Origin of the sequence: Rhodococcus sp. T2V (assembly GCF_029269925.1) — a bacterium.
GTDB classification, from domain to species: Bacteria; Actinomycetota; Actinomycetes; order Mycobacteriales; family Mycobacteriaceae; genus Rhodococcus_F; species Rhodococcus_F koreensis.
In genome coordinates this window covers 1-56813 of record NZ_JARJBD010000004.1, presented here as the reverse complement: position 1 = coordinate 56813, position 56813 = coordinate 1, and the positions used below count along the sequence as shown (strand labels likewise).

Annotated in this window: 53 protein-coding genes, 1 tRNA gene and 1 pseudogene (1 of these 55 running past the window's edge); 32 read left to right on the top strand and 23 right to left on the bottom strand. The window is 69.2% G+C overall.

Annotation, left to right across the window (positions count from 1 at the left end; all coding sequences use genetic code 11):
- From prcB to P3H15_RS05115, 4 genes are all read right to left on the bottom strand, one after another.
- Window positions 1–872, bottom strand: partial view of a proteasome subunit beta gene (prcB, locus tag P3H15_RS05130; protein WP_206010987.1) — the 5' portion only. It extends 13 nt beyond the left edge of the window; 872 of the gene's 885 nt are visible here — the first part of the coding sequence; its start codon is at window positions 870–872; its stop codon lies beyond the left edge, outside the window.
- A complete protein-coding gene (locus P3H15_RS05125) occupies window positions 869–1063 on the bottom strand; it encodes a ubiquitin-like protein Pup (RefSeq protein ID WP_005242990.1) in 195 nt (64 codons plus the stop codon). The genes prcB and P3H15_RS05125 overlap by 4 nt, the downstream gene beginning before the upstream one ends.
- Window positions 1064–1232: 169 nt before the next feature.
- Complete coding sequence (gene dop / locus P3H15_RS05120) at window positions 1233–2732, bottom strand: depupylase/deamidase Dop (protein WP_007299057.1); 1500 nt, start codon at window positions 2730–2732, stop codon at window positions 1233–1235.
- A gap of 74 nt (window positions 2733–2806) precedes the next feature.
- A complete protein-coding gene (locus P3H15_RS05115; RefSeq protein WP_276136245.1) occupies window positions 2807–3184 on the bottom strand; it encodes a nitroreductase family deazaflavin-dependent oxidoreductase in 378 nt (125 codons plus the stop codon).
- 82 nt (window positions 3185–3266) lie between these two features.
- Here P3H15_RS05115 and P3H15_RS05110 point away from each other — a divergent pair, with 82 nt between their 5' ends.
- Complete coding sequence (locus tag P3H15_RS05110) at window positions 3267–3815, top strand: NUDIX domain-containing protein (RefSeq protein ID WP_276136244.1); 549 nt, start codon at window positions 3267–3269, stop codon at window positions 3813–3815.
- A 62-nt stretch (window positions 3816–3877) separates the two neighbouring features.
- Here P3H15_RS05110 and arc read toward each other — a convergent pair whose 3' ends face one another.
- Window positions 3878–5653: a proteasome ATPase gene (gene arc / locus P3H15_RS05105; protein WP_276136243.1), complete on the bottom strand. Its 1776-nt coding sequence runs from the start codon at window positions 5651–5653 to the stop codon at window positions 3878–3880.
- Window positions 5654–5836: 183 nt separating this feature from the next.
- Between arc and P3H15_RS05100 the strand changes: the two genes are divergently transcribed.
- On the top strand, window positions 5837–6340 hold the full coding sequence (locus P3H15_RS05100; protein ID WP_276136242.1) for a hypothetical protein: 504 nt from the start codon (window positions 5837–5839) through the stop codon (window positions 6338–6340).
- A gap of 47 nt (window positions 6341–6387) precedes the next feature.
- Here P3H15_RS05100 and P3H15_RS05095 read toward each other — a convergent pair whose 3' ends face one another.
- Entirely contained in the window at window positions 6388–7242 is an 855-nt protein-coding gene (locus P3H15_RS05095) for a tRNA (adenine-N1)-methyltransferase (protein ID WP_276136241.1), read from the bottom strand.
- Window positions 7243–7337: 95 nt separating this feature from the next.
- Between P3H15_RS05095 and P3H15_RS05090 the strand changes: the two genes are divergently transcribed.
- Window positions 7338–8243, top strand: a complete 906-nt coding sequence (locus tag P3H15_RS05090; protein ID WP_276136240.1) for a RecB family exonuclease — start codon at window positions 7338–7340, stop codon at window positions 8241–8243.
- Window positions 8240–9076 carry a thioesterase family protein gene (locus P3H15_RS05085; RefSeq protein ID WP_276136239.1) on the top strand — a complete coding sequence of 279 codons (837 nt, stop codon included), beginning with the start codon at window positions 8240–8242 and terminating at the stop codon, window positions 9074–9076. The genes P3H15_RS05090 and P3H15_RS05085 overlap by 4 nt, the downstream gene beginning before the upstream one ends.
- A 37-nt stretch (window positions 9077–9113) precedes the next feature.
- On the opposite strand, the gene hisG is transcribed toward P3H15_RS05085, so the two are convergent.
- From hisG to metH, 6 genes are read right to left on the bottom strand one after another with little or no spacing between them, the layout of a single operon-like run.
- Window positions 9114–9965: an ATP phosphoribosyltransferase gene (gene hisG / locus P3H15_RS05080; protein WP_276136238.1), complete on the bottom strand. Its 852-nt coding sequence runs from the start codon at window positions 9963–9965 to the stop codon at window positions 9114–9116.
- Between the two features lie 47 nt (window positions 9966–10012).
- The gene (locus tag P3H15_RS05075) at window positions 10013–10294 is read right to left on the bottom strand and encodes a phosphoribosyl-ATP diphosphatase (protein WP_009473527.1); all 282 of its coding nucleotides are present in this window, start codon (window positions 10292–10294) and stop codon (window positions 10013–10015) included.
- A gap of 25 nt (window positions 10295–10319) precedes the next feature.
- Window positions 10320–11213, bottom strand: a complete 894-nt coding sequence (locus P3H15_RS05070; protein WP_276136237.1) for a pseudouridine synthase — start codon at window positions 11211–11213, stop codon at window positions 10320–10322.
- Window position 11214: 1 nt separating this feature from the next.
- A complete protein-coding gene (locus P3H15_RS05065) occupies window positions 11215–12072 on the bottom strand; it encodes a rhodanese-related sulfurtransferase (protein WP_276136236.1) in 858 nt (285 codons plus the stop codon).
- 15 nt (window positions 12073–12087) lie between these two features.
- Window positions 12088–12780, bottom strand: a complete 693-nt coding sequence (locus P3H15_RS05060) for an HAD family phosphatase (protein ID WP_276136235.1) — start codon at window positions 12778–12780, stop codon at window positions 12088–12090.
- Complete coding sequence (metH, locus tag P3H15_RS05055; RefSeq protein ID WP_276136234.1) at window positions 12773–16342, bottom strand: methionine synthase; 3570 nt, start codon at window positions 16340–16342, stop codon at window positions 12773–12775. The genes P3H15_RS05060 and metH overlap by 8 nt, the downstream gene beginning before the upstream one ends.
- Before the next feature lie 51 nt (window positions 16343–16393).
- Here metH and P3H15_RS05050 point away from each other — a divergent pair, with 51 nt between their 5' ends.
- The 6 genes from P3H15_RS05050 to P3H15_RS05025 all read left to right on the top strand — a co-directional run bounded on the left by P3H15_RS05050 (window position 16394) and on the right by P3H15_RS05025 (window position 24408).
- Window positions 16394–17359: a PAC2 family protein gene (locus tag P3H15_RS05050; RefSeq protein WP_072941748.1), complete on the top strand. Its 966-nt coding sequence runs from the start codon at window positions 16394–16396 to the stop codon at window positions 17357–17359.
- Window positions 17356–18507: an MFS transporter gene (locus tag P3H15_RS05045; protein WP_276136233.1), complete on the top strand. Its 1152-nt coding sequence runs from the start codon at window positions 17356–17358 to the stop codon at window positions 18505–18507. The genes P3H15_RS05050 and P3H15_RS05045 overlap by 4 nt, the downstream gene beginning before the upstream one ends.
- A gap of 90 nt (window positions 18508–18597) precedes the next feature.
- On the top strand, window positions 18598–21093 hold the full coding sequence (nirB, locus tag P3H15_RS05040) for a nitrite reductase large subunit NirB (protein ID WP_276136232.1): 2496 nt from the start codon (window positions 18598–18600) through the stop codon (window positions 21091–21093).
- Window positions 21090–21416 (top strand): Rieske 2Fe-2S domain-containing protein, encoded by a 327-nt coding sequence (locus tag P3H15_RS05035; protein ID WP_276136231.1) that lies wholly within the window; start codon window positions 21090–21092, stop codon window positions 21414–21416. Before nirB ends, P3H15_RS05035 begins: the two co-directional genes overlap by 4 nt.
- Before the next feature lie 124 nt (window positions 21417–21540).
- Complete coding sequence (locus tag P3H15_RS05030; RefSeq protein ID WP_276136230.1) at window positions 21541–23727, top strand: acyltransferase family protein; 2187 nt, start codon at window positions 21541–21543, stop codon at window positions 23725–23727.
- Between the two features lie 93 nt (window positions 23728–23820).
- Entirely contained in the window at window positions 23821–24408 is a 588-nt protein-coding gene (locus tag P3H15_RS05025; RefSeq protein ID WP_276136229.1) for a carboxymuconolactone decarboxylase family protein, read from the top strand.
- Here the strand turns inward: P3H15_RS05025 and P3H15_RS05020 are convergent.
- Window positions 24393–24833 carry a DUF3224 domain-containing protein gene (locus P3H15_RS05020; RefSeq protein ID WP_276136228.1) on the bottom strand — a complete coding sequence of 147 codons (441 nt, stop codon included), beginning with the start codon at window positions 24831–24833 and terminating at the stop codon, window positions 24393–24395. The two genes, P3H15_RS05025 and P3H15_RS05020, sit on opposite strands and share 16 nt — an antisense overlap.
- 65 nt (window positions 24834–24898) lie before the next feature.
- Here P3H15_RS05020 and P3H15_RS55475 point away from each other — a divergent pair.
- Together P3H15_RS55475 and P3H15_RS05015 are read left to right on the top strand one after the other, a co-directional pair.
- Window positions 24899–25174: pseudogene (locus P3H15_RS55475) on the top strand (DUF6597 domain-containing transcriptional factor); the annotation flags it as partial.
- Window positions 25175–25262: 88 nt separating this feature from the next.
- Window positions 25263–25568 carry a helix-turn-helix domain-containing protein gene (locus P3H15_RS05015; protein ID WP_346348757.1) on the top strand — a complete coding sequence of 102 codons (306 nt, stop codon included), beginning with the start codon at window positions 25263–25265 and terminating at the stop codon, window positions 25566–25568.
- A gap of 18 nt (window positions 25569–25586) precedes the next feature.
- Here the strand turns inward: P3H15_RS05015 and P3H15_RS05010 are convergent, their stop codons facing one another.
- Both P3H15_RS05010 and P3H15_RS05005 read right to left on the bottom strand, forming a co-directional pair.
- Window positions 25587–25799 (bottom strand): hypothetical protein, encoded by a 213-nt coding sequence (locus P3H15_RS05010; protein ID WP_276136227.1) that lies wholly within the window; start codon window positions 25797–25799, stop codon window positions 25587–25589.
- A gap of 11 nt (window positions 25800–25810) precedes the next feature.
- Window positions 25811–26392 carry a helix-turn-helix domain-containing protein gene (locus P3H15_RS05005; RefSeq protein ID WP_276136226.1) on the bottom strand — a complete coding sequence of 194 codons (582 nt, stop codon included), beginning with the start codon at window positions 26390–26392 and terminating at the stop codon, window positions 25811–25813.
- A gap of 48 nt (window positions 26393–26440) precedes the next feature.
- Between P3H15_RS05005 and P3H15_RS05000 the strand changes: the two genes are divergently transcribed.
- The 6 genes from P3H15_RS05000 (at window position 26441) to P3H15_RS04975 (ending at window position 37088) form a co-directional block, all read left to right on the top strand.
- Entirely contained in the window at window positions 26441–27292 is an 852-nt protein-coding gene (locus P3H15_RS05000; RefSeq protein ID WP_276136225.1) for a trans-aconitate 2-methyltransferase, read from the top strand.
- A gap of 153 nt (window positions 27293–27445) precedes the next feature.
- Window positions 27446–28567 (top strand): helix-turn-helix domain-containing protein, encoded by a 1122-nt coding sequence (locus P3H15_RS04995; RefSeq protein ID WP_276136224.1) that lies wholly within the window; start codon window positions 27446–27448, stop codon window positions 28565–28567.
- Window positions 28568–28749: 182 nt separating this feature from the next.
- Window positions 28750–29907 (top strand): hypothetical protein, encoded by a 1158-nt coding sequence (locus P3H15_RS04990; RefSeq protein WP_276136223.1) that lies wholly within the window; start codon window positions 28750–28752, stop codon window positions 29905–29907.
- 187 nt (window positions 29908–30094) lie between these two features.
- Entirely contained in the window at window positions 30095–31546 is a 1452-nt protein-coding gene (locus P3H15_RS04985; RefSeq protein WP_346348756.1) for a TIGR02677 family protein, read from the top strand.
- The gene (locus P3H15_RS04980) at window positions 31543–32934 is read left to right on the top strand and encodes a TIGR02678 family protein (RefSeq protein WP_276136222.1); all 1392 of its coding nucleotides are present in this window, start codon (window positions 31543–31545) and stop codon (window positions 32932–32934) included. Before P3H15_RS04985 ends, P3H15_RS04980 begins: the two co-directional genes overlap by 4 nt.
- Entirely contained in the window at window positions 32931–37088 is a 4158-nt protein-coding gene (locus tag P3H15_RS04975; protein WP_276136221.1) for a TIGR02680 family protein, read from the top strand. The genes P3H15_RS04980 and P3H15_RS04975 overlap by 4 nt, the downstream gene beginning before the upstream one ends.
- Window positions 37089–37127: 39 nt before the next feature.
- Here P3H15_RS04975 and mshC read toward each other — a convergent pair whose 3' ends face one another.
- The 5 genes from mshC to P3H15_RS04950 form a co-directional block, all read right to left on the bottom strand.
- Entirely contained in the window at window positions 37128–38375 is a 1248-nt protein-coding gene (mshC, locus tag P3H15_RS04970) for a cysteine--1-D-myo-inosityl 2-amino-2-deoxy-alpha-D-glucopyranoside ligase (protein WP_276136220.1), read from the bottom strand.
- 72 nt (window positions 38376–38447) lie between these two features.
- A complete protein-coding gene (locus P3H15_RS04965; RefSeq protein WP_276136219.1) occupies window positions 38448–39251 on the bottom strand; it encodes an SCO1664 family protein in 804 nt (267 codons plus the stop codon).
- Between the two features lie 3 nt (window positions 39252–39254).
- Window positions 39255–39848: a DUF3090 domain-containing protein gene (locus P3H15_RS04960; protein WP_185724242.1), complete on the bottom strand. Its 594-nt coding sequence runs from the start codon at window positions 39846–39848 to the stop codon at window positions 39255–39257.
- A 128-nt stretch (window positions 39849–39976) separates the two neighbouring features.
- Window positions 39977–40675: a histidine phosphatase family protein gene (locus P3H15_RS04955; protein ID WP_072941784.1), complete on the bottom strand. Its 699-nt coding sequence runs from the start codon at window positions 40673–40675 to the stop codon at window positions 39977–39979.
- A gap of 40 nt (window positions 40676–40715) precedes the next feature.
- Complete coding sequence (locus P3H15_RS04950) at window positions 40716–41561, bottom strand: undecaprenyl-diphosphate phosphatase (RefSeq protein ID WP_276136218.1); 846 nt, start codon at window positions 41559–41561, stop codon at window positions 40716–40718.
- 235 nt (window positions 41562–41796) lie between these two features.
- Here P3H15_RS04950 and P3H15_RS04945 point away from each other — a divergent pair, with 235 nt between their 5' ends.
- The 5 genes from P3H15_RS04945 (at window position 41797) to P3H15_RS04925 (ending at window position 46483) form a co-directional block, all read left to right on the top strand.
- Window positions 41797–42726: an aldo/keto reductase gene (locus P3H15_RS04945; protein ID WP_276136217.1), complete on the top strand. Its 930-nt coding sequence runs from the start codon at window positions 41797–41799 to the stop codon at window positions 42724–42726.
- Between the two features lie 97 nt (window positions 42727–42823).
- Window positions 42824–43510: a heme oxygenase (biliverdin-producing) gene (locus tag P3H15_RS04940; RefSeq protein ID WP_276136216.1), complete on the top strand. Its 687-nt coding sequence runs from the start codon at window positions 42824–42826 to the stop codon at window positions 43508–43510.
- Window positions 43507–44547 (top strand): hemin ABC transporter substrate-binding protein, encoded by a 1041-nt coding sequence (locus tag P3H15_RS04935; protein WP_276136215.1) that lies wholly within the window; start codon window positions 43507–43509, stop codon window positions 44545–44547. The genes P3H15_RS04940 and P3H15_RS04935 overlap by 4 nt, the downstream gene beginning before the upstream one ends.
- A complete protein-coding gene (locus P3H15_RS04930) occupies window positions 44544–45617 on the top strand; it encodes an iron ABC transporter permease (protein WP_276136214.1) in 1074 nt (357 codons plus the stop codon). The genes P3H15_RS04935 and P3H15_RS04930 overlap by 4 nt, the downstream gene beginning before the upstream one ends.
- Window positions 45614–46483, top strand: a complete 870-nt coding sequence (locus P3H15_RS04925) for a heme ABC transporter ATP-binding protein (protein WP_276136213.1) — start codon at window positions 45614–45616, stop codon at window positions 46481–46483. The genes P3H15_RS04930 and P3H15_RS04925 overlap by 4 nt, the downstream gene beginning before the upstream one ends.
- A 10-nt stretch (window positions 46484–46493) precedes the next feature.
- On the opposite strand, the gene P3H15_RS04920 is transcribed toward P3H15_RS04925, so the two are convergent.
- Window positions 46494–46871: a hypothetical protein gene (locus tag P3H15_RS04920; RefSeq protein WP_276136212.1), complete on the bottom strand. Its 378-nt coding sequence runs from the start codon at window positions 46869–46871 to the stop codon at window positions 46494–46496.
- A 184-nt stretch (window positions 46872–47055) separates the two neighbouring features.
- Between P3H15_RS04920 and P3H15_RS04915 the strand changes: the two genes are divergently transcribed.
- The 3 genes from P3H15_RS04915 to P3H15_RS04905 are packed head-to-tail and all read left to right on the top strand — an operon-like array spanning window position 47056 to window position 49387.
- A complete protein-coding gene (locus tag P3H15_RS04915) occupies window positions 47056–48066 on the top strand; it encodes a hypothetical protein (RefSeq protein WP_276136211.1) in 1011 nt (336 codons plus the stop codon).
- Window positions 48067–48306: a DUF5703 family protein gene (locus P3H15_RS04910; RefSeq protein ID WP_072941800.1), complete on the top strand. Its 240-nt coding sequence runs from the start codon at window positions 48067–48069 to the stop codon at window positions 48304–48306.
- Window positions 48307–48316: 10 nt separating this feature from the next.
- Window positions 48317–49387 carry a quinone-dependent dihydroorotate dehydrogenase gene (locus P3H15_RS04905; protein WP_276136210.1) on the top strand — a complete coding sequence of 357 codons (1071 nt, stop codon included), beginning with the start codon at window positions 48317–48319 and terminating at the stop codon, window positions 49385–49387.
- A gap of 77 nt (window positions 49388–49464) precedes the next feature.
- Here P3H15_RS04905 and P3H15_RS04900 read toward each other — a convergent pair whose 3' ends face one another.
- Window positions 49465–49995, bottom strand: a complete 531-nt coding sequence (locus tag P3H15_RS04900) for a YbhB/YbcL family Raf kinase inhibitor-like protein (RefSeq protein WP_276136209.1) — start codon at window positions 49993–49995, stop codon at window positions 49465–49467.
- Between the two features lie 33 nt (window positions 49996–50028).
- Window positions 50029–51381, bottom strand: coding sequence for a M20/M25/M40 family metallo-hydrolase (locus tag P3H15_RS04895; RefSeq protein WP_276136208.1), 1353 nt, complete (start codon window positions 51379–51381; stop codon window positions 50029–50031).
- A 111-nt stretch (window positions 51382–51492) separates the two neighbouring features.
- Here P3H15_RS04895 and P3H15_RS04890 point away from each other — a divergent pair.
- The 6 genes from P3H15_RS04890 to P3H15_RS04865 all read left to right on the top strand — a co-directional run bounded on the left by P3H15_RS04890 (window position 51493) and on the right by P3H15_RS04865 (window position 56631).
- A tRNA-Leu gene (locus P3H15_RS04890) sits at window positions 51493–51578 on the top strand.
- 72 nt (window positions 51579–51650) lie between these two features.
- Window positions 51651–53102, top strand: coding sequence for an SDR family oxidoreductase (locus P3H15_RS04885; RefSeq protein ID WP_276136207.1), 1452 nt, complete (start codon window positions 51651–51653; stop codon window positions 53100–53102).
- Between the two features lie 106 nt (window positions 53103–53208).
- On the top strand, window positions 53209–53625 hold the full coding sequence (locus P3H15_RS04880; protein ID WP_276136206.1) for a universal stress protein: 417 nt from the start codon (window positions 53209–53211) through the stop codon (window positions 53623–53625).
- A gap of 87 nt (window positions 53626–53712) precedes the next feature.
- Window positions 53713–54123: a DUF2784 domain-containing protein gene (locus P3H15_RS04875; RefSeq protein WP_072941814.1), complete on the top strand. Its 411-nt coding sequence runs from the start codon at window positions 53713–53715 to the stop codon at window positions 54121–54123.
- Window positions 54124–54158: 35 nt separating this feature from the next.
- Window positions 54159–55403: a trans-acting enoyl reductase family protein gene (locus tag P3H15_RS04870; protein ID WP_276136205.1), complete on the top strand. Its 1245-nt coding sequence runs from the start codon at window positions 54159–54161 to the stop codon at window positions 55401–55403.
- A 262-nt stretch (window positions 55404–55665) separates the two neighbouring features.
- Window positions 55666–56631, top strand: coding sequence for a sulfite exporter TauE/SafE family protein (locus P3H15_RS04865; protein ID WP_276136204.1), 966 nt, complete (start codon window positions 55666–55668; stop codon window positions 56629–56631).
- Window positions 56632–56813: the final 182 nt, after the last annotated feature.

The following is a 56813-nucleotide window of genomic DNA, read 5'->3' as shown; positions in this document are numbered from 1 at the left end:
CCCCCTTGTTCGGTGCGCTCGGCGACGATGCGCCGAGCCAACTCGGACGTCGTCTCCTCCGACACGTGCACGGCACCGGCCTGGGTGATCGTGACCGCGGTCGGGTAGATGCCGCGGGTCAGGTCGGGCCCACCGGTGGCCGAGTCGTCGTCGGCCGCGTCGTACAGCGATTCGATGGCCGCCCGCAGGGCGGTCTCCTCGTCGCTGTCCGGCGAGTAGATTTTCTTCAGCGCCGACTTCGCAAACAACGATCCCGAACCGACCGCGTGGTATCCGGCGCGTTCCTCGTACCGGCCGCCGACGACGTCGTACGAGACGATGCGGCCCGCCCGGGCCTCGTCGTCCGCGTCGAGGTCGTAGCCGACCAGCAGCGGGACGACCGCGAGACCCTGCATCGCCGCCCCGAGGTTGCCCCGCACCATCGACGCCAGGCGGTTGGCCTTACCGTCGAACGTCAGCGGCACGCCCTCGATCTTCTCGTAGTGCTCGAGCTCGACGGCGAACAGGCGCACCAGTTCGATGGCGATGCCTGCGGTGCCGGCGATTCCGGCCGCCGAATACTCGTCGGTGACGTACACCTTCTCGACGTCCCGGCTGGCGATCAGGTTGCCCTGGGTTGCGCGCCGGTCGCCTGCGAGCAGGACGCCACCCTTGTAGGTGAGCGCCACGATCGTCGTTCCGTGCGGTGCGAGATCACCGCTCTCCATCCCGTCACCACCCCGTGTCGAGTGCGAACGATGGCCGATCCGATTCTCCGGCAGCAATTCTGGTGCGTGACCACGCAGATACTCGGTGAACGAGCTCAGATTCGAACCGAAACTGAGCCTCGTGTCACCGTCGCCTGTCCGCAATGCCGGTCGATCCGCCGTCACTGGCCGCCCTTCTGGACATAGGCCCGGACGAAGTCCTCGGCGTTCTCCTCGAGCACGTCGTCGATCTCGTCGAGCAGGTCGTCGGTGTCCTCGGCCAGCTTTTCGCGACGTTCCTGACCGGCCGCACCGTCACCGCCCGGGGTGTCGTCCTCGTCGCCGCCGCCAGTTCGTTTGGTCTGCTCTTGCGCCATCGCCGCCGACCTCCTTGTGTGAAGGGAGCTCTTCTTCCGAGCGTCCTGTGCTGCCAAGCAGTCTGACTACATCATCCGCTCGGACCTTCACCCTACCGAGCGTCGCCGCCCCAGGTGTGCCGACGCGACGGCGAGTTCCGGGCAGATCCGTGCGGGAACGGCCGAGATGTCAGTTCGTGAGCTCGTCGACGAGCTCCTTCGCGGTCTCCACCGACTCCAGCAACTCCCCCACGTGCGCCTTGCTGCCCCGCAGCGGCTCGAGGGTGGGAATGCGGACCAGGGAGTCGCCGCCGAGATCGAAGATCACCGAATCCCAGCTCGCAGCCGCGATGTCGGCGCCGAACTTGCGCAGGCATTCACCGCGGAAGTAGGCGCGGGTGTCGGTCGGCGGGGTGTCGACGGCGTCGAGCACCGCCTGCTCCGACACCAGCCGCTCCATCGACCCGCGGGCGACGAGCCGGTTGTACAGGCCCTTGTCGAGGCGGACATCCGAGTACTGCAGATCGACCAGATGCAGTCGCGGCGCGGACCAGTTGAGGCCCTCCCGGTTCCGGAAACCCTCGAGCAGCCGCAGCTTGGCCGGCCAGTCCAGCAGGTGGGCGCATTCCATCGGGTCCCGCTCGAGGAGGTCGAGCACCATCGCCCACTTCTCCAGCAGATCGGCCACGCGGGGGTCGTCGTTGCCCTCGGCGGACATGAACTTGTCGACCCGGTCCAGGTAGATCCGCTGCAACGCAAGCCCGGTCAGTTCCCGGCCGTCGGCCAGCGCGACCGTGGCGCGCAGCGTCGGGTCGTGGCTGATGTGGTGCACGGCGGTGACGGGTCGGGCCAGCTGCAGGTCGGTGAGATCGACGCCGGCCTCGATGAGGTCGAGGACCAGCGCCGTCGTCCCGACCTTCAGGTACGTCGACATCTCGGCGAGGTTCGCATCGCCGATGATGACGTGCAGGCGCCGGTACTTGTCCGCGTCGGCGTGCGGTTCGTCGCGGGTGTTGATGATGCCGCGCTTGAGCGTGGTCTCCAGCCCGACCTCCACCTCGATGTAGTCGGCCCGCTGGGACAGCTGGAAGCCGGCCTCGTCGCCGGACTGGCCGATGCCCACCCGGCCCGACCCGCAGATCACCTGACGGGACGCGAAGAACGGCGTCAGCCCGTTGATCACCGCGGAGAACGGCGTGGCCCGGGACATCAGGTAGTTCTCGTGGGTGCCGTACGACGCGCCCTTACCGTCCACGTTGTTCTTGTACAGCTGCAGTCGCGGGGCTCCGGGGACGCTCGACGCGTGCCGGGCGGCCGCCTCCATCACGCGTTCGCCGGCCTTGTCCCAGATGACGGCGTCCAGGGGGTCGGTGACCTCCGGGGCCGAGTACTCGGGGTGCGCGTGGTCGACGTAGAGCCGGGCGCCGTTGGTGAGGATCATGTTGGCCGCGCCGACCTCGTCGGCGTCGATGACCGGCGCCGGGCCGCTGAGCCGGCCCAGGTCGAATCCGCGGGCGTCCCGCAGCGGGGATTCCACCTCGTAATCCCATCGGGTGCGCTTCGCGCGCGGCACTCCCGCGGCCGCCGCATAGGCCAGCACCGCCTGGGTGGACGTCAAGATCGGATTGGCCGAAGGCTCGCTGGGTGAGGAGATTCCGTACTCGACTTCGACACCGATGATCCGCTGCATGCTGCCGAGCCTATGCGATCACCCACGCCACCCGACGGCACACTCCTGCCGCGCGAGCCGTCGACGTCGGGCGACTAGCCCGGCGAGCACTCCAGGTACCGGTCCGCCGAGATCGCCTCGAGCACGGTCCGGACCCCGGGCGGGGCCCAGGAGTGGGTGCCGTCGGTGCCGATTCGAGGGTCCGTCAGGTGCACGGTCCGGCGGCGCGTCACGATCGTGCATCCGCCCGCCGCCACCACGTTTCGCACCCAGTCGCTGTGCGCTCCGTACGTGAGGGCGAACCGGTAGCGCCCGTCCACGACGAACACGTTGACGGGCGTGCGATAAGTCTTGCCGGATGTGCGGCCACGATGCTCGACCAAGGCGAATCCGGGCAGGAAAGTCGCGACATGACGGCTCACCCGATTGGTGACGACCCGGTTGAATCGGGCGATCGAACGCGGCAACGCCATGAACTCTCACCCCTTCGGCACCGGCACGAGCAACCGACCTCGACAGTACCGACGTTCGCCGGGGTGCTGGCAGGATCGACTCATGGATTCCGCACCGAACACCCCACCCGGCACGGACGAAGTGGTGGCGGTGTTCGACAGTTCCGGGCGACCGGTGGGGTCCGCCGCGCGTTCCCGTGTCTACGCCGAGGGACTGTGGCACGCGAGCGCCGGGGTGCTCGTCCGATCCGGTGACGAGCGGCGCCTCTACGTGCACCGGCGGTCGGACACGAAGACGGTGTTCGCCGGGCACCACGACTGCCTGGCCGGCGGGGTGGTCGATCCCGGGGAGACGCCGGAAGAGGCGGCGGGGCGGGAACTGGCGGAGGAACTGGGCATCACCGGAGTGAGGCTCACCCCCATCGCGAGGGTGGCGTGGGACGGCGAGTGGCAGGGCCTGCGGCTGCGCTGCCACCTGTACGCCTACGAGGCGCACTGGGACGGGCCCGTCGTCCACCAGGCCAGCGAGATCGCATCGGGCTGGTGGTGGACACCCCACGAACTGGTGACGCACCTGCGCGACCCGCGGTGGCCGTTCGTGCCGGACACGAGGGCACTCCTCGAGGACTACCTCGTCGCACGGGACCGCTGACCCGACAACCGGCGCGGCGGGAACCGTATCCCGGTTCCCGCCGCGCGGGTCTGCCGATCGTCCTACAGGTACTGGCCGGTGTTGGACTCGGTGTCGATGGCGCGGCTCGCGCTCGCGTTCTTACCCGTGACCAACGTGCGGATGTAGACGATCCGCTCACCCTTCTTGCCCGAGATGCGGGCCCAGTCGTCGGGGTTGGTGGTGTTCGGCAGGTCCTCGTTCTCCGAGAACTCGTCGACGATGGAGTCGAACAGGTGCTGGACGCGCAGGCCCGGGGCACCGGTGTCGAGGACCGACTTGATCGCGTACTTCTTGGCGCGGTCGACGATGTTCTGGATCATCGCCCCCGAGTTGAAGTCCTTGAAGTACAGGACCTCCTTGTCGCCGTTGGCGTACGTGACCTCGAGGAAGCGGTTCTCCTCGCTCTCGGCGTACATACGGTCGACGACCCGTTCGATCATCACCCGGATGCAGGCCGTGCGGTCGCCACCGAACTCCGCGATGTCGTCGCTGTGCACCGGCAACGTCTCGACGAGGTACTTCGAGAAGATGTCCTGAGCCGACTCCGCGTCGGGGCGTTCGATCTTGATCTTCACGTCGAGGCGGCCGGGGCGCAGGATCGCGGGGTCGATCATGTCCTCCCGGTTGGAGGCGCCGATCACGATGACGTTCTCGAGTCCCTCGACACCGTCGATCTCACTGAGCAGCTGCGGCACGACGGTGGTCTCGACGTCGGAGGACACACCCGACCCGCGGGTGCGGAAGATCGAATCCATCTCGTCGAAGAACACGATCACCGGGGTGCCCTCGGACGCCTTCTCCCGGGCCCGCTGGAAGATCAGCCGGATGTGCCGCTCGGTCTCGCCGACGAACTTGTTCAGCAGCTCGGGGCCCTTGATGTTGAGGAAGTAGGACTTGGCTTCCTTGCTGTCCTGCCCCCGGGCCTCCGCGATCTTCTTCGCGAGGGAGTTGGCGACCGCCTTGGCGATGAGCGTCTTGCCGCACCCGGGCGGACCGTAGAGGAGCACACCCTTCGGCGGGCGGAGCTCGTATTCGTGGAACAGGTCCTTGTGGAGGAACGGCAACTCGACGGCGTCACGGATCTGCTCGATCTGCCTGCCGAGGCCGCCGATGTCGTCGTAGTGGACGTCGGGCACCTCTTCGAGGACGAGATCCTCGACCTCGGCCTTGGGGATCCGCTCGAACGCGTACCCGGCCTTCGTGTCGACGAGGAGGGAGTCGCCCGGCCGTAGTTTGCGGGTGGGCGATTCGGCGTCGTACGCGACCGACTCTCTCTCGCTGTCCGCGTACACGGTGGCGAGGGGTTCGGCCAGCCAGACGATCCGTTCCTCGTCGGCGTGACCGACCACGAGGGCGCGCTGACCGTCGTCGAGGACCTCGCGCAGCGTGCTGATCTCACCGACGCGCTCGAAGTTGCCCGCTTCCACGATCGTGAGTGCCTCGTTGAGGCGCACGGTCTGGCCGAGCTTGAGGGATTCGGCGTCGACGTTCGGGGAGCAGGTCAACCGCATCTTGCGTCCGGAGGTGAACACGTCCACGGTCTGATCGTCGTGCACTCCGAGCAGCACGCCGTACCCGCTCGGCGGCTGGCCGAGGCGATCGACTTCCTCTCGGAGCGCAATGAGCTGCTGACGGGCCTCCTTGAGGGTGTCCATCAGCTTGGTGTTCCGGATGGACAGCGAGTCCACTCGCGATTCCATCTCACGAAGCTGTTCCGGCGACTCCGCGAGCTGCCTGCGCAGTGCCGACGCCTCCGCGCGCAACGCCTCGAGCTCTCGTGCGGCCGCAACCGAATCGGGGTTCTCTGTCGAGCTCATGTGCGTCTCCTCCCAATGAGATCTATCAACGCTACCGGCACTGCCCGAATTCTGCGCCGTGACACGGATTCTGCCGATTGCGAATCGGCATACGCGACACCCTGGGCCACCGAAACTCTCATGTTAGCCTTACCTACCTGTCGAGCAGTTTCCTCTCTGTTCCGTGTAACGAAAGGGTTCGTCGTGATAATCCGCAAGCCCCTGAACGGCACGTCCTTCACCGGTAGGTCCGTGGTTGCCGTGGGCGCGGTGGTCTTCGCGCTCGGAATGTCGGCCTGCTCGTCCGACGACGGTTCCGGCACCGCCGCGGCGACGTCCGCGGCCACGTCGTCCCAGGTAGACGCGGCCGTCGCCGCCCCCACGTCGGAGGAACTGCTCGGTACGCTCCAGCTGCTCGTGGACCCGGCCCGGCCGGTCGACGAGAAAACCGTCGTGGTCGTCGACGGCGACGAACGCCGCCCGAATCTGGAGGCGATGACCGCCGCCATGGCCAACTACCCGGTGTCCTTCACGGTCACGGACGTGCAGGTGGAGGGCGATACCGCGACGGCGAACGTCGCGATCGTGAGCCCGCACGGCACGGCCGCTCCGACGGCGTGGACGTGGGAGAACGTCGACGGCGTGTGGAAGGTGTCGGACGAGAGCACGTGCACCCTGCTCGGCATGGCACGCGCGGGCTGCAGCTAGCCCGGTCCTTCGGCGGCGCCCGCACCGGGCGCCGCCGAAGGCGTGTCTCAGCCCTTACCCGACCGGCGCTGCGGCTTGGGGGTGACGGTTCCCTCGGCGAGACGCCGGGCGCTCACCAGGAACGCGGTGTGGCCCTGCATCCGGTGTTCCGGCCGCACGGCGAGCCCGACGACGTGCCAGCCACGGACGATCGACTCCCAGGACCGCGGCTCGGTCCAGCACTCCTGCTCGCGCATCGCCTCGACGACCTTGGAGAGTTGCGTCACAGTCGCGACGTAGACGACGAGCACGCCGCCGGGGACCAGCGCCTTGGACACGGCGGGCAGCGCGTCCCAGGGTGCCAGCATGTCGAGGACCACCCGGTCGACCGGGCCGCCCGCCGCGCCGGCGTCGAACTCGGCGACGTCCGCGATGGTCAGGTCCCAGTTCGCGGGGCGTTCCCCGAAGAACGTCTCGACGTTCCGCACCGCGTGCTCGGCGTGGTCGTCGCGCACCTCGTACGAGATGACCCGGCCTTCCGGCCCCACCGCCCGCAGCAGGGAGCACGTCAGGGCGCCCGAGCCTGCGCCGGCTTCGAGGACGCGGGCGCCGGGGAAGACGTCGCCCTCGTGGACGATCTGCGCGGCGTCCTTCGGGTAGATGACCTGCGCCCCGCGGGGCATCGACAGGACGTAGTCGACGAGCAGCGGTCGCAGCGCCAGGTACGGGGTGCCGTTGGTCGACTTGACCACGCTGCCCTCGTCGGTGCCGATCAGGTCGTCGTGCAGGATTCCGCCGCGGTGCGTGTGGAACTCCTTGCCGGCCTCCAAGTTGACCGTGTAGTGCCGGCCCTTGCCGTCGGTCAACTGGACGCGATCGCCCACCCGAAACGGTCCACTCGGTCGCGTTTCGCGTCCCACCATCGTCACCGACTCCTCAGCCTGTTCGTCCGGCGCCGTCCGGCGCCCGCCCCGCTGCCCCGACACGACTGTCGGACCGGGGGCCTACCCTGCCAGGTGTGAGCATCTCAGAGTCGCCAGCCCCCGTCACAAAGGGTTCCCCGTCACAGCCCGGCGACACTTCGGTCACCCGCAGGCGCCCCGCCCTGTCACCGTCCCGCGCCGGCGACTTCAAGCAGTGCCCGCTCCTCTACCGCTTCCGTGCCGTCGACCGGCTCCCCGAGGCGCCGTCGCGCGCGCAGGTGAAGGGCACGGTCGTGCACGCCGCGCTCGAGACGCTGTTCGCGTTGCCCGCCGCCGAACGGGTTCCGCAGAAGGCGGTCGATCTGATCCTCCCGTCCTGGGAGCGCCTCCTCGCCGAGGCCCCCGACCTGATCGACCTGGTTCCCGAGGACCAGCGCGAGTCGTTCCTCGACGAGGCGCGGTCGCTCGTCACCGCCTACTACGAACTGGAGGACCCCACCCGGTTCGAGGCCGAATCGTGCGAACAGCGCGTCGAGACCGAACTCGCCGACGGGGTGCTGCTCCGCGGATTCGTCGACCGCATCGACGTGGCCCCCACCGGTGAGGTGCGGGTGGTCGACTACAAGACCGGTCGCGCACCCCGCGAGATGTCCGAGTCCAAGGCGCTGTTCCAGATGAAGTTCTACGCGCTGGTCCTGCTGCGCACCCGCGGCATCGTCCCGGCGCAGCTGCGGCTGCTGTATCTCGCGTCCGGGACGGTCCTCACCTACGCGCCCGACGAGGACGAACTGCTGCGGTTCGAGCGCACGCTGTCGGCGATCTGGAAGGCCATCCTGGCGGCGGGTGTCACCGGCGATTTCCGACCCAAGCCGAGCCGGCTCTGCGACTGGTGTGATCATAAGTCCCTGTGCCCCTCGTTCGGAGGAACGCCGCCTCCCTACCCGGGATGGCCGGAGGGGCCCGCCGAAGACGCACCAGGTTTCGAGGAGATTGTCGAATGAGTTCCGAGTCCTACTACGTACCACTCGGTTCGGAAGCATTGGGTGCGCCGGAAGTGGACTCGGACCAGAAGATCACGGTCGAGCGATTCGACAGCACGGATCTGACGATCAGCGTGTGGGCCGAGACGATGCAGCACGGCGCTCCCCCGTCCGCGCTGCTCGTGCGGGCACTCGAACGGTGCGCCCCTCGTGACGACGCGCGCATCACGCGGGTCGTGGTCGAGATCCTCGGCCCGATCCCGATCGCCGAACTCGAGGTCCGGTCCTGGGTGCAGCGGCCGGGCCGCCGGGTGGAACTGGTGGTCGCCGAACTGTGGACCGTCGGCGAGCGGCCCCGTGCCGTGGCGCGGGGCTCGGCGTGGCGCATGGAGACCGTCGACACGAGCGATGCCGTCCACGTCATCGACTCGCCACTCGAACCTCGGTCCACCGGCCGGGAGGGCAAGTTCAGCGAAGGCTGGAATTCGGGCTACCTGACGACCCTCGATTGGCGGTGGATCGCCGAGATGGGGTGCGAGGGCCCCGGCAAGCTGTGGGCGAGGCCGCGGCCCGCGCTGGTCCTCGGCGAGACCATGACGCCGCTCGAGCGGCTCTTCTCCATCGCGGACGTCGCCAACGGTGTGGGATCGAAACTCGACCCGGCCGACTGGACGTTCCTCAACACCGACCTCACCGTGCACATCTTCCGGGTCCCCGACGGCGAATGGGTCGGCGTCGGCTCCGAGACGTCCATCGGCCCCGACGGCGTGGGAATGTGCGCGGGCGTGCTGTACGACGAGACCGGCGCGGTCGGCCGGATCGCCCAGACCGTACAGGTCCGCGCCCGCTCCTGACCGGAACGGGCGCGGATCGTCCTGCGGCGGAACGAGATCAGAGGGCGCGGCAGGACCGGATGTTCGACGCGAGGATGGCCTTGGCGCCGAGGTCCGCGAGTTCGTCCATCACACCGTTGTGGCCCTTGATCGGCACCATCGCCCGGACCGCGACCCAGTTCTCGTCGGCGAGCGGCGACAGCGTCGGCGACTCCAGTCCGGGGGTGATCTTCAGCGCGTCGTCGAGGATCGTCTTCGGGCAGTCGTAGTCGAGCATCAGATTCTGCTGCGCGAAGACGATGCCGCGCACCCGCTCGACCAACTGGTTGCGCGCGGAATCCTCGGCGGGCGAACCGGCGCGCTCGATGAGCACACCCTCGGAGTCGCACAGGGTGTCACCGAACGCGACCAGGTTGTGCTGGCGCAGGGTGCGTCCGGATCCGACGACGTCGGCGATGGCGTCGGCGACGCCGAGCTGGATGGAGATCTCCACGGCGCCGTCGAGGCGGATGACCGAGGCCTCGATCCCGCGTGCGGAGAGGTCGTCGCGCACCAGGTTGGGGTAGGACGTGGCGATCCGGAGTCCGGCGAGGTCCTCGACCTTCCAGTCCTTGCCCGCGGGGGCGGCGTACCGGAACGTGGAGCGGCCGAAGCCGAGCGACAGCCGCTCGGCGACCGGGGCGCCCGAGTCACGGGCGAGGTCGCGGCCGGTGATGCCGAGGTCGAGTTCACCGGATCCGACGTAGATCGCGATGTCCTTGGGGCGGAGGAAGAAGAACTCGACCTGATTGGACGGGTCGAGGACGGTCAGGTCGCGGGAGTCGGTGCGACGGCGGTAGCCGGCCTCGGAGAGGATTTCGGCGGCGGACTCGGACAGCGAGCCCTTGTTGGGGACTGCGACGCGCAGCATGGCTGAGGGTTCCTTTCGGGAGCGGGTGGAGGAGTCTCGATCACCGATCACAGATGTCGGTAGACGTCCTCGAGTTTCAGGCCCTTGCCCACCATCAGCACCTGCGTCCAGTACAGCAGCTGGGAGATCTCCTCGGCGAGCGCCTCGTCGCTTTCGTGCTCGGCGGCGATCCACACCTCACCCGCTTCTTCGAGGATCTTCTTTCCCTGCGAATGGACGCCGGCGTCGAGGGCGGCAACGGTGCCGGACCCCTCGGGGCGGGTAGCGGCACGCTCGGTCAGCTCGGCGAACAGGGATTCGAAGGTCTTCACGAGGACCCATTGTTTCACGCCGCCGCGGACCCCTCCGAACCGGTCACCACCCGAGTGTGCGGCGACTCTCGAACCGGCGGACCCGGCCCGAACGGGGATCGGTGAACTCGATCGCCCGCGCCAGCAACCGCAACGGGGTCGAGAAGTCGCCGGGCTCGGATCGGCGGAAGTCCGGGTAGTAGTTGTCGCCCTCGATCGGCAGCCCCAGCGACGACATGTGCAGCCGCAGTTGGTGCGTCCGGCCGGTCTTCGGCAGCAGCCGGTAGCGGGCGCGGCCGTCCCGGGCCTCGATCAGGTCGACGACGGTTTCGCTGTTCGGCTCTCCCGGCTCCTCCGTGGCCGTCATGATCCCGTGTTCCTTGACGATGCGGCTGCGGATGGTGCGCGGAAACTGCAGCGCCGGATCGTGTCCGGCGACGGCCTCGTATTCCTTGGTGACCTGCTGGGAGACGAACAGTTCCTGATACGCCCGGCGGTCTTCCGGCCGGATCAGGAACACCAGCACGCCGGCCGTCATCCGGTCGAGCCGGTGCGCCGGGGTGAGATCGGGGAGGTCGAGCGTCCGCCGCAACCGCACGACCGCCGTCTCGGTGATGTGCGCGCCCCGCGGGATGGTCGCGAGGAAATGGGGCTTGTCGATCACGACGAGGTGGTCGTCGCGGTGGAGGATGTCGATCTCGAACGGAACCGGGATCTCGGGTGCGGGGTCGCGGTAGAAGTACACGAATCGGGTCGGCGCATAGCGGGTGCCGCGGTCGACCACCCTGCCGTGTTCGTCGACGACGCCCCCACCGTCGATCAGCGACAGCCAGTGCGCCCGCTCGTCGGGGTACGTCTCGACCAGGAATTCGGCGACGGTCTTCGTCCCGACCCCGGCCGGCATCCGGATGCGATCGGGACCGAGACCGTTGCGGACGGGCAGCGGCGCCCCGGCCACCTCAGCCCGCCCGGTTCTCGGTGCAGCCGGCGCACACGAGCACGAGTTCGCGGCCCCGATCGTCCGGCAGATTCTCGTACCGGGATGTCGGGCCACCGCACCGAGTGCAGCGTCCCAGGGTCTTGGCCTGGTCGCTGAACTCGATGGTCATCCGCTTGTCGAAGACGTACAGCGACCCCTCCCACAGACCCGTGTCGCCGAACGCCTCGCCGTAGCGGACGATGCCGCCGTCGAGTTGGTAGACCTCACCGAACCCGCGCGAGCGCATCAGCGAGGACAGGACCTCGCACCGCACTCCCCCGGTGCAGTAGGTGACGACGGCCTTGTCCTTGAGATGGTCGTATTTGCCGCTGTCGAGTTCGTAGACGAAGTCGCGGGTCGTGGACACGTCCGGCACGACGGCGTCCCGGAATCGGCCGATCTCCGCCTCGAAGCCGTTGCGTCCGTCGAAGAAGACGACGTCGTCACCGCGCCCCTCGACCAGGCGGTGCACCTCGTCCGGCGCCAGGTGGGTACCACCGCCGACGACGCCGTCCGCGTCCACCTTCAGCTCGCCCGGTGCACCGAACGTCACGATCTCCGACCGCACCTTGACGCTGAGCCGCGGGAAGTCGTCCCCGAGCCCGTCCGACCACTTGATGTCGGCGTCCTTGAACGGCGCGTAGCCGCGCGTCCCCTTCACGTACCGCTTGACGTCGCGGATGTCGCCGCCGACGGTCGCGTTGATGCCGTGCTCGGAGACGAGGATCCGCCCGGTCAGGTTGTGCGCCTCGGCGAGCGTGTACTGCCACAGTCGGATCGCCTCCGGGTCGGCGAGCGGAGTGAACACGTAGAACAGCACGATTTTCGGGACAGCCACGGGGAACCAGACTACCTAGAGACGCACACCGCTCGGCTGGGCCCAGGCCTCGGCCAGATCGGAACCGGTGAGCCCTTCGAGGCTGCCGCGGAACACCCGCCCCGGGCCGTCGGCCACCGGGATCTCGCACGGGACGATCAGCACGACGCAGCCCGCGGCCTGCGCGGACGCCGCGCCGGTGGGCGAATCCTCGATCGCGAGGCACTGCGACGGATGCAACCCGAGCAGTTCGGCACCCCGCAGGTACGGGTCGGGATGCGGTTTGCCTGCCGGCACCTCGTCGCCGCACACCGAGTGGTCGAAGTGGTGCCTGCCGAGCGTCTCCAGTGCCCGCTCGGTGAGGCGGCGTTCGGTGTTGGTCACTAGCGCCGACCTCAGGCCGTGGGCCCGGGCGGTCCGCAGTGCGTCGTGGGCGCCCGGCCGCCACGGGATGCCGTCGCCGAACAGTTCCTCGACGCGGGTGAACATCCATTCCTTGGCCTCGGCGAGCGCCGCCGGATCCCGGTCGAGTCCGAGGGCGTCGAAGATGACGCCGAGCGCGTTGGCGCTGGACGCGCCGATCGTCTTCAGCCGGGTCTCCTCGGTCATCGGCCCACCGAGGTGCATCGACAACTCACGGACCGCGACGTCCCACATCTTCTCGGAATCGAGCAGCGTTCCGTCCATGTCCCACAGCACGCCTGCGAGACCGTCGAATGCGTCAGACATTGAAGTACTTCGCCTCGGGGTGGTGCAGCACGAACGCATCCGTGGACTGCTCGGGATGCAACTGCAGTTCCTCCGACAACTTCACACCGATCCGTTCCGGTTCGAGGAGAGCGACCATCTTCGCGCGGTCCTCCAGGTTGGGGCAGGCGCCGTACCCGAAGGAGTAGCGCGCGCCGCGGTAGGCGAGGTCGAAGAACCCGGACACCTCCGACGGATCCTGCTCGGCGACGTTGTGACCGCCGGGCAGCACGAGTTCCTCGCGGACCCGTCGATGCCAGTACTCGGCCAGCGACTCCGTCAGCTGCACGCCGATGCCGTGCACCTCGAGGTAGTCGCGGTACGCGTTGGCGGCGAACAGTTCGTTCGCGAAGTCCGCGATCGGCTGCCCCATGGTGACCAGCTGCATCGGGAACACGTCGACCTGACCGGTCTCCTTCGCCTCGGTGCGGGACCGCACGAAGTCGGCGACGCACAGGAACCGGTCCCGGTGCTGACGCGGGAAGGTGAACCGGAAGCGTTCGTCCGCGTCGGGCGCCGGGTCGGTGAGCACGACCACGTCGTCACCCTCGGACACGGCGGGGAAATAGCCGTACACCACGGCGGCGTGCGCGAGGATGCCCTCGGTGCTCAGCCGGTCGAGCCAGTACCGCAGGCGCGGGCGGCCCTCCGTCTCCACCAGTTCCTCGTAGGTGGGACCGTCGCCGGAACGCTGCCCGCGCAGGCCCCACTGACCGAGGAACAGGGCGCGCTCGTCCAGCAGTCCGGAGTAGTCGGACAGCGAGACACCCTTCACGATCCGGTTACCCCAGAACGGCGGGCTCGGGACGACGATGTCGGTGGCCACGTCGGACCGTTCCGGCACCTCGACCGGGGTCTCCGCGGCCTTGCGCTTCTCCGCGATCCGCTTGGACCGTTCGTGGCGGGCCTTGCGTTCGGCCGCCTTCTCCCGGGCCGCGATCGCTTCCGGGCTGTCCGGGTCGGGTCCGCCGCCGCGTTTGACGGCCATGATCTCGTCCATCTTGTGCAGGCCCTCGAATGCGTCGCGCGCGTAGCTGACGTCGCCCTCGTACACCTCGGCCAGATCGTTCTCCACGTACGAGCGGGTCAGCGCGGCACCGCCGAGGAGGACGGGGAACTTCTCCGCGACACCCTTGGCGTTGAGTTCCTGCAGGTTGTCCTTCATCACCACGGTCGACTTCACGAGCAGACCGGACATGCCGATGACGTCGGCCTTCTGCTCGATCGCCGCGTCGAGGATCGTCGCGATCGGCTGCTTGATGCCGAGGTTCACCACGTCGTACCCGTTGTTGCTGAGGATGATGTCGACGAGGTTCTTGCCGATGTCGTGGACGTCGCCCTTCACGGTGGCGATGACGATGCGGCCCTTGCCGTCCTCGTCGGTGGCCTCCATGTGAGGTTCGAGGTACGCCACAGCCGCCTTCATCACCTCGGCGGACTGCAGCACGAACGGCAACTGCATCTGCCCGGACCCGAAGAGTTCGCCGACGGTCTTCATGCCGGACAGCAGGGTCTCGTTGATGATCGCGAGCGGCGGCTTCTCCTCCATCGCCGCGGTGAGGTCGTCGTCGAGGCCGTTGCGTTCACCGTCGACGATGCGCCGTTCCAGCCGCTCGAACAGCGGCAGCGCCGCCAGTTCCTGGGCGCGGGATTCGCGTGCCGACGCCGCGGAGACGCCCTCGAACAGCTCCATCAGCTTCTGCAGCGGGTCGTAGCCCTCGCGCCGGCGGTCGTAGACCAGGTCGAGGGCCGTTTCGCGCTGTTCGTCGGGGATCCGTGCCATCGGCAGGATCTTCGACGCGTGCACGATGGCCGTGTCGAGGCCGGCCTCGGTGCACTCGTGCAGGAACACCGAGTTCAGGACCTGACGGGCGGCCGGGTTGAGACCGAACGAGATGTTGGACACGCCGAGGGTGAAGTGCACCCGCGGGTGCCGCTTCTTCAGCTCGCGGATCGCCTCGATCGTCTCGATGCCGTCGCGGCGGACCTCTTCCTGACCGGTGGAGATCGGGAAGGTCAGCGCGTCGATGATGATGTCGGACTCGTCGAGGCCCCAGTTCACGGTGATGTCGTCGAGCAGGCGCTCGGCGATGCGGACCTTGTGCTCGGCGGTGCGCGCCTGACCCTCCTCGTCGATGGTCAGCGCGACGACGGCGGCGCCGTGTTCCTTGACGAGCCGCATGATCTTCTGGAACCGCGAGTCCGGTCCGTCGCCGTCCTCGTAGTTGACGGAGTTGACGGCGCACCGGCCGCCGAGGTGTTCGAGACCGGCCTGCAGGACCGCGGGCTCGGTGGAGTCGAGCATGATCGGCAGCGTCGACGACGTCGCGAACCGGCTCGCGAGGGCGGCCATGTCGGCGGCGCCGTCGCGTCCGACGTAGTCGACGTTGAGGTCGAGCATGTGGGCGCCGTCGCGGGTCTGATCCTTCGCGATGTCGAGGCACTTCTGGTAGTCCTCGGCGATCATCGCCTCACGAAATGCCTTGGAGCCGTTGGAGTTCGTGCGCTCGCCGATCATCAGGATGCTGGCGTCCTGCTCGAACGGCACCGCCGTGTACAGAGACGACGTCCCCGACTCGTGCACCGGGTTGCGCGCGGCCTTCTCGACGAGGCGGACCGCCTCGGCCACCTGCCGGATGTGCTCCGGGGTGGTGCCGCAGCAGCCGCCGACCAGACCGAGGCCGAACTCGGTGACGAAGCCGCTGAGCGCCTCGGCGAGTTCCTCCGCGGTGAGCGGATACTCGGCGCCCTTCGGGCCGAGCTGCGGCAGTCCGGCGTTGGGCATCACCGATACGGGGAGCGAGCTGTACTTGGACAGGTGGCGGAGATGTTCGCTCATCTCGGCGGGACCGGTCGCGCAGTTGAGCCCGATCATGTCGATACCGAGCGGTTCGAGCGCGGTCAGCGCGGCACCGATCTCACTGCCGAGCAGCATCGTTCCGGTGGTCTCGACCGTGACGTGGGTGATGATCGGGAGCCTTGAACCCAGCGTTTCCATCGCCCGCTGACTGCCCAGGATGGCCGCCTTCACCTGCAGCAGGTCCTGGCAGGTCTCGACGAGGATCGCGTCGGCGCCCCCGTCGATCATGCCCATCGCGGCCTCCGCGTAGGCGTCGCGCAGGATCGCGAACGGCGCGTGGCCGAGCGTCGGCAGCTTGGTTCCGGGCCCCATCGAGCCGAGGACGAAGCGGCCCATGCCGTCGCGTCCCGGCCCCATCTCGTCGGCGACCTCACGCGCCAGCCGGGTGCCCTTCTCGGCCAGTTCCCGGATACGGTCCGAAATGTCGTAATCGGCGAGGTTGGGGAGGTTGCACCCGAACGTGTTGGTCTCGACGGCGTCGGCCCCGGCCTCGAAATACGCGCGGTGGATCTCTTTCAGCACGTCAGGGCGGGTGTCGTTGAGGATTTCGTTGCAGCCTTCGAGCCCGAGGAAGTCGTCGAGCGTGAGGTCCGCGGCCTGCAACATGGTGCCCATGGCTCCGTCGCCGATGACAACGCGCTGGTTCAACGCATCGAGCAGGGCAGAGTGAAATGGCGCAGACATGCCGTCCAGACTAGTGGGCGCGGGAACCAACGCTGGCCGTAGGCTGGGTGGGTGAGTTCCAGTGAGTTCCCCGTCACGCCTGCGGGCCCCGACGACGACACCCCCGACACCGCCGACGACGGTGCCACCGACAGCGCCGACGACGGTGCCACCGACACTGGCGTGCCCGTACTTCGTGACCCTGTTCTCGTCGCCGCCTTCGAGGGCTGGAACGACGCCGGCGACGCCGCGAGCGGAGCCGTCGAGCACCTCGAACTGACCTGGGACGCCCAGCCGCTGGCCGAGCTGGACTCCGAGGAATACTACGACTACCAGGTCAATCGCCCCACGGTCCGGCAGGTCGACGGCGTCACCCGGGAGATCGTGTGGCCGGCCACCCGGCTGTCGGTGTGCTCGCCCCCCGGCAGCGACCGCGACGTGGTGCTGCTGCGCGGAATCGAACCGAACATGCGCTGGCGCAGCTTCTGCGAGGACCTCCTCGAGCTGATCGATCAACTGCAGATCAACACCGTGGTGATCCTCGGGGCGCTGCTCGCGGACACCCCGCACACGCGGCCGGTGCCGGTGACGGGCAGCGCGTACAGCAGCGAGGCGGCCGAGCGGTTCAAGCTCGAGCAGACCCGGTACGAGGGGCCGACCGGGATCACCGGGGTGCTGCAGGACGCGTGCGTCCGGGCCGGTGTGCCTGCGGTGTCGTTCTGGGCGGCCGTGCCCCATTACGTGTCCCAGCCGCCGAACCCCAAGGCGACGGTGGCTCTGCTGCAGCGCGTCGAGGACGTCCTGGACATCGAGGTGCCGCTCGGGGAGCTCCCGTCGCAGGCCGACGACTGGCAGGAAGCCGTCACCGAGATGACCGCGGACGACGAGGAGATCGGCGACTACGTCCGCTCCCTCGAAGAGCGCGGCGACGCCGAGACCGACATCTCCGAGGCCATCTCGAAGATCGACGGTGACGCGCTCGCGGCCGAGTTCGAGCGATATCTCCGCAGGCGTGGGCCCGGCAGCTTCGGGCTGTGACGAAGAACTCGTCCGAGTCGCTTCGTTCCTCGCTCCAGCGCACGGCGCTCTACGCCGGCGGATTCCTCGGCCCGTTCGGCGGCGGGGTGGTCGCCTCGATCCTTCCCGAGATCGGTGACGACCTCGGCGTGAGCGCGTCCGCCGCGGCCGGGTCGCTGACCGCGTACCTGCTGCCGTTCGCGTTGCTGATGCTGGTGTCGGGCACGCTGGGCGCCCGGTGGGGGCAGATGCGGACCGTGCGGATCGCGTACGGCGTCTACCTGCTGTCGTCGCTGGCGTGCTTCGCGGCGCCGACGCTGCCGCTCTTCCTCGGCGCGCGCGTGCTCCAGGGATGTTCCAACTCGTTCACGACACCGCTGCTGCTGGCCGCGCTCGCCGCCTCGACGCCGAAGAAGCACCTCGGCCGGGCGCTCGGGATCTTCGGCGCCTTCCAGGCCGCGGGACAGTCGAGTGCCCCGCTCGTCGGCGGCCTCGCGGCGGAGGTCGACTGGCGGCTCGCGTTCCTCGTCATCGCCCTCGTGGCCGCGGTGCTGGGTCTGGTCGGCGTTCCCGACAGCCCGCCCGCCGAGCCGGGGGCCGCGCGCCCGCGACTGCGGGACGCCCTCACCCCGTCGGTCCTGAGAATCGGGGTGGTCGCGCTCCTCGGCTGGGGTGCACTCGGTGGGCTGAGCTTCCTGGTCGCGTTCCGCGCCGAGGACGTGTTCGGCCTGAGCCCCACCCAGCGCGGCCTGCTGCTGACCGCTTTCGGTGTCGCCGGCATCCTCACCGCGCGCCTCGCCGGCGGTGTCATCGACAAGATCGGGGCCCGCTCTGCCGTGCTGATCGGCGCGTTCGCCGGGGCGGCTCTCGTCGCCGCCACCGGGACCGTATCGCTCCTGGCAGTCGTGGCCGTGGCGTGGTTCGCGGCCGGAACCGCGGGTCAGTTCATCCTGGTCGGCGTCAACGCCGCCGTGCTCGGGTCTCCGGGCCCCAACCGGGGCGGCGCGGTGTCCGTCGTGCAGGCGTTGCGGTTCACCGGCAACGCGCTCGCGCCGATCACCCTCACCCCGGTGTACGCGGTGTCGCCCGCGGCGGGCTTCCTTCTGCCCGCCCTGCTCCTCGCCGTGCTGGCCCCGCTGTTGATGCCCCGCGACCGCCCACCTGCATGACACGCTTTCCGGAAGGCCTGTGAGCTGTTCCTGATTTTCACGTAACGTGCGCGCAGTCGTTACGACACTCTCGGGGAGCAGCGTCTACGCATGGCCCACACACCGAGTTCGAGCAAGCTGCTGGTCGTCGGCAACGGTATGGCCGGCGCCCGCACCGTCGAGGAGATCCTGAACCGCGGCGGGCGCGAGCGGTTCGAGATCACCATGATCGGCGACGAGCCCTACGGCAACTACAACCGGATCATGCTCTCGCACGTGCTGTCCGGGGAGGCGGCCGTCGACGACGAGGACCTGATCCTCAACCCCATGGGCTGGTACAAGGCGAACGGTGTGAAACTCCACGCCGGTGACCGCGCGGTCGCGCTCGACCGGTTCGCGAAGACCGTCACGTGCGAGAGCGGCCGCGTCGTCGACTACGACGTGCTGATCGTCGCCACGGGAAGCAACACGTTCTTTCCGAACATGGACGGGTTGCGGGAGCACGACGGACGCCTGGCCCGCGGGGTGTTCGGATTCCGCAACATCGCCGACACCAACGGCATGCTCCAGATGGCGCAGGCCCGCGACGACGTGTCCGCGGTGGTGATCGGCGGCGGTCTGCTCGGGCTCGAGGCCGCGTACGGGCTGCGGACGCAGGGGCTCAGCGTCCACGTCGTGCACTCCCCCGGGCACCTGATGAACCAGCAACTCGACGAACGCGGCGGCAGCGTCCTGCGCGCCGAGATCGAGAAACTCGGTGTCGGCGTCCACACCTCGATGCGGACCACCGCCGTGCTGCGCGACGACGCCGGCATGGTGACCGGGGTGTCGTTCGTCGACGGCTCCACACTCGACGCGGACATGGTGGTCGTCACCGCGGGAATCCGGCCCAACACCGAACTGGCGCGGGCGGCCGGTCTGGTGGTCGAGCGCGGGATCGTGGTCGACGACCAGATGCGCTGCGAGGACGAGGGTTCCGTGTACGCCGTCGGCGAGTGCGCGCAGCACCGCGGCGAGACGTACGGCCTGGTCGCCCCGGTGTGGGAGCAGGCGGTCATCCTCGCGGACGTTCTCACCGGGTCCGATCCGGAAGCCGCCTACGTCGGTTCGCGCACCACCACCCAGCTAAAGGTCGCGGGGGTGGACGTGGCCGCGATGGGGGTCAAGGGACCGGAGACGGCGGACGACGACTTCGTCCAGTACTACGAACCGCGCAGCGGCACGTACAAGAGCCTCGTCGTCCGGGACGGAAAGCTGATCGGCGCCACCCTGATGGGCGACATCAGCAAGGCCGGCTTCCTCACGCAGGCGTTCGACGGCAAGGTGCCGCTGCCCGAGGAGCGCATCAGCATGCTCTTCGACGTCGGAGCCCCCGGCGCCGCGACGAGTGTCGCCGACCTTCCCGACGACCTGCAGGTGTGCAACTGCAACGGCGTGAGCAAGGGCGACCTGGTGGCCTGCGTCCATTCCGGCGCGAAGACCCTCACCGACGTCTGCGCCCAGACCCGCGCGGGCAAGGGTTGCGGGTCGTGCAAAGGGCTCGTCGCCGACATCGTGGCCTGCGCCGCCGGCGGCGAACTCGAGGCGGACCCCTCCGCCGACTGGTACGTGCCGTGCATCCCGATGAGCAAGCCCGAACTCATCGCGACCATCCGGGAACGCGATCTCCGCGCCGTGTCCCGGGTGTTCGCCGAACTCGCGACGGACGCGAAGGAGGACGCGTCCGCGAAGATGCCTCTCGCGTCCCTGCTCCGCACGATCTGGGGTCCCGACTGGGTGGACGAGCGCGGCGCACTGTTCATAAACGACCGCGTGCATGCCAACATCCAGCGCGACGGCACATTCTCGGTGGTCCCGCAGATGAAGGGCGGCGTCACCACGCCGGATCAGCTCCGCAAGATCGCCGACGTGGCCGACAAGTACGGCGTGCCGCTCGTCAAGGTCACCGGCGGGCAGCGCATCGACCTGCTCGGCATCAAGAAGGAGGACCTCCCCAAGGTGTGGGGCGACCTCGACATGCCGTCCGGGTTCGCGTACGGCAAGAGCATGCGCACGGTGAAGACGTGCGTCGGAACCGATTTCTGCCGCTACGGTCTCGGCGATTCGACGAGCCTCGGCATCGCACTCGAGGAACGGTTCCAGGGCCTGGAGACGCCCGCGAAGCTGAAACTCGCGGTCGCCGGCTGCCCCCGCAACTGTTCGGAGGCCCTGTGCAAGGACTTCGGTGTGGTCGCGGTCGGCGACGGCCGCTGGGACATCTACGTCGGCGGCGCCGCCGGCGCCCACATCCGCAAGGGCGATCTGCTGGCCACGGTCGAATCACCGGACGCCGTGATCGAACTCGGCGGGCGATTCATCCAGTACTACCGCGAGAACGCGAAATGGCTCGAACGCACCTACGACTTCGTCCCGCGGGTGGGGCTCGAACATCTTCAGGCGCTACTGGTCCGAGACGAGGAGGACATCGTGACGGGATTGGACGAACGGATCCAGACGGCGGTGGACGGCTACCGGGATCCCTGGAAGGAGCGCAGCGCGCCGAAATCGCCCGCACAGTTCGCTCCCTCGCTCCCGCTGCTTCCGCTCCCCCAGGTGCCGGTCCGATGACCGCCCTGATCGAGGGTCCCTCCGAGATCGCGGTGGGACCGGTCAGCGACCTGACACCGGGCGAAGGCCGGACGTACGTCGTGCAGAACCGGCAGGTGGCCGTATTCCTGCTGTCGGACGGTACCGTTCGGGCGATGGACGCGGTGTGTCCGCACAAGGGTGGTCCCCTCGCCGACGGGCAGATCGACGCCGGCGGCGTGACGTGCCCGCTCCACCAGTACGCGTTCGCCTTCGACACGGGCGCCTGCGGATCCGAGGGTGTGGGCTCGGTCCGCACGTACCCCGCGTCGGTCCGCGACGGGTCGGTCGTCGTGCACGTGTGAAAGTTCGCCCGATTGTGCTCTGCCCTGGTACGGCGTGCCTTTCGGGAAAACTGCGGCACCGCTGTCATCATGAGGCCAGTGCTGCAGCTGAAGGGGCTCGTCGCATGGACAGATCGCTGATCGAGTGAGTACCGTCGCCGGTTCGGAACGACGGGGCCGATCCGGTAACCGCCCTCAGGCCGGTGACCGGACCGTGGGAACCGTGTTCCGTACGGACATCGAAGGTCTGCGGGCCGTCGCGGTGCTGGCCGTGGTGTTCTTTCACGCGGGTGTGCCCGGGATCGACGGCGGATTCGCCGGTGTCGACATCTTCTTCGTCGTCTCGGGGTTTCTCATCACCGGGCTGCTGTGGCGGGACGTGGCGACCACCGGCCGCGTGGGGCTGGCCGAGTTCTACGGCGCCCGTGCCCGGCGACTGCTGCCCGCCGGGTGCGTCGTGCTGGTGGCCACCGCAATCGGCGCGGCCCTACTCCTTCCTCCGTTGCAGGCCCGCGCGGTCCTCGGTGACGGGATCGCCAGCGCACTCTACGTCGGCAACTACCGACTGGCGCTGCACGGCACCGACTACCTGGCCGCGGACACGCCCCCGTCACCGTTCCAGCACTACTGGTCGCTCGGCGTCGAAGAGCAGTTCTACCTGCTGTGGCCTGCGCTGATCATCGGGGTCGCCTGGCTCGTGCGGCGCAGAACACGACGCCGGGGCCCGGACCACGCCCCGTCGACGACCCCGTATCTGGTGGTCCTCGCGGTGGTCGCGGCAGTGTCGTTCGCGGTCTCGCTCGACTGGACCCGCACGCTGCCGCCGTGGGCGTTCTTCTCACTGCCCGCCCGCGCCTGGGAGCTGGCCGCCGGTGGCCTGGTCGCGCTGTCGGTTCGGCACTGGCGGCGGCTGCCGCCTGCGGTCGCCGCCGCCGCCGGTTGGGCAGGCCTCGCACTGATCGTCTTCGCCTGTCTTCGGCTGGGCGAGAAGACACCCTACCCCGGCACCGCCGCGCTGCTGCCGGTGCTCGGCACGGTGCTGGTGATCGGAGCGGGCTGTGCCGCACCGCGGCTGGGGGTCGGCCGGGGCCTGTCCCTGCCGCCGATGCGGGCGGTCGGGCGGGTGTCCTATTCCTGGTATCTCTGGCACTGGCCGGTACTGCTGCTCGCGCCGATCGTGCTCGGCCGCTCTCTCGATCTGACCGATCGGCTGGCGATGGTCATGGTGTCCGCCGGTCTGGCCGGACTCACACTGGCCCTGGTCGAGAACCCGGTTCGCTTCGCGGCTCCGCTACGTCTCTCGGCCTCGCGCAGCCTCGTCCTCGGCGGAGCCGTCACCGCCGTCGCCGTCTGTGCGGCACTGGTGCTGCTGGTGGCGCGGCCGGTCCCGGTCGGACACGGCGCCGCCGCAGCAGCCCTCACCGTCTCGGCACCGGTCGAATCGGCCACTCCCGCAATCGATCCGCGTGACGCGGCGGTGAACGACATGACCGCACAGGTGCAGGCGGCGGTCGCGGACGCTGCTGGGCTGCAGTCGGTTCCGTCGAATCTGTCGCCACCGCTCGCCGACGCACCGGCAGACAAGCCTGCGGTGTTCGTCAACGGCTGCGTGCGGTCGTGGCTCGAGGTGGGGCAGGACGAGTGCGCATCGGGCGACGTGATGTCGGCGACGACGGTGGCGCTGGTCGGGGATTCGCATGCCGCGATGTGGGCCCCGGCGTTCGAAGCGGCCGCCGAGCAGCATCATTGGCGGCTAGAGACGATGGGCAAGGTCACCTGCCCACTCCTCGACCTTCCCATCACCAGCCCGTACCTCGGGCGGGAATACACCGAGTGCGAGCAGTGGCGCGGCGAGATCGTCGACCGGCTGCGGGCCGAGCGGCCCCGGTTGGTCGTGCTGAGCATGTCCCGGCGGTACGGCGCCGATTTCGGTTTCAGCGTCTATGGCCGGCCCTGGCTCGACAGCCTGACGCGGCTGGTCACGGAACTGCGGGCCACGGGTGCGGCCGTCCTCGTCCTCGGTCCCGTCCCGGATCCGCAGTCGACCGTCCCGACGTGCCTGTCCGCGCACCTCGACGACGCGAGTGCCTGCTCGCCCCCGCGTGCGGTCGCGGTCAACGACGCCGGGGTCGCGGCCGAGGCGACCGCCACCGCGGCAGGCGGCGGCGGGTACGCCGATCTCACCACCCTGTTCTGCACCACCGAGCGCTGCCCGGTCGTTGTCGGCAACGACCTCGTGTACCGCGACGACAACCACCTGACCCTCGAACACGCGCAGGCGCTCTCACCCGTGATCGCCGCGCTGGCCGACCGCGCACTCGCGCAGGGCTGAGGGGCGGCCGGCGAAAAAGATCCGGTTCGGATGTCACATTCGGCTCGTGGCCGGTGTCTCCATGCCGAGAACATTCCAACCGGAGGAGGAATCATGACCAGGATCCCGCAGGCAGAGCTGACCGGCATCTACGGTGCGGTCGTCAAGCGGATGTCCCGCAAGATGCTCGGCGACGTACCCGACGGGGTGGGGGTCGTGTGGCACAACCGCAAGGTGCTGAACTTCAGCTTCAGCGTGGGCCGCAAGGTACAGAAGTGGGACCGGTGTGACGAGAATCTGAAATCGTTCGCCCACATGGCGGTGGCGAGCATGGTCGGCTGCGGCTTCTGCCTCGACTACGGCTACTTCCAAGCTCACAACAAGGGACTGGACGAGACGAAGGCACGCGAGGTGCCCCGGTGGCGCGAGTCGGACGTCTTCACCCCGTTGGAGCGGGACGTGCTGGAGTATGCCGAGGCGATGACGCTGACCCCGCCGACGGTCACCGACGAACTGTCGGCCCGGTTACTGAAGGCACTCGGCCCGGCCGCGATGGTGGAACTGACCGCATTCATCGCACTGACGAACTTCATGACCCGCTCCAACACCGCGTTCGGCATCGAGTCGCAGGGCCTCGCGGCGTCGTGTGGCCTGAAGCCGCTGAGCGCACGTTCGACGACCCGTACTCAGCCGATGTCGTAGGACAGGACGAGTTCGTAGCCGCCCTCGCCGGGTCCGGCGATGGACAGGTCCGCGCTGCCACGCAGGTCGGTCAGGCCGCCCGTGCCCATGCCCGGCACCACCTCGATCCGTGCCGACACGGAACCCTGGTCCTGGCTGCTGAGGTGCTGGAACACGCACGTTCCGTCGTGCCCGCCGATCGAGCCCTCGAAGCGCTCGAGGCCGAGCACCGGGGCGGCATCGGCCTTGTACGCGATGAGGTAGGCCACGGTGCTCGTTCCCTCGATGTCGCCGGAGTACGAATAGTCGACGGCCGCTCGCGTGGCGCCGCGTGCGGGGTAGTAGGTGTCGCCGGCGGTCGTACCTTCGCCGTCGATGTCGGTGATCACCGATTCCGACCACGCGGCGATGGTGAATGTGCTTCGTGCAGTGTGTGAGTAGCTCATGTCAGGAGACTCTAGGTACGCGGCGGCGTGGCGCTCTTGAACATTCGCGACACTAGGATGAGCGAGTGCCGAATGTGTCAGGACATCCCGAGGCGATCGTCCGCCCGACCGCCGACGCACCCGGTTTCGAGGTCGAACGAGTCGCTCCCCGAGCAGATTTGGCCGAGTTCGTCGACTACCACTGGCTGGTGAGGTGGTCGGTGCCGAAGCCCCATCGGCAGCAGGTGGTTCCTCAGCCGCGCGTTCACGTCGCCGCCGAGGACGGACAGTTGCTGGTGCACGGGATCTCCCGGTCGCCGTTCTACCGGACGTTGACGGGACACGGCCACGTGCTGGGAGCCGCCTTCCACGCCGGCGGGTTCCGGCCTCTGCTGAAGAGCAGTCTCGGCGCGATCTCGGGAACCGTCCAGCCCGGACGGGACCACGGCCCTGGTCGGCGGCGCCCAGCGCCGCCGGGACTTCGTCCGCGCAGACCAGCTCGCCGCGCACGCCGGCTGCAGCCTGCGCACCCTGCAACGGCTGTTCACCGAATACGTCGGCATCGGCCCGAAGTGGGTGATCCAGCGGTTTCGCATCCTCGACGCGGCCGCCGCCGCCCACTCGGGCGAGAGGATCGACTGGTCCGCGCTCGCCTACGAATTGGGGTTCAGCGACCAGGCCCACCTGACCCGGGTCTTCACCCAGGTCGTCGGCACACCGCCTGCCACCTACCAGCGCGCGAACGGCCTGCTGTAGCGCGTCCGGCTCCGCTGCTCAGCCGGCGAATCCGAGTCCCCGCGCGGCGAGTTCCTCCTCGAGGATCCGGATCGCTTTCGGTCCGACGCCGTGGATCTTCAACAGATCCGTGGCAGTGACCGTCGTCAGTTGATCGAAACGCGTGTAGCCGTGGGACGCGAGCTCACGACGGGAGACCTTCCCCATACTCGCCGGGAATTCCGTCTCGCCCGCTGTGTCGGAAGTCGACATGTCCGTCCTTTCTACTCGTTGTGGTCGGCGTGCAGGTGTGCACGCTCCCCGTCGTGGTCGAAGATCGTGAGGATCTCCACCGGACCGTCGTGGGCGCCGATGGAGTGCGGCACCATGGTCGAGAACTCCGCTGCGGCACCGGCTTCGATCAGGATGGTCCGCTCCCCCAGTTGCAGGCGGGCCGTCCCCGACAGGACGGTGAACCACTCGTGACCGGGGTGCACACAGACGTGTTCCGGGCCGGCGGGGCGTTCGGAGGTGATGCGCATCTTCGCCACGGTCGCGCCGTGGAGGGCACGTTCGCGGGACAGGAGCCAGGTCGTGAGGCCTCGCGTCTGTTCGGGCATCGGCCGGATCACCACGTCCTCGTCGTCGACGGACTCGACGAGCTGATCGAGCGTGGTGCCGAGAGCCCGCGCGATCGGAACCAGTTGGTCGAGGGCGATCCTGCGGTGGCCCGTCTCGATGCGGCTCAGCGTGGACGGGCTGAGGAAGCAGCGGGCGGCGAGCGCGTCGAGGGACCAGCCTCGGGCCAGCCTTAGGCCCCGGATGCGCTGCCGGATCACACCGTCCAATCCGAGTTCTTGCGTCATACGCAAGAGTGTATGCGTATAGAGCAGAACGTGGCTAGCCTTGACGTCATGACACAGCATTCGCATCACCACGCCCACCACCACGGCGAGCACACACCCGCGCACGAAGCCGCTCTGCCGGATCTCCTCGACCTGGACGCCGAGATCTTCGGCTCCTATCTGGATCAGGTGGCCGAGTGGGCCGAAAGGCGCGTCGGGGAGACGCCGCGCCGGGTCGTCGACGTGGGCGCGGGAACGGGCGTCGGCAGCCTGACGCTGGCTCGGCGGTTCCCCGCGGCCGAGGTGGTCGCGATCGACAGGTCGGAGGTGATGCTCGAGCGCGTCCGCACAGCCGCGGGCGGGCAGGGCCTGGCCGACCGGGTGAGCGTCGTGCACGCCGATCTGGATGCCGGCTGGCCCGCAGTCGAGGCCGCGGATGTCGTATGGGCGGCCTCCTCGTTGCACGAGGTCGCCGACCCCGACCGGGTGCTGCGCGACATGTACGCCGCACTGAACCCCGACGGCGTGCTGGTGGTCGTCGAGATGGACGCCCTGCCCCGCCTCCTGCCCGACAACCTCGGCATGGGCCGCCCGGGGCTGGAGTCGCGCTGCCACGAGGCCTTGGCGCGGATGGACTGGAACGCGCACCCGAACTGGCGGGCCCACGTGGAGCGAGCCGGTTTCGTGGACGTCGAGGAGCGCAATGTCACCAGCGGGGCAACCCCCGCCCCACCCAGCACCGGACGCTACGCACACACCTTTCTGAGCCGTGTTCGCTCCGCCCTCGACGGACAACTGGCCGCCGACGACCGCGACACTCTCGATCGTCTTCTCTCGGAGGACAACCCGGACAGTGTCCTGCACCGCGGCGACCTGATGGTCCGCGGCAGCAGGACCGCCTGGACCGCCCGACGCCCCTGAAATCGCGTGCGTGCCCTTGTCCGAGTTTTCGAACGGGTGTTGCGCGGTGGTGAGGATCGGCGGGATCTGCATGCTCGGCAACGTACGGAACGGAACCCCTGAATTCGGTCTTTTTCGCGGTTCCGTCTCGGACCGATTGAGTAGACTGGCGAAGTGCCGAATCAGGAGAACCCCGAGTTCGCCGGCAGCGAGCCCAAGGTCCCGTTCCCCAAGCCGGAACGCGACATCGATCTCTACCGCCGGGCGATCGCGACCCTCCAGTCCGCACTCCCCCACGGCTGGTCGTTGACGTCCGGAAAGTCCCGCTCCCTCGCCGACGCGCCGGAACGGTTGCTGGTCGGCGCCCCGGGCGGCGAGGTGGCGTCCTTCTCCGTCATCCCCGCCCGCGGGGTGCTCGCGGGGGACGCCGCCCGGTTCGCCGACGGACTGTCCGGATCCGATCGCGGATTCGTCTGCGCCCGTTATCTTTCCGAACCCGTTCGCCGCCAACTCGACGCCAGGGGTCTGTCCTACGCGGACGCGACGGGCAACACCTCTCTGTCGGCGGACCGGCCCGCCATCTGGGTGCGAGACCGGGGCGCGGACGCCGACCCGTGGCGTGGGCCCGGCCGTCCGGCCGCCCAGCTGACCGGCGATCCCGCCGCACGGGTCGTGCGTGCCCTCGCCGATCACTCGGGTCAGCTGACGGTCCCGGAACTCGTCCGGCTGTCCGGCGCGTCCACCGGCGCGACCTATCGGGTGGTGGAGACCCTGCAGGAACGCGATCTCCTCGAGCGGCTGCCCCGCGGCCCCATCACCAGTGTTCGGTGGCAGCAGATGCTGCGCGCCTGGAGCAGCGACTCCAGCTTCGAGGACTGCCCCACCGTCGCCTACTTCGCACCCGAGGGAGTGCAGTCGTTCGTCGCGAAACTCGGGAAGGTCTCCGACCATCTCTACGCGGTGACAGGCTCGCTCGCCGCAGCAGCGTTCGTCGAGTACGCGCCGGCGCACCAGGTGCGGATCTACGCCGACAACGCCGAGGCGCTGGCTGGCGCTCTCGAACTACGTCCCGTCGATCAGGGTGCCAACGTCCTCGTCGCCACTCCCCGGTCGGCCGCGGTCTTCGAACGCACCCTGTTCCGCGACGACGTCCGCCTGGTCGCCCCGGCACAGGCCTTCGCGGATCTCCTCGCCGGCACCGGCCGCCATCCGCAGGAAGCAGAGCATCTCCTCAGCTGGATGACCGAGAACGTGACCGAGTGGAGAACGACCCTCGGCGCACCCACGGTGACCTGACCGATCACTCGTCGCAGGCGGAAACTCCCCGAGTGTGTGCAATACGACCACGCCACGCCGCGCGTGATGGCGCGCACAAGCACCCTCGGGTAGCAGGATGTACATCTTGTGGCCTCACCGACCGAGTCGGGCGGGCCTGACGGAAGTCGCAATCCGTTCGCAACACGAATAGGGGTTCTTGCATGTCCATGGGAGTCGGGCTCAGGATCGGCAGTGTCGTGTCCACCGCGGTGGTGGCGTCGAACGATCCAGGATCCCCGGATCCGGTCGTCATCGTCCGCGACACCGTCTTGCACATGTGCCCGGACGGCACCGCACTTCTCGGCGGATCGGCGCCGCACACGATCGGAGATACCCACACCGTGTCGGGGTTCCTTCCCCGCGTCGGCGACCCGGCCGGCGTCGCGGTGGGCGACGGATCGCGGTACCGCGCAGAAGACCTGGTCGCGGGTGCGATGCGATGCCTGCTCCGCGAGTGCGAACCTCTCCCCGACCACGGCGGGCGAACGGGTGGCGCCCCCGACATCATGGCCACCTATCCGACCCGCTGGGACTCTGCCGCCGTCGCAGCGCTCCGCGACGCGCTCGACTACGCCGACATGTCATATCTGTCCCTGGTCTCGGACGCCGAAGCCGCCGCGGCCTGGTTCGAATCCGAGATCGCCGAGCGCCCCGGGCAGTTGGTCGGCATCTATCACGTCGACGACACCGGATCGACGGTCGCGCTGATTCGCTCGGGTGTCGAGGCAGGCAAGGCGTTCCGGTTCTCCTCGGGGGGCTCCCCGACGGCCCAGATCGCGACCGCTCTCGGTGCGTTCGGCTGGCTGCCCAGCAACCTCGACGCCGTGGTCGTCACGGGCGACGGCCTGATCGCGAGGGACTCCGCGGCCGTTCACGGATTCGCGGCCACGATCGGCGAGAAATTCGACGTCCGGTGCGTCGTCGGCCCGGGCCCCGAGCAGACCTCGGCGCTCGGTGCCGCCATCCGCGCCGCCGGGTTCAATCCGACCACCCACAAGGTGACCCCGATCGGCCTGCCACCGTCGTACGACGTCACCGAGGTGATCGACGCCGTCGTCGGCGAGCCCGTGCCGTCGACGTCCGCAACCCCGAACCGGGCCGCCACACGCACGCAGAACCCTGCGTCCGCCGCAGCGGTGGGCGCCTCCCCCGCGCGAGTGTCGGGCGGAACGGCGGTCGCGACGCCGCCGGAACCGCGCGCCGTCGCGCAGTCCGGGGAAGATTCCGACAGTGCGTCCCGGGCGTCCTGGCTCGTCGCCGCAGCGGTCGGGCTGGCGCTCGTGCTGGTCGCGATCGTCTTCGTGCTGTTCGTCCTCTGATCGCCCCGCCTCTCTGTCGTCGGTGTCGTGGTGGGGTGAGGGGTGCAGGTCGGCACGGCGTTCGCTCGACCGCTGTACGACCGCATAACCTGTCACGGTGAGTGAATCAGGCAGCGATCCAGGTCGGTCCCCGTCGGGGCTGCGCGCCGCGCGTCCGGCGGTCGCTCCCCCGCTCCGGGACGACCGGCTGAAACTGTTCGCCTTCGCCACCGCGGAGAAGCGGGCGGAGTACCTGTGGGTGCTGAGGGCCTTCGATCACGCCCGCGCCAACTACATCGTGCTGCTCCACGCGGGCGACGTCGCCCGCATCCTGGACGGCCTCGCCGGGGACGACCCGGCCGGGCAACTCGGCGCCGGAGACGTCACTCCCCTGCTCGAGCAACTCCACGTCTGGGAAGTGCTCGAACGCAGTTACGACGGAACGCGCGCCGCGACACTCGCCGAATATCGGAACCGGCACTTCGTGTACCAGTTCAGTCAGGCCGGCTACCAGGTGTTCCGGGCCGTCGAGGACGCACTCGCGGCCCGGCTCGACGACGCGTCGCTGTCCCGGCTGGCGCTCCCCGACCTCCTCGCCGACATGAACGACCTGGCCGCGGCGAATCGCGCCGCCGACAACGATCTGGTGTACCGGAAACTCAACCGACTCGATGTAACGCTGTCCGACATGGCCGGACGCGCGGCCCAGTTCTATCTGACCCTGGGCGATCTCGTCCGCACCACGGAGATCACCCCGGAGACGTTCATGTCCCACAAGGACGCTCTCCTCACCCACATGCGCGAGTTCAGCTCCGACCTGTCGCGGTATGCGCCGAAACTCGCCGCGGCCATCGCGCTCGTGGAAGACACCGGTGTCGAGGCGATGGTAGCGCGGGCCGCCGCCAGCGACGAGCGGGTGTTCCTCGACGTCGAAGAGCGCGAAGCCGATTGGCGCGCCCGGTGGGCCGGTTTGACGCACTGGTTCGTCGGGAGCGAGGCGGGTCCGAGCGAGGCGGAACGCCTGCGCGAGGGCACGATGAGCGCCATCGCCGCCGTCCTGTCGCTGTTGCGCCGCGTCACCGAGACCCGCAAGGGCGGCGTCAGCAGGGAGAGCCAATTGCGGCACCTCGCAGGCTGGTTCGCCGCGACTCCGAACGAGGACGCCGCGCACGCGCTGTTCCAGGCCGTGTTCGACCTCGGGCGTCCGCGCCACCTCTCGATGGTCCATCCGGACGCCGACATCATCCCCGACACCCGGTCGTGGTGGGAGGCGCAGCCCGTGGAGATCTCCCGCACGCTGGCCGAGACCGGACGTCCGCCGTCCCCCGGTCTGCCCGCGCGGGTGCAGCGCAACGAGGGCAGCGTGCGTCGCCTGCGTGAGGAACAGCTGACCGCACAACGACATCGCGCGGCCGCCGCCCAGTCGCTGGCCCGGGGCGGAGTCTACGAGCGGGAACTCGACGAGGCCGAAACCGACGTGCTGCTGAGCCTGCTCAACGCCGCACTGACGGCCCGGGTACCGGTCAGCGGCCGCGTCCAGAGCAGCACCGGATCGGAGAACGGCGTGAAGCTCACCCTCAGCCCGCACAGCGAATCGACGGTCGTGCGCACCGCCCGAGGACGTCTGCACCTCGACGGACTGCAGGTGAGCGTTCGGTGAAGGCACGGGAGATCTCACCGCTCGCCCTCGATTCGTATCAGCGCGCCGCCCGCGTCATCCTGTCGAATCATCTGGTGACCCAGACCTATCCGGATCGCATCGCGCTTCCCCTGCTCCGCCGGTGGGCCACCGAACTACGCGAAGATCTGATGACGCTCTTCGGGTACCGGCTCGAGGTCACCGAGACGACCGCCCGACTGTTCACCGTCAGCGACCGACTCGACGCCGGGACCCCGGCCAAGACAGCCACCGACCGCACGTTCGACCGGTACCGCTACGCCTACCTCGCGCTGGCGCTGGCCGCATTGGGTCGCGCCGGCAACCAGATCACTCTGTCCGAACTCGCCGATCACGTCGCCGCCGACGCCGCGCAGGTCGACGGGGTGGACCTGTCCACCGAACGCGCGTCCGACCGGGACGCGTTCGTCGACGCCGTCGGCTGGCTCGCGGCCCGAGGCGCGATCGCCCTCGCCGACGGTGACGCGGGCGGCTGGGCCGCCAATCCCGATGCGGGCGAAGCGCTCTACGACATCGACCGGTCCGTCGTCATCGCCCTGTTCCGGCCGCCGCGCGCGCTGCAGCACCTCCGCTCCATCCGCGGTCTGCTCGCCGGCGCGGACTCGATGACCGACGACGAAACGGAGTTCGGGACGTCCCGGACTGTCGACGTGAAGGAGACGGCGCGGCGGGTCCGGCGCGCTCTCGTCGAACGGCCCGTCGTCTACGCCGCCGATCTGGACGATCAGGAACTGGTGCAGCTCGCGCTCCCCCGCACCGCAGCCGATGTCGAGTTGCTCACCGGACTGGTCGCGGAACGGCGCGAGGAGGGCGTCGCGATGATCGACTCGTCCGGGCGGCTCTCCGACGTCCGGTTCCCCGGGACGGGAACGGTCGCGCAGGTCGCGCTGCTGCTCGCGGGGGAGATCGCCGATCGTGTCCTGGATCCCGACACGCCGGAGACGGCCCGGATGCCGCTGCCGCGGGGCCGGTCCGAGGACCTGGTCGAACAGGTCGACAGCGCGATTCCGCAGTCCGGGATCTTCGACAGCCTGGCAGGCCACGACGGGGTCGAACCCGAGGAGCCGGCCCCCGCCGACCGGCTCTTCCCGGTCGTCGAGGACCAGTGGATCACCGACACCGTCCGGACCCTGACCGACAGATTCGGGCGCACGTTCGCCGCCGGGTGGCAGGCCGACCCCGACGGCCTGGGACGCGCCGCTCTGGCGCTGCTCGAGCGGCTGCGCCTCACCGCCGCGGTGCCGGGTGGCGTGCTCGCGCTCCCGGCGCTCGCCCGCTACCGCGGTGTGGTGGTCACGATCCGCGACCGCACACCGGAGATCGACCTGTTCCAGAGCTCAGCGAACGACAGCGAGGACATCACAGCATGACGAGTGCGCGTTTCCGGCCCACCCGAGCCGGGATCATCAACCTCTGGGACTACCGGGATCAGGAGTTCTCCTTCGCCGACGGCCGCCTCGTTCTTCGTGGCCCCAACGGTTCCGGCAAAACCAAGGCGCTCGAAGTGCTGTTCCCGTTCGTCTTCGACGGCAGGATCGAACCGCGGCGCCTCAACCCGTTCGCCGGCGAGGAACGGACCATGAAGTCGAATCTCCTGTACCGCGGGCAGGAGAGCGCGTACTCGTACGTGTGGATGGAGTTCTGCCGCGGCGCGAAGGACGACCCCGAGGCCGTCACCGTGGGCATCGGCATGCGCGCCTCCCGCACCAACGACAAGGTCACGCGCTGGTACTTCGTGGCCGACGGCCGGGTCGGCGTCGATTTCTCCCTGCTCGGCACCGACGACCGTCCGCTCACGAAGAAGCAACTCGGCGAGCAGATCGGCACCGACTCCATCACGGACCGGCCGCTCGACTACCGCGCCGCCATCGACGCCCGGATGTTCGGGCTCGGTGTCCAGCGCTACGACCAGCTGATCAACCTCATCCTCACGCTGCGCCGCCCCCAGCTCGCGAAGAACCTCGACCCCAAGGGACTGTCGCAGGCACTCACGGACGGTCTGCGCCCCCTCGACGAACAACTCGTCCTCGAGGCGGCGCGCTCGTTCAGCGACATGGAAGAGGTCGGCCGGGCGCTCGAGGGGCTCGCGGCGGCGGACCAGGCGGCGCAGAGCTTTGTCGGCGTGTACGCGAAATACCTTCGCCAGCAGGCGCGTACGGACGTCGACCAACTCGCGACCCGTCTCGACGCGGTGCGGTCCGGCATCACCGCCCTCCACGGGGCGGCAGCCGACCGGGCGCGCAGCCAGGCGAGCCGGGAGGCCGCCGAAGAACGCTTCACCGCCGCCGACCGCGCACTCGACCAGGCCAACGCCACCCTGGACGCACTGAAGCGGTCGACCGCCTACGAGGGGCGGACGCAACTCGACGACCTGGCGCAGGCCGTGTCGACGCTCGAGAAGTCGACGGAACTGCAGGCCGAGAAGGCACGCAAGGCCAAGGCGACCCTCGAACAGCGGTCCGAGGAGCACGAGAAGGCGGGCGACGCCGTCACTCACGCCGTCGAGGCGCTCGCCCACGCCGAAGACGAACTTCACGTCGCCGCCGAGGACGCCGGAATCACCTGGACCGCACTCCCCGACGACGCGCGCGCCGACCAGTTGACCGCGGCGCTGCGCGGGCACGCCGAGGAACGCGACGGCGACCTGCGCGCGGTCCGGGCCGCGCTCGCCACCGTCGAGAAGGCCGCCACCGAGCGGACCCGCGCCGACGACGCGGCACGTCGTGGCCAGGAACAACTCGACACCGCGACGGTGGCCGTCCTCGAAGCCGAGACCGCGGTCGAATCGGCCCGCAGCCGATGCGCCACCGAACTCCGCTCCTGGTGGACGGAACAGTCGTCCCTCTACGCCGAGATCGAGGCGCCCGCTGCGCTGTTCGACGCGCTGGACACCGCCCTCCGGGGGATCGGCGACGACGACGCCGCCACCCTGTCGGAGACGCTGACGGAGCAGACCACGGACGCCGTCGACGCACTCCGGCTGCGTCGTCAGCAGTACGACCGCGACGCCGCCGCCGCGGCCGAGGCGATCGCAGAATACGAATCGGCGCGCGCGGCAATCGAATCCGAGCACGACGACGCCCCACCGCTCCCGGCAGGCAGGCACGACGCGCGGTCCGGGCTGACCGGTGCGCCGCTCTGGCGTCTGGTCCGGTTCGCCGACGGCGTCGACGCCGCGGTCGCGGCGGGAATCGAGGCCGCACTGGAGGCCGCGAATCTCCTCGACGGCTGGGTCACCGTCGACGACGCGCTCCCCGACGTCGAATCCGAACAATTCCTCGTGGCCCTCCCCGCCGAGGATCGGCCCACCGGCAGGACCCTCGCCGACGTTCTCGACGTCGAGCAGGACACCGGTGTCCCCGACGAGCGCGTGCGCGCAATCCTCGAATCCATCGTTCTCGAATCCCTCGACGTTGCCGAGGGTCCGGTGGGCGTCGCCGGGGACGGGGCCTATCGCCAGGGGATCCAGCGCGGACGGCACACGAAATCGGACGCGGAGTACATCGGAACCACCGCGCGGGCCCGCAGGCGCGCCGCCCGACTCACCGAACTCGACCGGACGCTCGAGGAAACCCGGGCGCGGCTCGACGACACCCGGGCGTCCGCGGATGCGGCAGCAGCGCTGCTGACACGGACGACCGCGGCCGCACAGGCTCTGCCCCGCACCGGATCGATCCTCACCGCGCTGAAGAAGGTCACCGAATCGGCAGGCGCGCTCCGCAGCCGCACCGACACCGCGACCGCCGTCGGCCGCGAACTCGACCAGGCCATCGCCGACCTGTCCGCGAAGGAAAAGCAACTCCGGGCCACCGCATCCACGCACCGGACTCCCCACGTCGCTCGCGAGATCGACTCGCTCGCCGCGGCCGTGCGGCATTTCGAGAAGCAGGGCGAGATGGTGCAGCGGTGCAGGCGCGACCACGGCAAGGAGATGGAGCACACGCGCCAGTCCGAGGACCGGCTGCACGAGGCGCGCGGCAACGCGGAGGAATTCGCGGAGGAGGCCGCCGTCGCCGAAGAGGTACTCGCGCAACAGATCCAGCGTCTCGAGACGCTCCGCGACACACTGGGTGCCGGGGCCGAGCAACTGGACCGCCAACTCGAGGAGGCGCACGCGCGGATCGAGGCGTGCAAGAAGGAACAGCGCGACGCCCGCAAGGCAGACAAGGATGCGGGCGAGGCCATCGGTAAGGCCGAGGGCGCGTACAACACCGCCGTCCAGACGCTCCGGCTGGCGCTCACCGAAACCCACGCCGACGCCGCCCACCTCGCGCCGTACGCCCGGCGCGACCTGCTCGAACTCCTCGGCGTCGACGGCGGCCACACCTGGCCGGCCAGCACGGCGGCGTGGATGAGTGCCGAACAGCTGGTGTACCGCATCCAGAACGCCGACCAGGACACCCCGATCCTGCCGCCCGAAGTGGACGCGCTGTTCCGCGCATTGGACGGCGCGACCGAATCGGTGCGGGTCAGCGACTCGGCACGCAAGTCGACGCGGACGGCACTCACCACCGCGCTGCAGGACTTCGACGCGCAACTCGCGGCCGCCGGCCAGGACTACCGGCTGCAGTGGGACGCGCCCGACGGCCTGACGGTCGTGCAGGTGCAGGACGACGAGGGTTACTCGTCGATCGGCGAGTTCGCCGCCCGTATCGCGTCCGCGCGCTCCGATCAGGAACTGCTGCTCACCGAATCCGAACGCCGCATCCTGGAGGACGCGCTGCTCACCGGTCTCGCCCAGCAGATCCACGAACGCACCGTCGACGCCCGCGAACTCATCGCCCGGATGGGCACCGAGATGCGGGAGCGGCGGATGTCGTCCGGCAACACCATCGGCGTCCACTGGGTGCTCGCCGACAACCTCGACGACAGCGCGAAGGCCATCTCCAAACTGCTCGAGCGCGACACGTCGGCGCTGGGCCCGGACGAACTCGCCACGATGCGCGCACACTTCGCCCACCAGATCAGGACCGCCCGCGCCGCCCACCCGGAGCGGTCGTACCCGGAGATCCTGGCGTCCGCCCTCGACTACCGGCGGTGGCGGGTGTTCTCGTTCACCCTGATCAGCGGGAACGGCAACGAGGACAGGCTGACGGTCGCCCGGCACAGCGCACTCTCCGGTGGCGAGCAGTCCGTCTCACTGCACCTGCCGCTGTTCGCCGCGGCGCACGTCATGCTCGACTCCGCCGACCCACACGCCCCGCGACTGCTGGCGCTGGACGAGGCGTTCGCCGGCGTCGACGACAACGGCCGGGCCGAACTGCTCGGCCTCAGCGTGCAATTCGACCTCGACCTGTTCATGACCGGGTTCGACCTGTGGATCACGTACGGCGGCGTGCCGGGCTGCGCGCACTACGATCTGGCGCACTCGACGGCCGAGCAGAGCGTCAGCGCCACCCTCCTCGTGTGGTCCGACGGTGAGCTACTCGCCGAACACGACGGCACCGACCTGGCGCAGGCGCTCGGTTCGCCCCTGCGCCGGCGCGTCCCGACGCCCGCGGAGGGCGCCCTCGAGTTCGCCTGACCCGTGAGTACTTGTTAACCGCGGGCGGTTAACAAGTACTCACGGGCGGCGAAGCCGCACACCGAGAAGGGCATCCACAGCCGCGGCGAATTCGCTCGGCGCGTTCGTGTCGGAACCACCGTTGTCGAGGGCGCGGCGGGCCCAGCCGTCGAGGGCGTCGAGCGCCTTCGGGGTGTCGAGGTCGTCCGCGAGATGCTGGCGCAGCCGGGCGATCGTGTCGGTGGCGGACTGCGCCGACTCGAGTGCGGCGGCATCCTTCCACAACTGGAGCCGGGTGTGGGCGTCGGCGAGAACCTGCTCGGTCCACGGACGGTCCTGCCGGTAGTGCCCGGACAGCAGTCCGAGGCGGATGGCGGCCGGGTCGACACCCTCGCCGCGCAGTTTCGACACGAACACGAGGTTGCCGCGGCTCTTCGACATCTTCTCGCCGTCGAGACCGATCATTCCGGTGTGCACGTAGTGGCGCGCGAAGCGGCGATCCCCGGTGGCCGACTCGGCGTGCGCCGCGGAGTACTCGTGGTGCGGGAAGATCAGGTCGCTGCCGCCGCCCTGGACGTCGAAACCCGAACCGATGCGGTTGAGGGCGATGGCCGAGCACTCGATGTGCCAGCCGGGACGCCCGGGACCGAACGGCGACGGCCAGGACGGCTCACCCGGCCGGGCCGCACGCCACACCAGCGCGTCGAGGGGATTCTGCTTGCCGGGGCGGTCGGGGTCGCCGCCGCGTTCGGCGAAGAACTTGTCCATCGTCGCGCGGTCGTAGCCGGACTCGTACCCGAACTGCTCCGTCGCGTCTGCGCGGAAGTACACGTCGGGGAATTCGGCGTCGTCGACGACGTAGGCGGCGCCGGACGCGACGAACTTCTCGACCATCTCGATCACTTCGCCGATCGATTCCACCGCGCCGATGTAGTCGCGCGGGGGAATCACCCGGAGGGCTTCCATGTCTTCGCGGAACAGTGCCGTCTCGCGCATGCCGAGGACGACCCAGTCCTCACCGTCGCGGTTGGCGCGCTCGAACAGCGGGTCGTCCACGTCGGTGACGTTCTGGACGTAGTGCACGTCGTGCCCGGCGTCACGCCAGATCCGGTTCACCAGATCGAACGTCAGGTACGTGGCGGCGTGACCGAGGTGGGTCGCGTCGTAGGGGGTGATACCGCACACGTACATCGTGGCCGTGCGCCCGGGAGTGACGGGGCGGACCTGCCGGTCGGCGGTGTCGAACAACCGCAGCGGAGGCCCCTGGCCTGGAACGGACGGGACAGCGGTTTCGGACCAAGACTGCATGACAGCGAGCCTAATGGACCCGCGTTTCCGCCTCGGAGGGAGCCGCCGCCCGCCGGGCTCCGAACGGGTCGCTCAGAACGCGGGCCACGGGATGGGCCGGTGACCGTTCGGCCGGGGCATCACGGGTGCGGCGAGAAGGTCCACGGCGCGTTCGTACAGCGCGGCCACCTCGCCGGACGTGATGTGCTCGCCGAGCCGCGCGCCGAAGTCGCCCTCGAGTGAGGAGATCAGTTCGGCGATGTCGACGACGAGGGCGCCCGGCACCTCCGTCCCGGCCCACCCCCACAGCACGGTCCGCAGTTTGTTCTCCGTGTGCAGGCAGATGCCGTGGTCGACGCCGTAGACGGAACCGTCGAGACCCTCGAGCGCGTGGCCGCCCTTGCGGTCGGCGTTGTTGATCAGCACGTCGAGGACGGCCATCCGCTGCAGCCGCGGGTCGTCCGCGTGAATCAGCGCGACCGGTTCGCCGTCCATGTCGGTGGCGCGCAGGATCTCGAACCACCCCTCGGGGACGGCGTCGGGCGCGCAGATGTCGACCAGGTCGAGACCGCCGGTGTCGTCGGCGTGCCGGTCCGGGGTGTCGACCCACCGCTGCACCATCCCCGGGCCGAACGGACCGTCCCGCAGGAGAGTGCGGGGAATCACACCCCACCCGAGCTGCTCGGACACGAGATACGACGCGTACTCACGTCCGGCGAGCGTGCCGTCCGGGAAGTCCCACAGCGGACGTTCCCCGCGGACCGGTTTGTACACGCAGCGGACGGTGTTCTCACCCGCGGCCGCGTCGCAGACCAGGGTGGCGTTACTGGCGTGGGTGATCTGGCCGATGAGGGTCAGCTCGCCGGACTCCAGGGGATCGGACTCCTCGGGCCGCAACCGTCAGTCCTCCTCGTCCATTTCCGGGGTGAGTCCGAAGCTCTGGCCGCGGCGGTACCCGTTGGTGCGGATGCAGATGTGCCCCTCCGGGGCGAGCGGCTCGCCGCACAGCGGGCACGGTGCGCGACCAGCGGCGATGACCCGCTCGGACCGCAGGGAGAAGTCCCTCGCCTGCAGCGGGGTGAGGAAGACGCGCACGGCGTCCGGTCCGTCCTCGGAGTCGTCGAGCACGACGGACTCGTCGAATTCCGTCTCACTGACGGCCAGCAGTTCCACGACGACGGCTCCGGCGTCCGCGTCCCAGCCCAGGCCCATCGTGCCGACCCGGAACTCGGCGTCGATCGGGGTGACGAGGGGGCTGGAGTCGTCGAGCTCGGCCCCTTCCGGGGGAACCTCCGTGCCGAACCTGCGGTGCACTTCCTCGAGGAGAAGTCCCATCCGGTCGGCCAGGACCTGTACCTGCTGTTTCTCCAGCAGGACGCTGATCACTCGCGCCTCGTGTACTGCCTGGAGATAGAACGACCTGTCGCCGGGTTCGCCCACCGTCCCGGCAATGAATCGGTCAGGAGTGCGGAATACGTGAATTGCGCGTGACATTGCACCTCCTTCAGCTGGAGCCGGGCCCTACTGCGGCGCTGCCCACTCGTTGTTCCGTCTCGGACTGTTCCTCGCAGCATGCTGCGTTCATTATCCGTCAATCGTTACCGGCGGTGTCCGCCCAATCATCACAACCGGACCTCCCCTCCCGGCACCGATCCGGATACTTCGGCCCGGGCGCCGTCTCCCGACGCCGGTGGCACGTTCACCCCCGACAGATCGGCCCCGGTGTCGTTCATCTTCAGCACGTAGGGGCGGGTGGAGGTGTACCGGACGACACTGATGGAGGCGGGTTCCGCGACGATCCGCTGGAATCCGTCGAGGTGCGCGCCGAGGGCGTCCGCGAGGACCGACTTGATGACGTCACCGTGCGAGCAGGCCACCCACACGACGTCGCGGCCGTGGAGTTCCGCGAGCCGGGCGTCGTGCTCCCGGACCGCGGCGACGGCCCGCGCCTGGACCTGGGCGAGCCCTTCTCCGCCGGGGAACACGGCGGCGGACGCGTGCTGCTGCACGATCTTCCACAGCGGCTCCTCGAGCAGGACCTTCAGCTCGCGACCCGTCCACTCGCCGTAGTCGACCTCGACCAGCCGATGTTCCACGACCGGGGTCAGGCCCCGTGCCCGGGCGAGCGGTGCCACCGTCTGCTCGCACCGCAGAAGCGGTGAGTGCACGATCTCCTCGATCACCACGTCGGCGAGCCGGGCCACGATCGCCTGCGCCTGCTCGCGGCCGCGGTCGTCGAGTTCGACTCCCGGTGACCGGCCGGCAAGCGTGTGCGCAGTGTTCGAGGTCGACCGCCCGTGGCGCAACAGCACAACTGTCATTGGCCCAGCCTAGTGTCGTGCACTCCCCGACCGCCCGATCTCAGGTGGCCGACACGACGCCGGTCGCGAGAAGCGACAGGACGATGACGCCGAGGATGATGCGATAGCCGACGAACCAGTACATGGAGTGGTCGACGACGAAACGCAGCAGCCACGCGATCGACGCGTAGCCGATCGCGAAGGCGATCGCGGTCGCGACGAAGAGTTGCGGACCGCTCGCGTTGAGACCCTCACCGGCCGGTTCGAATGCGTCGGGCAGGCTGAACAGCCCGGATGCGACGACCGCGGGGATGGCGAGGAGGAACGAATAGCGGGCCGCGGCTTCGCGGGTGAGTCCGAGGAAGAGGCCGGCGCTGATCGTGCCGCCCGACCGCGAGACTCCCGGGATCAGGGCGAGCGCCTGGGCCGAGCCCATGATGATGCCGTCCTTGGCGCGCAGGTCCTCGACGGGACGCACCTTCCGCCCGTAGTACTCGGCCGCCGCGATGACGAATGCGAACACGATCAGCATGGTGGCGATCAGCCACAGGTTGCGGGCTCCGGTGCGGATCTGGTCCTTGAACAGGAACCCGAGCACACCCACCGGAATCGTGCCGATGATCACATACCAGCCCATCCGGTAATCGAGGTCACTGCGATGCTCGGCGTGGAACAGTCCCCGGAACCAGCCGGCGATGATCCGTCCGATGTCGCGGGCGAAGTAGATGAGCACCGCGGCCTCGGTGCCGAGCTGGGTGACGGCGGTGAACGAGGCACCGGCGTCGTCACCGAAGAAGATCTCCGACACGATCCGGAGATGGCCCGACGAGGAGATGGGCAGGAACTCGGTCAATCCCTGCACGGCACCGAGGACAATCGCCTGGAGCCAGGTCATCGCCTCGCCCATCACTCACCGGTCCCGAGGCCGAATGTGCCGCTCTGACGCCAATTTCCCATGTCGCGTTCGTAATTCACCGGCGCCACGGTACCGGTGTGGGTGACCTCCGGCAGAATCCGGCGTGGCAGGACCCCTGCCACGCGATACCCCACTACTCTGCTCCTGTGGTGGCCGGTTCCGGGGGGCACCAGCATCTTCGGGGTCGAGGCCCCGGTTGCAGCTACGGTACGAGACGCAGGCGGTTATGGAACAGAGATCGGTCGGAGCAAGCGGGTTGCGAGTGTCACGTCTCGGCCTGGGCACGCTCACCTGGGGTCGGGACACCGACGGCGACGAGGCCGCCGCGCAGATCGCGGCGTTCGTCGATGCGGGCGGTACCCTCGTCGACACCTCCCCCGCGTACGGCGACGGTGCGGCGCAGCGGATCCTGGCGGAGCTGCTCGACGACGTGGTGCCGCGCACGGAACTCGTCCTGAGCTCGAGTTCGGGCATCAACCCGGCGGGGCCGTCGCGAATCGACTGCTCGCGACGGGGACTCGTCGCCCAGCTCGACGTGACCCTCCGCGAGCTCGGCACCGACTACCTGGACATGTGGCAGGTCGCCACGTGGGATCCGTTCACGCCGGTCGACGAGGTCGCCGCCACACTCGATTTCGCGGTGTCCAGCGGCCGGGTCCGGTACGTCGGGGCGCGGGGCTACCTGGGCTGGCAGCTGGCGACCGCGGCAGGCGCGTCCCGGGGCACCACGCTCGTGGCCACCCAGGTGGAGTACTCGCTCCTCGCGCGCGGCGTCGAGGAAGAGCTCGTTCCGGCCGCCGCCCATCACGGCGTCGGGGTGTTCGCGGCCGTGCCGCTGGCCCGCGGGGTGCTCACCGGCAAATACAGAAACGGCATCCCCGTCGATTCCCGCGGCGCCGACGAAGCGCACGCGCAGGACGTCCAGAGTTACCTCACCGACTCCTCCGTGCGGGTGGTCGACGCGGTCGTGACCGCCGCCGACGGTCTCGGCACGTCCCCGCTCGCAGTCGCACTCGCCTGGGCACGCGACCGTCCCGGGGTCGCGAGCGCGGTCGTCGGGGCCAGGGACATCGCCCAGCTGACCGGAGTGCTCGTCGCCGAGGAGCTGGAATTGCCCGCAGCGATCGCGGCCGCGCTCGACGACGTCAGCGCGTAGTGCGGGCGGGGCAGGCGGACGTGCACCTGCAGTTCACGTGCAGGGCAGGCTAACCTGGTGCTCACCGGCCGACGTCCGTAGATCCGCAGGAGAGTCCATGACCACGCTGAACGAGGCCGACGCGGCCGACCGCGGAACCGTCGGCTTCGCCGAGCGCATCAAGGCGGGCACGGACGCCGCTCACCGGGAGACCGAGCAGTCCCGCTTCGTCGGGGCCCTGCTCGCCGGTGAACTCACCCCGGACGGCTATGCCGAACTGCTCGCGCAGACGTACCTCGTCTACCGCGAACTGGAGGAGGCCGGGCGCGCCCACGCCGGCAGCCCCGTCGTGTCGCCGTTCCTCCACGACGCGCTGTTGCGGGTTCCGTCGCTGGAAGCGGATCTCGAGTTCCTGCGCGGGCCGTCGTGGCGGGACACCGTCTCCGCGCTGCCCGCCACCACCCGGTATGTGGAACGGCTCCGTGAGGTGGCGTACGAGTGGCCCGCCGGTTTCGTTGCGCACCACTACATCCGGTACATGGGCGACCTGTCGGGCGGGCAGATCATCCGGCGCATGCTCGAACGCGCCTACGGGTACAGCACCGAGGGCCTGCAGTTCTACATCTTCGACGAGATCCCGAAACCGAAGGTATTCAAGGACACCTACCGCGCAACACTCGACGCGGCGCCGCTGTCTCCGGAGGACCAGCAGCGGGTGATCGACGAGGTCAACCTCGCCTACCGCCTCAACGGCGCCCTGTTCGCCGACCTCGAAGCCGGCATCGACCGGTACCGCGCACGATGAGGTCGGTGTCCCGGACCCACGCGGACAGATCGCTGTTCGCCGTCCTCGTCCTGCTCCTGGTGGCCGCGGTGGCCGTGTCCGCGTGCAGTTCCCGTACCGGCGACAGCGCGGGTGGCACCGGTGGCGCCCGCACGGCGGTCCTCGACGACCTGAATCCGGAGCCCCTCGCCTCCCCGGCGACGCCGGCGCTGCCCGTCACGGTCCGCAGTTTCGACGGGGTGGACGTGACGATCACGGACGCGAGCCGGATCGTGACCGCGGACCGCTACGGAACGCTCACCGAGACGGTGTTCGCGCTCGGACTCGGCGACAACGTGGTCGGCCGGGACATCGCGTCCGAGTTCCCGGCCGCGCAGGACGTCCCGGTGGTCACACCGGGCGGGCAGTCCCTCAATGCCGAGGCCATCCTCGACCTGGCGCCGACGGTGATCCTCACCGACACCAGCATCGGACCCCAGGCGGTGCAGGACCAGCTGCGGGCCGCCGGGGTGCCGGTCGTCTATTTCGATCCGACGCGCACCCTCGACGGCGTGCCCGGCCAGATCACCGCGGTTGCGGATGCGCTCGGGGTGCCGGAGCAGGGCCGGGAACTCGCGGCCCGCACGGAGAGCGAGATCGCGGCGGCCCGCAGTCGCGCGCCCCAGGGCGAGAATCCGCTGAAGATCGCGTTCCTCTATCTGCGCGGCACCGCGATCACCATGATCGGCGGCCTGGGATCGGGGGCCGACTCCCTGATCGACGCGCTCGGCGCCGTCGACGCCGGTACCGCGTCGGGGATCACCCAGCAGTTCGCCCCGATCACCAGCGAGGCACTGATCGCCGCCGCCCCCGACGTGCTTCTCATGATGACCGGTGGACTCGAATCGATCGGCGGGATCGAGGGCCTGGAGAAGGTCCCCGGGGTGGCCCAGACACCGGCGGGCAGGAACCAGCGGGTCGTGGACATGCAAGACGGGGTGCTGCTGAGCTTCGGCCCCAACACCGGTCGCGTCCTGGGCGCCCTGGCCGACGCCGTCTACCCGGCCGCCACTCCATGACGGTCGAAGACCTCGACGCTCCTGGTAAGCCCTCGTCACGCACCCGGACCGGTGCCGTCCTCGGCGGTCTGCTGATCGCCCTCGCCGTCGCCGCCGTGTTCTCGGCCTGCATCGGTCAGGTGCCGACCGGCCCCGGAGAGGTCGTCGGAAGCATCCTCCACCGCATCGGACTGGATCTCGGGCCGATGCCCGCTCACCCCAGCGGTGAGGTGACGCTGTGGGAGGTCCGGTTCCCCCGCGTGATCCTCGCGATCCTGGTGGGGGCGGCACTGGGATGCGCGGGAGCGTTGCTGCAGGGTGTGTTCGCCAACCCGCTCGCCGAACCCGGCGTGATCGGGGTGTCCGCGGGCGCGGCGGTCGGTGCCAGCGCCGCGATCGTCGTCGGCGGCGCGTTCGCGGCCGGGTGGACGGTGGCCGCGGCCGCATTCGTCTCCGGACTGGTCACGACCGTCGCCGTGTATCTCCTCGCCCGGCACGAGGGCCGCACCGAGGTCGTCACACTCGTCCTGACCGGTGTCGCGGTCAACGCGTTCGCCGGCGGTCTCATCGCCTTCTTCACGTTCGTCGCGTCCCCTGCGGCGCGCGATCAGATCGTCTTCTGGCAACTGGGCAGCCTCAACGGGGCCACCTGGAGTGCGGTCGCGGTCGTGGCGCCGATGACGCTCGCCGGGATCGCCGCCACGATGACGATCGCCGGGAAACTCGACCTGCTCTCGCTCGGCGAGAACGCGGCCCGTCACCTCGGCCTCGACGTCGAACGACTGCGTCAGATCGCGGTGCTGATCGTCGCCCTGCTCGTCTCGTCCAGCGTGGCGTTCACCGGCATCATCCTGTTCGTCGGGCTGGTGGTCCCGCACCTGATGCGGATCGCCGTCGGTCCGGGCCACCGAGCCCTGATTCCGGCGAGCGCGCTGTGCGGTTCCCTCGTGCTGCTGCTCGCCGACCTGGGTGCCCGGTCGCTCGTGGCCAACGCGGACCTCCCCCTCGGCATGCTCACGGCCCTCGTCGGCGGGCCCTTCTTCTTCTGGTTGCTGCGCCGCACCCGGGCCAGTCAGGGCGGGTGGGCATGAGTCCGTCGTTCCGCACCCGCGTCGGCGAGGCCCTCGAGCAGAACCTGTTCCGGCGGACCGATCCGGTGCCCCCGCCACGACCCACGGGGGCCGTGACGCTGCGCGCGGACGGCATCGCCGTCACCCGCGGCGGCAGACCCGTTCTCGACGACGTGTCCGTGGATGTGCGGATCGGGGAGGTCCTCGTTCTCGTCGGCCCCAACGGCGCGGGCAAGTCGACGCTCCTGGCGGCGCTGTCGGGTGATCAGGACGTGCACGCGGGCAGCGTGCACCTCGACGGCCGGGACCTCGGCGAGTGGACGGCGCTCGAGATGGCCCAGCGACGGGCGGTCCTCCCCCAGCAGAACACGGTCGGATTCTCGTTCACCGCACGTCAGGTGATCACGATGGGCCGGTCCCCGTGGGCGCGCACACCCCGCGCCGACGACGACGCCGCCGCGATCGCCGAGGCCATGCAGATCTGTGACGTGGTGGCGTTCGCCGACCGGCCGTTCACCGCGCTGTCGGGTGGCGAACGCGCCCGCGTGGCGCTGGCCCGGGTGCTGGCGCAGCGGACCGAGACGATCCTGCTGGACGAGCCCACCGCCGCCCTCGACCTCGGCCACCAGGAGACGGTGATGCGTCTCGCCCGCTCCCGCGCGGAACGGGGCACCGCGGTGGTGGTCGTGCTCCACGACCTCGCACTCGCCGCGGCGTACGCGGACCGGATCGTGGTCCTCGAGCAGGGCCGCGTCGCGGCCGACGGTCCTCCCGCCGGCGTCTTGTCCGAGGACTTGCTGACCCGGGTGTACGGGCACCCCGTCGAGGTCATCGCGCACCCGGTGACCGGCGCGACCCTCGTCCTCCCCCGCCGCGACCAGCGCTAGACCGCGACGGTCACAGTCCGTCGATGACCGCCCCCAGGCGGCTGAGGACCGCACGCACGGTGATGCCGTCCTCCGTTCCCGCCACCAGGGAATCGGGCGGCCCCGCCACCAGGGAATCGGGATCGGACACGGCGTCCCGCACGACGGCGACGATGCTGCGCTCGTCGGTCAGGTCGATCTCCCGGACCGAGCGCCGCGCCGACGCCACGATGTCGTCCGGGTCCGGGACCTCGGTTTCCACGTCGGCGCGGTAGACCTCGACGTGCATCGTGCTCTTGCGCACGCGGAATGCGTAGGAGTTGCCTTCGGCGGTCCGGCCGAAGCCGTGCGCGTGCGGTCCGACCGAGATGTCTTCGACGGTGAACGTCGGCGTTTCGGGTGTTTCCACGGTCTGCTCCTCGATGACCTGGGCCGGCGGTCGGGAGACCACCGGGCGCGGGGTCGATGTTTCTCACGGTATCGCCTCGGCACCCGCTCGGCACCGACCGAATTCGTGGGCGTTTCGCGGATCAGGGATGCTAGTGGACAGTTGTGCAGGTGTAGGTCGTTGAGAGAACCCCGAGGAGCAGCACATGGGTAGACCGGGAGCGCGCGTCGTCGCCTCGTGTATCGGAGCAGCATTTCTGCTGGTCACGGGTTGTTCGTCGAACTCCGACGAGGATCAGGCGATCACGATCGCGCCCGCGACTGCGGCGCAGTCCCCGGTGCAGAGCACCACGCCCGCGGGTGTCGTCCACCCCGTTGGCGTGCCGATCGATTCGACCACCTTCGACCCCGAGACCCGCACGACCGTCGTCCTCGGCGGCGAAGGCAACGAGATCCTGCTGTTCCCGGCCGGCGATTTCACGGCGGCTCCGCGCACGATTCCGCTCGACGGGGCCGTCGCCCAGGTCTCCCTCGCTCCCGGCGGCGTGGCCCTTCTCGCGATGAACACGCAGGTAGGGAGGCTCGACCTGCGCACGGACGAGGTGACGTTCGTCCCTGCCGACGGCGACGTCCGCTCGGTCGCGCAGTTGCCCGACGGCCGGCTGGCGATGGGCCTGGGCAATGGCGAGATTCACATCGTGAACATCGAGACTAACGAGTCACAGGTGATCGACGGCCTCACCTCCGTCGACGGGCTGGCCGTCGTCGGCGACTCGCTGACCGCCCTCGACCGCGGTCAGACGTCCGTCACCGCCGTCGACGTCCCCGGTTCCGCGCTCGGCGTCGCGCTGCGCGCCGGTGAAGGTGCGACGCAACTCACCACCGACCACTACGGGCGCATCCTCGTCACCGACACCACCGGAGACGAACTGCTCGCCTACACCACCGACACACTGATGCTCCGTCAGCGGTTCCCGGCCGGACTCGCGCCGTACGCCGTCGCCTACGACGACTCCGCCGACCGGGCGTGGGTCACGCTGACCGGAACCAACGAGGTGGTCGGATTCGACCTGTCCAGCGGTGTCGGCGTGGAAACGGCCCGGTATCCCACCGTCCGGCAGCCGAACTCTGTCAGTGTGGATACCGTGAACGGTGACCTCCTGATCGGTTCCGCGACGGGAGACGGCTTGCAGCAGATCCCGACGAGGAGTTCGTAGATGGCATCGCATTCACGTCGACTCCCCTCCGGGTGGGAGATCGAATCCGAGGACTACGAGTACGTGCCGCTTCGGCTGCCGCCCGACGTCACCCGAGTCAGCGCATCGATGCGCCTGGCCATCCAGGCGGAATTCGGCGGCTGGGAGCTGTCGCGGGTTCGCCTGTACTCCGACGGAAGCCGCCGAGTTCTGCTCAAGCGAAGGAAGACCGCTCACCATGTCCCCGACCCCGCAATCTAGGGAGACCTCCTTGTACCACCTGCTCTTACGGGTGATGTTCCGCCTTCCTCCGGAGCGGATTCATCACCTGGCCTTCGCTGCGATGCGCCTGGTCACGCGATTCTCGCCGCTGCGCCAACTCGTCGCCAGGGTTCTCGTGGTGGACGATCCGATACTGCGGAACACCGTGTTCGGACTCGACTTCCCGGCGCCGCTCGGGCTGGCCGCCGGGTTCGACAAGGACGCCACCGGCGTCGACGCCTGGGGTCCCCTCGGATTCGGGTTCGCCGAAGTGGGCACCGTCACCGCCCAGGCGCAGCCCGGCAACCCGGCTCCGCGTCTGTTCCGGCTGCCCGCGGACCGCGCCCTGATCAACCGGATGGGGTTCAACAACCACGGAGCGGGCAACGCGGCCAATCATCTGCGTCAGCGCCGGGCCGGTGTCCCGATCGGCGCGAACATCGGCAAGACCAAGATCGTGGACGCCGCCGACGCCCCCGCCGACTACACGGCGAGCGCGCAACTGCTCGGACCGCTCGCCGATTTCATGGTGGTCAACGTCAGCTCACCGAACACCCCGGGACTGCGCGACCTGCAGGCCGTCGAATCCCTCCGGCCGCTCCTGCGTGCGGTTCTCGACACCGTGACCGTGCCGGTGCTGGTGAAGATCGCCCCGGACCTGTCCGACGACGACGTCGACGCGGTCGCCGATCTGGCTATCGAACTCGGCCTCGCCGGGATCGTCGCGACCAACACCACCATCCGGCGCGACGGCCTGAACACCCCGGACGACGAGGTGACGGCGATCGGCGCGGGCGGGTTGTCCGGCCCTCCGGTCGCCGAACGATCCCTCGAGGTCCTGCGCCGCCTGCACGCGCGGGTCGGGGATCGCCTGGTGCTGATCTCCGTCGGCGGCATCGAGACGCTCGACCAGGCGTGGGAACGCATCCTGGCCGGGGCGTCCCTCGTGCAGGGGTACACGGGCTTCATCTACGGCGGCCCGTTCTGGGCTCGCCGCATCCACAAGGGGCTGGCCCGGAAGGTGCGCGAGGCCGGCTACTCCTCGATCGCCGATGCGGTCGGCGCCGGCGCCGTGCGCTGACCCAACCCGCACCGAGACCGGTGGCCGGCGAATCCCGAGGATTCGCCGGCCACCCGTGTGTTCCGGAACTACCGGAGTTACTGCTCGTACGTCCCCTGGATCTTCGCGCGGGCGATCGCGTGGGAGAACAGGTTGAACCCCAGGAACGCGGGCGTCGACTCGGCCGTGACGCCCTCGAGGGTCTCCACGTCGACCGCGTGGACCACGATGATGTAGCGGTGCGGCCCGTGACCTGCCGGCGGGGCGGCGCCGAGGAAACGACTCAGTCCGGCGTCGTTCTTCAGCGTGATCGCACCGGCCGGGAGCCCGGTTCCCTCGTCGTCGCCGGCGCCGCTCACCAGCGTGGTCGTGTCGGCCGGGATGTTCGCGACCGCCCAGTGCCAGAACCCGGACACCGTCGGCGCGTCGGGGTCGTACACCGTCACCGCGAAGCTCTTGGTCTCGGCGGGGAACCCCGACCACGACAGCTGCGGTGAGGTGTCGTGGCCGCCGGCGCCGAAGATTCCGCTGACCTGTTCCTTGTTCAGCGGCTGCCCGTCGGTGACGTCGGTGGAGGTCAGCTCGAAACTCGGCAGGTCGGGAAGTGCCTCGTACGGATCGTGTGACATGCGGTTCCTCTCTTGTCGCGTATCGGTTTTCGATCAGCTGTGGAGCAGAAAATGTTCCAGCACGCGTGTACCGAACAGTAGTGCGTCCACGGGTACCCGTTCGTCGACGCCGTGGAACAGCGCGCCGAAATCCAGGTCGGCGGGCAACTGCAGCGGTGCGAATCCGAAGCACCGGATGCCGAGCTTCGCGAACGCCTTGGCGTCCGTTCCGCCCGACAACATGTACGGCACGGTCCGCGCGCCGGGGTCGTGGGCAAGGATGGCGTCGTTCATGGCGTCGACCAGGTGCCCGTCGAACGTGGTCTCGTACGAGTCGAGCTTCGTGATCCACTCGCGCTGGACGTCCGGTCCGATGAGCTCGTCGACCGCCGCCTCGAACTCGGCCTGCCTGCCGGGCAGGATTCGGCAGTCGACGACGGCCTCCGCGGTCTGTGGGATGACGTTGGCCTTGTAGCCGGCGGAGAGCATGGTCGGGTTCGCGGTGTCGCGGAGCGTGGCACCGAGGATGTTGGCGATGTTGCCGAGTTTCGCGAGGGTGCCGTCGAGGTCGGGCGACGTCGGGTCGAAGTCGAGTCCGGTCTCCTCCCCGGCCGCTTCGAGGAATTCGGCCACCGAATCGGAGATGACCAGCGGGAACGTGTGCGCCCCCAGCCGGGCGACCGCCTGCGCCAGGATGGTGACGGCGTTGTCGCCGTGCAGGAACGAACCGTGTCCGGCCCGGCCCTTCGCGGTCAGCCGCATCCATCCGAGACCCTTCTCCGCCGTCTCGACGAGATAGAGCCTGCGGTCCGTGCCGTCCGGGCGGGCAACGGTCAGGGAGAAGCCGCCGACCTCACCGACGGCTTCCGTGACCCCCTCGAACAGATCGGGACGATTCTCGACCAGCCACTGGCAGCCGTACTTGCCACCGGCCTCCTCGTCGGCGACGAACGCGAACACGAGGTCGCGGGGAGGAACGATGCCCTCCGCCTTGAACTGGCGGGCGACCGCCAGGATCATCCCGACCATGTCCTTCATGTCGACGGCCCCGCGACCCCACACGTAACCGTCCTCGACGGCTCCGGAGAACGGGTGGACGCGCCAATCGGCCGGTTCGGCGGGTACGACGTCGAGGTGACCGTGCAGCAACAGCGCGCCGCGGTCGGGGTCCGAACCCTTCAGCCGCGCGAACACGTTGCCGCGTCCCGGCGCGCCCGACTCCACGTATTCGGTCTCGTAGCCCACTTCCTGCAGCTGGGACGCCACCCACTCCGCACACTCGCGCTCGCCCTTCGTCGTCGCGAGCTCTCCGGTGTTGGACGTGTCGAAGCGGATCAGTGAACTGACGAGATCCACGACTTCGGCTTCGGCGCGACCCTGGCCTGGGGTTTCCTGTGTAGTTGGCACTCCACTTTCCTACCACCGGGCACGCGGAAACGCTCAGGTGAGAGGGGCGATTTGGGCCGTGGCGGTTCATCGGTTAATCTTTTGCAGCACCCAGGAAATGGGGGCAGGCAAGTCCGAGTGGCGGAATGGCAGACGCGCTAGCTTGAGGTGCTAGTGTCCTATTAACGGACGTGGGGGTTCAAGTCCCCCCTCGGACACTCTGAGTTGAGACAGACGAGAAAGCCCCGGTTCACTGAACCGGGGCTTTCTTCGTGAGAGGGCGAAGTTCGATGGGTGAAACAACGACGATCGATCCGGCGGATCTCGAGATCTGCCTGAAAGTTCTCGATCTGGCGGCAGACCTCGACGACGCGGATCCCGATTCCGTCACGGTCCAGCGTGCTGTCGGTCACCTTTTCAAGAAGTTGAAGAAGCGCAGGCGGATCGCGGCCCGCGATGCCGTCTCCGAGGCCGACCGCAAGGTCGTCGCCGCCACCGCAACGGGCTCCCCCGACCGGATCGACGACGAGACCGCGGGCATCCCGCTGACGTCGAACGCCGACGGCGCGTCCGCGGGCACCCTGATCCGGCCCCGCCCGTGTTACATCTGCAAGCAGCGATACACCCGGGTCGACGCGTTCTACCACCAGCTGTGCCCCGAGTGCGCGACGAAGAGCCGCGCCAAGAGGGACGCGCGCGCCGACCTCACCGGACGCCGGGCGCTGCTGACCGGCGGTCGCGCCAAGATCGGCATGTACATCGCGCTGCGGTTGCTCCGCGACGGCGCCCACACCACCATCACGACCCGTTTCCCGAACGACGCCATCCGTCGCTTCAAGGCGATGGAAGACAGCAGCGAGTGGATCCACCGGCTGCGGGTGGTCGGTATCGATCTGCGTGACCCGGCGCAGGTCGTCGCGCTCGCCGACTCCGTCGCCGCGCAGGGCCCGCTGGACATCCTGATCAACAATGCCGCGCAGACGGTGCGACGCTCGCCCGGCGCCTACAGCGCGCTGGCGGACGCCGAATCCGGTGCGCTTCCGTCCGGCGACCTTCCCGATGTCCTGACGTTCGGCAAGACGAGCGACGCCCACCCGGCGGCGCTCGCCGGGTCGCTGTCCGACGTGTCCGTGATGGCGGGCGCCGCGCTGTCCCCCGACGCGGTGAGTTCGCTCGCGCTGGTCGCGAAGTCGGCGTCTCCCGATCGGATCGATCAGGGTCTGGCGATCGACGCCGGCGGTCTGCTGCCCGATCTGGCGCACACGAACAGCTGGGTCCAGACGGTCGAGGAAGTCGACCCGATCGAGCTGCTCGAGGTGCAGTTGTGCAACTCGGTCGCCCCGTTCATCCTCGTGTCCCGGCTGCGGCCGGCGATGGCGGCGGCAGGTGCGCGCCGCAAGTACGTGGTGAACGTCTCCGCGATGGAAGGCCAGTTCAGCCGCGCATACAAGGGTCCCGGGCATCCGCACACCAACATGGCGAAGGCCGCGCTGAACATGCTCACCCGCACCAGCGCGAAGGAGATGCTCGATGACGGCATCCTCATGACCGCGGTGGACACCGGATGGATCACCGACGAGCGGCCGCACTACACCAAGATGCGCCTGGCAGACGAGGGTTTCCATGCCCCCCTCGACCTCGTCGACGGCGCCGCCCGCGTCTACGACCCCATCGTCCAGGGCGAGCAGGGTGTCGATCTGCACGGCTGCTTCCTGAAGGACTACGAGCCCTCACCCTGGTGATCGAGCACCACACAAACCCCCGTTTCGAGAGCATCGACACAGCCGGAGCACTGTCCGGCGTGGGGATAATGGACGTGGTACCGATCCCTGAATATGGAGGCGCTTCATGGCGATAGCCGTTGTCCACCGAGACAGCCCGGAAGGCCGTGCGGCCATCGTCCACGCCGCCCGCGAGGCTGTGCAACGACGGGAACAGCTACTCGTCCTCCACGTCCTCGACGACGACCCCGGACAGGATGCGGAGTCCGACCGGTCCGCTCTGCGCGCCGAGATCCAGGCGACGCTCGAGAGCGGCGGGGTCGGCGAGTCGTCGTGGGAACTGCGCACCAGCGACCACGACGGCGATCAGGTGAGCGCACTGCGCACGCTGGTCGACAGCAGCGGCGCGGACCTGCTCGTCGTGGGCACCCGGCGCATGTCCCCGGTCGGCAAGTTCCTCCTGGAACGATGGCTGCAACGCCTCCTGCTCGAGGTCGATATTCCGATCCTGGTGGTCAAGGAAGAGGCGCGCGGCCCCGCCTGATTTCGGTCCGAGCCCGTTCCCCCGTGGACCCGGCGGCCCGCGCCTACGATGGCGTAGGGGGACACTTCGGAGGTCAGGGGTGCATCGATGGGGAGCGTGGTCTTCTACGAAGTCGTCGCCGACGCGACGGTCGTCGCACACCTGATCTTCATCCTCTACGTCGTGTGCGGTGGTTTTCTCGCCTGGCGGTGGCCGCGGACCATCGCCCTCCACCTGGCGGCGGTTGCCTGGGGGTTCACCGGCCTGATCGTCGGCATCGACTGCCCGCTGACGCATCTGGAGAGCTGGGCCCGGGTCCGCGCCGGGCAGGACCCGCTCCCCTCGTCCGGGTTCATCGCCCACTACCTCACCGGCGTCGTCTACCCGGAATCCGCCGCGGGTGCGATCCAAACCCTCGTGGCGCTGGGCGTCGTCACGTCGTGGGCCGGTTATGTCGTCCTCCGGGTCCGCACCCGCGCACCCCTCACACCGACCCGCCCCGGCGGTGCCGGACTCTGACCTCACCCTTCCCTACCGACGAGTAGGGTCGTGTCATGACAGACAGCACACGTGAATTGGATCTCGTCGTGTACGGGGCCACCGGCTTCGTCGGCAAACTCCTCGCCGACTATCTCGCACAGCACGCCCCGGACGGTGTCCGGATCGCGCTCGCGGGGCGGACGGCCGCCAAACTGGAAGCGGTGCGGTCCGCGCTCGGTCCGCGCGCGGCGGACTGGCCCCTCATCGTCGCGAATTCCGACGATGCCGCGTCGCTCGCCGCCCTGGCGGGACGCACCCGCGTGGTCGCGACGACGGTCGGCCCCTACGCCAAATACGGACACGCACTCGCGGCGGCCTGCGCCGGGGCGGGCACCGACTACGTCGACCTCACCGGAGAGGTGCTGTTCGCCCGCGAGAGCATCGACGCCAACCACGAACGGGCCCGCGAGACCGGCGCCCGGATCGTCCATTCCTGCGGTTTCGACTCCATTCCGTCCGACCTCGGGGTGCACGTCCTCCACGCGAAGGTCCGCGAGGACGGCGCGGGTGAACTCACCGACACCACCCTGGTGGTCACGTCGCTGCGCGGCGGCGTCAGCGGCGGCACGATCGATTCGCTCCGCACCCAGGTGGACGTGTCCAAGAAGGACGCGGCGTCGCGCCGTCTCGCGGCCTCGCCGTACTCGCTGAGCCCCGACCGGTCGAAGGAGCCGGATCTCGGCAAGCAGTCCGACATGGGTGTGGTCGACGGCACGACCATCGCGCCCGGGGTCAAGGGCTGGAAGGCGCCGTTCTTCATGGGCCCCTACAACACGCGGGTCGTGCGGCGCAGCAACGCGCTCCGCGATTGGGCGTACGGCCGGGAATTCAAGTACCGCGAGGTCATGAGTGTCGGCAGTTCCCCGATCACGCCGGTGATCGCGGGTGCGGTGACGGTCGGCCTCGGCGCGTTGATCGCCTGCATGGCCCTCCCTCCCACCCGGTACGTCCTCGACCGCGTTCTGCCCTCACCGGGCGACGGTCCCAGCGAGGAGGCGCAACGCAACGGCCACTTCACCGTCGACCTGTACACGACCACCACCACGGGCGCGCACTACACGTCACGAGTGAAGGCGAAGGGCGACCCCGGCTACCGTGCCACCGCGGTGATGCTCGGCGAATCCGCGTTGAGTCTCGCCCTCGGCGGCGACGCGCTCCCGGCCGCGGCAGGTGTCCTCACTCCGGCGACGGCACTCGGCGACGTGCTGGTCGCACGGCTGCGCGACGCGGGCATGGAGATCTCCGCGCGAAAGCTGTGAACGGGTGGGCGCGTGTGAAGATGACAGGCGCCCACTCCTCCCGCTAATGTCGATCCTTGTGCGCGGACGGCCGTGCACACGACGAGAGATACGGGAGTTCGAGTGAACGGCACGAGCGCGCAGGCAGGCCCCGCGGCCTCGCTCGCTCTCATGCCCTTCTGGCCCTCCCGCCGAGGCCACGCCTTCGACCAGGGATGTTGCTGACCAGCCTGCTCGCTGGTCTTTGCTGCCCTGACGGTTCGCTCTCTCGGTCGGAGTCTCGATGTTCAAGCTCTTGATTTTCACGCTGGTCGGCGTGGGTGCCCAGCTGGTCGACGGCGCCCTCGGCATGGCGTTCGGCGTGACTGCGACCACCCTGCTCGTGTTCAGCGGCGTCGGGCCCGCCCACGCCAGCGCAGCGGTGCACTTCGCCGAGGTCGGCACCACACTCGCCTCCGGGGCGTCGCACTGGCGGTTCCGCAACATCGACTGGCCTCTCGTGCTCCGCCTGGGCGTCCCCGGCGCCATCGGCGCGTTCCTCGGCGCGACGGTGCTGTCGCAGTTGTCGACGGCCGCCGCCGTCCCCGTGACGTCCACGATCCTGCTCGCGATCGGCGTGTACGTCCTCCTCCGCTTCTCGATCCGCCCTCCCGCCGTCAACGACGCCCGGACGTCGCCGCACACGGCGAAGTTCCTCTCACCGCTCGGACTGTTCGGTGGATTCATCGACGCGAGCGGTGGCGGCGGCTGGGGGCCGATCACCACCAGCACGCTGCTCTCGCGAGGCAAGACCGCGCCGCGCACGGTCATCGGCTCGGTCAGCGCGTCGGAGTTCCTGGTGTCCGCCGCGGCCAGCATCGGATTCATCTTCGGGCTCGGCAGCGACTTCTTCGACAACATCCCCATCATCGCGGGTCTGGCGCTCGGCGGAATCATCGCCGCACCGGTCGCCGCGTGGCTCGTCAGCCGGGTGCCTGCGACCCTGCTGGGCACCGGTGTCGGCGGCATCATCATCATCACCAACGCGCAGAAGCTGTTCAAGACGTTCGAGGTGACCGGCGTCCCCGCCGCCCTCGGCTACATCGCCCTCGTGGCGGTGTGGGCCGGACTGCTCGTGGTCGCCTGGCGCCGCTCGCGTCTCAGCGCCGCGGAGGCCGCGGGCGATCTGCACCGGATCGACACCGAGATCGACACACTCGGCGAGCCGGAAGCGCAGTCCCTGGAGCCGTCCACCGGAGACAAGGCCTGACCCCACCTCACACCTCCGCCCGGATCGAGAAGCCGCCGGACATCTGCCACACCGCATCCTTACCAGCGGGTAACATTGGTCGCGGTTCATGGCACCCGTCCGGTGCTCCGATAGCGGAACAGTGAGGCATTTCATGACTGAGCGTGTTGAGGTCGGCGGTCTGCAGGTCGCGAAGGTGCTCT

Bases quoted from the DNA above. Each gene is read 5' to 3' on its own strand.
- P3H15_RS04915 (WP_276136211.1), top strand. From the start codon at position 47,056: ATGGGTAGACCGGGAGCGCGCGTCGTCGCCTCGTGTATCGGAGCAGCA.
- mshC (WP_276136220.1), bottom strand. From the start codon at position 38,375: ATGCAGTCTTGGTCCGAAACCGCTGTCCCGTCCGTTCCAGGCCAGGGG.
- P3H15_RS05115 (WP_276136245.1), bottom strand. From the start codon at position 3,184: ATGGCGTTGCCGCGTTCGATCGCCCGATTCAACCGGGTCGTCACCAAT.
- P3H15_RS05000 (WP_276136225.1), top strand. From the start codon at position 26,441: ATGACACAGCATTCGCATCACCACGCCCACCACCACGGCGAGCACACA.
- P3H15_RS04955 (WP_072941784.1), bottom strand. From the start codon at position 40,675: ATGACAGTTGTGCTGTTGCGCCACGGGCGGTCGACCTCGAACACTGCG.
- P3H15_RS05110 (WP_276136244.1), top strand. From the start codon at position 3,267: ATGGATTCCGCACCGAACACCCCACCCGGCACGGACGAAGTGGTGGCG.
- P3H15_RS04990 (WP_276136223.1), top strand. From the start codon at position 28,750: ATGTCCATGGGAGTCGGGCTCAGGATCGGCAGTGTCGTGTCCACCGCG.
- P3H15_RS05035 (WP_276136231.1), top strand. From the start codon at position 21,090: ATGACCGCCCTGATCGAGGGTCCCTCCGAGATCGCGGTGGGACCGGTC.
- P3H15_RS04900 (WP_276136209.1), bottom strand. From the start codon at position 49,995: ATGTCACACGATCCGTACGAGGCACTTCCCGACCTGCCGAGTTTCGAG.
- P3H15_RS05095 (WP_276136241.1), bottom strand. From the start codon at position 7,242: ATGGTGGGACGCGAAACGCGACCGAGTGGACCGTTTCGGGTGGGCGAT.
- P3H15_RS05020 (WP_276136228.1), bottom strand. From the start codon at position 24,833: ATGAGCTACTCACACACTGCACGAAGCACATTCACCATCGCCGCGTGG.
- P3H15_RS05085 (WP_276136239.1), top strand. From the start codon at position 8,240: ATGAGTTCCGAGTCCTACTACGTACCACTCGGTTCGGAAGCATTGGGT.
- P3H15_RS04885 (WP_276136207.1), top strand. From the start codon at position 51,651: ATGGGTGAAACAACGACGATCGATCCGGCGGATCTCGAGATCTGCCTG.
- P3H15_RS05125 (WP_005242990.1), bottom strand. From the start codon at position 1,063: ATGGCGCAAGAGCAGACCAAACGAACTGGCGGCGGCGACGAGGACGAC.
- P3H15_RS04950 (WP_276136218.1), bottom strand. From the start codon at position 41,561: ATGGGCGAGGCGATGACCTGGCTCCAGGCGATTGTCCTCGGTGCCGTG.
- P3H15_RS04875 (WP_072941814.1), top strand. From the start codon at position 53,713: ATGGGGAGCGTGGTCTTCTACGAAGTCGTCGCCGACGCGACGGTCGTC.
- metH (WP_276136234.1), bottom strand. From the start codon at position 16,342: ATGTCTGCGCCATTTCACTCTGCCCTGCTCGATGCGTTGAACCAGCGC.
- P3H15_RS04930 (WP_276136214.1), top strand. From the start codon at position 44,544: ATGACGGTCGAAGACCTCGACGCTCCTGGTAAGCCCTCGTCACGCACC.
- dop (WP_007299057.1), bottom strand. From the start codon at position 2,732: ATGCAGCGGATCATCGGTGTCGAAGTCGAGTACGGAATCTCCTCACCC.
- P3H15_RS05010 (WP_276136227.1), bottom strand. From the start codon at position 25,799: ATGTCGACTTCCGACACAGCGGGCGAGACGGAATTCCCGGCGAGTATG.
- P3H15_RS04945 (WP_276136217.1), top strand. From the start codon at position 41,797: ATGGAACAGAGATCGGTCGGAGCAAGCGGGTTGCGAGTGTCACGTCTC.
- P3H15_RS04935 (WP_276136215.1), top strand. From the start codon at position 43,507: ATGAGGTCGGTGTCCCGGACCCACGCGGACAGATCGCTGTTCGCCGTC.
- P3H15_RS04880 (WP_276136206.1), top strand. From the start codon at position 53,209: ATGGCGATAGCCGTTGTCCACCGAGACAGCCCGGAAGGCCGTGCGGCC.
- P3H15_RS05005 (WP_276136226.1), bottom strand. From the start codon at position 26,392: ATGACGCAAGAACTCGGATTGGACGGTGTGATCCGGCAGCGCATCCGG.
- P3H15_RS04975 (WP_276136221.1), top strand. From the start codon at position 32,931: ATGACGAGTGCGCGTTTCCGGCCCACCCGAGCCGGGATCATCAACCTC.
- hisG (WP_276136238.1), bottom strand. From the start codon at position 9,965: ATGCTGCGCGTCGCAGTCCCCAACAAGGGCTCGCTGTCCGAGTCCGCC.
- P3H15_RS04910 (WP_072941800.1), top strand. From the start codon at position 48,067: ATGGCATCGCATTCACGTCGACTCCCCTCCGGGTGGGAGATCGAATCC.
- P3H15_RS05025 (WP_276136229.1), top strand. From the start codon at position 23,821: ATGACCAGGATCCCGCAGGCAGAGCTGACCGGCATCTACGGTGCGGTC.
- P3H15_RS04870 (WP_276136205.1), top strand. From the start codon at position 54,159: ATGACAGACAGCACACGTGAATTGGATCTCGTCGTGTACGGGGCCACC.
- P3H15_RS05060 (WP_276136235.1), bottom strand. From the start codon at position 12,780: ATGTCTGACGCATTCGACGGTCTCGCAGGCGTGCTGTGGGACATGGAC.
- P3H15_RS04925 (WP_276136213.1), top strand. From the start codon at position 45,614: ATGAGTCCGTCGTTCCGCACCCGCGTCGGCGAGGCCCTCGAGCAGAAC.
- nirB (WP_276136232.1), top strand. From the start codon at position 18,598: ATGGCCCACACACCGAGTTCGAGCAAGCTGCTGGTCGTCGGCAACGGT.
- P3H15_RS04865 (WP_276136204.1), top strand. From the start codon at position 55,666: ATGTTCAAGCTCTTGATTTTCACGCTGGTCGGCGTGGGTGCCCAGCTG.
- P3H15_RS04940 (WP_276136216.1), top strand. From the start codon at position 42,824: ATGACCACGCTGAACGAGGCCGACGCGGCCGACCGCGGAACCGTCGGC.
- arc (WP_276136243.1), bottom strand. From the start codon at position 5,653: ATGAGCTCGACAGAGAACCCCGATTCGGTTGCGGCCGCACGAGAGCTC.
- P3H15_RS04960 (WP_185724242.1), bottom strand. From the start codon at position 39,848: ATGTCACGCGCAATTCACGTATTCCGCACTCCTGACCGATTCATTGCC.